Annotated in this window: 47 protein-coding genes (2 of these 47 cut by a window edge); 11 read left to right on the top strand and 36 right to left on the bottom strand. The window is 72.9% G+C overall.

The features are described 5' to 3' along the window. The 11 genes from OG294_RS34000 to OG294_RS33950 all read right to left on the bottom strand — a co-directional run. On the bottom strand, positions 1-5,746 hold the 5' end (the start) of the coding sequence (locus tag OG294_RS34000; RefSeq protein WP_327070395.1) for a non-ribosomal peptide synthetase. The gene continues 10,913 nt to the left of window position 1, outside the view; the window shows 5,746 of its 16,659 coding nt (coding positions 1-5,746); it begins with the start codon at positions 5,744-5,746; its stop codon lies beyond the left edge, outside the window. Continuing rightward, a complete protein-coding gene (locus tag OG294_RS33995; RefSeq protein ID WP_327070394.1) occupies positions 5,743-9,027 on the bottom strand; it encodes an amino acid adenylation domain-containing protein in 3,285 nt (1,094 codons plus the stop codon). The genes OG294_RS34000 and OG294_RS33995 overlap by 4 nt, the downstream gene beginning before the upstream one ends. Further along, entirely contained in the window at positions 9,024-13,787 is a 4,764-nt protein-coding gene (locus tag OG294_RS33990; protein ID WP_327070393.1) for a non-ribosomal peptide synthetase, read from the bottom strand. Before OG294_RS33990 ends, OG294_RS33995 begins: the two co-directional genes overlap by 4 nt. Before the next feature lie 53 nt (positions 13,788-13,840). Beyond that, positions 13,841-14,056: an MbtH family protein gene (locus tag OG294_RS33985; protein WP_327070392.1), complete on the bottom strand. Its 216-nt coding sequence runs from the start codon at positions 14,054-14,056 to the stop codon at positions 13,841-13,843. 633 nt (positions 14,057-14,689) lie between these two features. Continuing rightward, entirely contained in the window at positions 14,690-15,958 is a 1,269-nt protein-coding gene (locus OG294_RS33980; RefSeq protein WP_327071773.1) for a sugar ABC transporter permease, read from the bottom strand. 101 nt (positions 15,959-16,059) lie between these two features. Then, the gene (locus OG294_RS33975; protein ID WP_327070391.1) at positions 16,060-16,845 is read right to left on the bottom strand and encodes an ATP-binding cassette domain-containing protein; all 786 of its coding nucleotides are present in this window, start codon (positions 16,843-16,845) and stop codon (positions 16,060-16,062) included. 97 nt (positions 16,846-16,942) lie between these two features. Further along, on the bottom strand, positions 16,943-18,043 hold the full coding sequence (locus OG294_RS33970; protein WP_327070390.1) for a sugar ABC transporter substrate-binding protein: 1,101 nt from the start codon (positions 18,041-18,043) through the stop codon (positions 16,943-16,945). 195 nt (positions 18,044-18,238) lie between these two features. Further along, positions 18,239-18,865, bottom strand: a complete 627-nt coding sequence (locus OG294_RS33965; RefSeq protein WP_442789379.1) for a transglycosylase SLT domain-containing protein — start codon at positions 18,863-18,865, stop codon at positions 18,239-18,241. A 108-nt stretch (positions 18,866-18,973) separates the two neighbouring features. Then, positions 18,974-19,384: an ester cyclase gene (locus OG294_RS33960; protein WP_327070388.1), complete on the bottom strand. Its 411-nt coding sequence runs from the start codon at positions 19,382-19,384 to the stop codon at positions 18,974-18,976. Between the two features lie 42 nt (positions 19,385-19,426). Next, complete coding sequence (locus tag OG294_RS33955) at positions 19,427-19,627, bottom strand: hypothetical protein (protein WP_327070387.1); 201 nt, start codon at positions 19,625-19,627, stop codon at positions 19,427-19,429. A 21-nt stretch (positions 19,628-19,648) separates the two neighbouring features. Beyond that, positions 19,649-20,992 (bottom strand): serine hydrolase domain-containing protein, encoded by a 1,344-nt coding sequence (locus OG294_RS33950; RefSeq protein WP_327070386.1) that lies wholly within the window; start codon positions 20,990-20,992, stop codon positions 19,649-19,651. Between the two features lie 585 nt (positions 20,993-21,577). On the opposite strand from OG294_RS33950, the gene OG294_RS33945 reads away from it, so the two are divergent. Beyond that, positions 21,578-22,132, top strand: a complete 555-nt coding sequence (locus OG294_RS33945; RefSeq protein ID WP_327070385.1) for a YceI family protein — start codon at positions 21,578-21,580, stop codon at positions 22,130-22,132. Between the two features lie 146 nt (positions 22,133-22,278). Then, positions 22,279-22,836 (top strand): DUF3515 domain-containing protein, encoded by a 558-nt coding sequence (locus OG294_RS33940; RefSeq protein ID WP_327070384.1) that lies wholly within the window; start codon positions 22,279-22,281, stop codon positions 22,834-22,836. Between the two features lie 43 nt (positions 22,837-22,879). On the opposite strand, the gene OG294_RS33935 is transcribed toward OG294_RS33940, so the two are convergent. Further along, on the bottom strand, positions 22,880-23,950 hold the full coding sequence (locus tag OG294_RS33935) for a LacI family DNA-binding transcriptional regulator (RefSeq protein WP_327070383.1): 1,071 nt from the start codon (positions 23,948-23,950) through the stop codon (positions 22,880-22,882). A 391-nt stretch (positions 23,951-24,341) separates the two neighbouring features. On the opposite strand from OG294_RS33935, the gene OG294_RS33930 reads away from it, so the two are divergent. Beyond that, the gene (locus OG294_RS33930; protein ID WP_327070382.1) at positions 24,342-25,805 is read left to right on the top strand and encodes a glycoside hydrolase family 1 protein; all 1,464 of its coding nucleotides are present in this window, start codon (positions 24,342-24,344) and stop codon (positions 25,803-25,805) included. A 241-nt stretch (positions 25,806-26,046) separates the two neighbouring features. Here the strand turns inward: OG294_RS33930 and OG294_RS33925 are convergent, their stop codons facing one another. From OG294_RS33925 to OG294_RS33915, 3 genes are all read right to left on the bottom strand, one after another. Then, complete coding sequence (locus tag OG294_RS33925) at positions 26,047-26,985, bottom strand: SDR family oxidoreductase (RefSeq protein ID WP_327070381.1); 939 nt, start codon at positions 26,983-26,985, stop codon at positions 26,047-26,049. A gap of 127 nt (positions 26,986-27,112) precedes the next feature. Further along, positions 27,113-27,709, bottom strand: a complete 597-nt coding sequence (locus OG294_RS33920; RefSeq protein WP_327070380.1) for a TetR/AcrR family transcriptional regulator — start codon at positions 27,707-27,709, stop codon at positions 27,113-27,115. Between the two features lie 106 nt (positions 27,710-27,815). Further along, the gene (locus OG294_RS33915) at positions 27,816-28,217 is read right to left on the bottom strand and encodes a winged helix-turn-helix transcriptional regulator (RefSeq protein ID WP_327070379.1); all 402 of its coding nucleotides are present in this window, start codon (positions 28,215-28,217) and stop codon (positions 27,816-27,818) included. A gap of 90 nt (positions 28,218-28,307) precedes the next feature. On the opposite strand from OG294_RS33915, the gene OG294_RS33910 reads away from it, so the two are divergent. Continuing rightward, on the top strand, positions 28,308-29,057 hold the full coding sequence (locus OG294_RS33910; protein ID WP_327070378.1) for an SDR family oxidoreductase: 750 nt from the start codon (positions 28,308-28,310) through the stop codon (positions 29,055-29,057). A gap of 71 nt (positions 29,058-29,128) precedes the next feature. On the opposite strand, the gene OG294_RS33905 is transcribed toward OG294_RS33910, so the two are convergent. From OG294_RS33905 to OG294_RS33895, 3 genes are all read right to left on the bottom strand, one after another. Beyond that, positions 29,129-29,656 carry a PadR family transcriptional regulator gene (locus OG294_RS33905; protein WP_327070377.1) on the bottom strand — a complete coding sequence of 176 codons (528 nt, stop codon included), beginning with the start codon at positions 29,654-29,656 and terminating at the stop codon, positions 29,129-29,131. 150 nt (positions 29,657-29,806) lie between these two features. Continuing rightward, entirely contained in the window at positions 29,807-31,828 is a 2,022-nt protein-coding gene (locus OG294_RS33900; RefSeq protein WP_327070376.1) for an NADPH-dependent 2,4-dienoyl-CoA reductase, read from the bottom strand. Positions 31,829-31,920: 92 nt separating this feature from the next. Beyond that, positions 31,921-32,349: a winged helix-turn-helix transcriptional regulator gene (locus tag OG294_RS33895; protein WP_327070375.1), complete on the bottom strand. Its 429-nt coding sequence runs from the start codon at positions 32,347-32,349 to the stop codon at positions 31,921-31,923. A 110-nt stretch (positions 32,350-32,459) separates the two neighbouring features. Here OG294_RS33895 and OG294_RS33890 point away from each other — a divergent pair, with 110 nt between their 5' ends. Next, a complete protein-coding gene (locus tag OG294_RS33890; RefSeq protein ID WP_327070374.1) occupies positions 32,460-33,050 on the top strand; it encodes a flavodoxin family protein in 591 nt (196 codons plus the stop codon). Positions 33,051-33,134: 84 nt separating this feature from the next. On the opposite strand, the gene OG294_RS33885 is transcribed toward OG294_RS33890, so the two are convergent. From OG294_RS33885 to OG294_RS33850, 8 genes are all read right to left on the bottom strand, one after another. After that, positions 33,135-35,396 (bottom strand): serine/threonine-protein kinase, encoded by a 2,262-nt coding sequence (locus OG294_RS33885; RefSeq protein ID WP_327070373.1) that lies wholly within the window; start codon positions 35,394-35,396, stop codon positions 33,135-33,137. 211 nt (positions 35,397-35,607) lie between these two features. Continuing rightward, positions 35,608-36,687, bottom strand: coding sequence for a Zn-dependent alcohol dehydrogenase (locus OG294_RS33880; protein ID WP_327070372.1), 1,080 nt, complete (start codon positions 36,685-36,687; stop codon positions 35,608-35,610). 104 nt (positions 36,688-36,791) lie between these two features. Next, entirely contained in the window at positions 36,792-38,210 is a 1,419-nt protein-coding gene (locus OG294_RS33875; protein WP_327070371.1) for an aldehyde dehydrogenase family protein, read from the bottom strand. A gap of 156 nt (positions 38,211-38,366) precedes the next feature. Further along, positions 38,367-39,134 (bottom strand): 3-oxoacyl-ACP reductase, encoded by a 768-nt coding sequence (locus tag OG294_RS33870; RefSeq protein WP_327070370.1) that lies wholly within the window; start codon positions 39,132-39,134, stop codon positions 38,367-38,369. 4 nt (positions 39,135-39,138) lie between these two features. Next, a complete protein-coding gene (locus OG294_RS33865; RefSeq protein ID WP_442789378.1) occupies positions 39,139-40,446 on the bottom strand; it encodes an aldehyde dehydrogenase family protein in 1,308 nt (435 codons plus the stop codon). A 71-nt stretch (positions 40,447-40,517) separates the two neighbouring features. Beyond that, positions 40,518-41,276 (bottom strand): gamma-glutamyl-gamma-aminobutyrate hydrolase family protein, encoded by a 759-nt coding sequence (locus OG294_RS33860; protein ID WP_327070368.1) that lies wholly within the window; start codon positions 41,274-41,276, stop codon positions 40,518-40,520. After that, a complete protein-coding gene (locus OG294_RS33855) occupies positions 41,273-42,634 on the bottom strand; it encodes a glutamine synthetase family protein (protein WP_327070367.1) in 1,362 nt (453 codons plus the stop codon). The genes OG294_RS33860 and OG294_RS33855 overlap by 4 nt, the downstream gene beginning before the upstream one ends. Then, positions 42,631-44,280 carry an amino acid permease gene (locus tag OG294_RS33850; protein WP_327070366.1) on the bottom strand — a complete coding sequence of 550 codons (1,650 nt, stop codon included), beginning with the start codon at positions 44,278-44,280 and terminating at the stop codon, positions 42,631-42,633. Before OG294_RS33850 ends, OG294_RS33855 begins: the two co-directional genes overlap by 4 nt. Positions 44,281-44,529: 249 nt before the next feature. Here OG294_RS33850 and OG294_RS33845 point away from each other — a divergent pair, with 249 nt between their 5' ends. Next, on the top strand, positions 44,530-45,246 hold the full coding sequence (locus OG294_RS33845; RefSeq protein WP_442789377.1) for a FadR/GntR family transcriptional regulator: 717 nt from the start codon (positions 44,530-44,532) through the stop codon (positions 45,244-45,246). 138 nt (positions 45,247-45,384) lie between these two features. On the opposite strand, the gene OG294_RS33840 is transcribed toward OG294_RS33845, so the two are convergent. Both OG294_RS33840 and OG294_RS33835 read right to left on the bottom strand, forming a co-directional pair. Continuing rightward, positions 45,385-46,185: a DUF4389 domain-containing protein gene (locus OG294_RS33840; RefSeq protein WP_327070364.1), complete on the bottom strand. Its 801-nt coding sequence runs from the start codon at positions 46,183-46,185 to the stop codon at positions 45,385-45,387. Between the two features lie 138 nt (positions 46,186-46,323). Beyond that, positions 46,324-46,611, bottom strand: coding sequence for a hypothetical protein (locus OG294_RS33835; protein ID WP_327070363.1), 288 nt, complete (start codon positions 46,609-46,611; stop codon positions 46,324-46,326). A gap of 83 nt (positions 46,612-46,694) precedes the next feature. On the opposite strand from OG294_RS33835, the gene OG294_RS33830 reads away from it, so the two are divergent. Further along, a complete protein-coding gene (locus OG294_RS33830; protein ID WP_327071772.1) occupies positions 46,695-47,150 on the top strand; it encodes a hypothetical protein in 456 nt (151 codons plus the stop codon). A gap of 7 nt (positions 47,151-47,157) precedes the next feature. On the opposite strand, the gene OG294_RS33825 is transcribed toward OG294_RS33830, so the two are convergent. Further along, positions 47,158-48,081: a helix-turn-helix domain-containing protein gene (locus OG294_RS33825; protein ID WP_327070362.1), complete on the bottom strand. Its 924-nt coding sequence runs from the start codon at positions 48,079-48,081 to the stop codon at positions 47,158-47,160. A gap of 115 nt (positions 48,082-48,196) precedes the next feature. Between OG294_RS33825 and OG294_RS33820 the strand changes: the two genes are divergently transcribed. Both OG294_RS33820 and tuf read left to right on the top strand, forming a co-directional pair. After that, the gene (locus OG294_RS33820; RefSeq protein WP_327070361.1) at positions 48,197-49,015 is read left to right on the top strand and encodes an alpha/beta fold hydrolase; all 819 of its coding nucleotides are present in this window, start codon (positions 48,197-48,199) and stop codon (positions 49,013-49,015) included. 152 nt (positions 49,016-49,167) lie between these two features. Further along, a complete protein-coding gene (tuf, locus tag OG294_RS33815) occupies positions 49,168-50,361 on the top strand; it encodes an elongation factor Tu (protein WP_327070360.1) in 1,194 nt (397 codons plus the stop codon). Between the two features lie 75 nt (positions 50,362-50,436). Here the strand turns inward: tuf and OG294_RS33810 are convergent, their stop codons facing one another. The 3 genes from OG294_RS33810 to OG294_RS33800 form a co-directional block, all read right to left on the bottom strand. Then, complete coding sequence (locus OG294_RS33810; protein WP_327070359.1) at positions 50,437-50,856, bottom strand: (2Fe-2S) ferredoxin domain-containing protein; 420 nt, start codon at positions 50,854-50,856, stop codon at positions 50,437-50,439. A 57-nt stretch (positions 50,857-50,913) separates the two neighbouring features. Continuing rightward, positions 50,914-51,174: an SGM_3592 family protein gene (locus tag OG294_RS33805; protein ID WP_327070358.1), complete on the bottom strand. Its 261-nt coding sequence runs from the start codon at positions 51,172-51,174 to the stop codon at positions 50,914-50,916. A 106-nt stretch (positions 51,175-51,280) separates the two neighbouring features. Then, the gene (locus tag OG294_RS33800) at positions 51,281-52,402 is read right to left on the bottom strand and encodes a Gfo/Idh/MocA family protein (protein WP_327070357.1); all 1,122 of its coding nucleotides are present in this window, start codon (positions 52,400-52,402) and stop codon (positions 51,281-51,283) included. A gap of 102 nt (positions 52,403-52,504) precedes the next feature. Between OG294_RS33800 and OG294_RS33795 the strand changes: the two genes are divergently transcribed. Beyond that, positions 52,505-53,140: a TetR/AcrR family transcriptional regulator gene (locus OG294_RS33795; RefSeq protein WP_327070356.1), complete on the top strand. Its 636-nt coding sequence runs from the start codon at positions 52,505-52,507 to the stop codon at positions 53,138-53,140. Between the two features lie 123 nt (positions 53,141-53,263). Here the strand turns inward: OG294_RS33795 and OG294_RS33790 are convergent, their stop codons facing one another. From OG294_RS33790 to OG294_RS33780, 3 genes are all read right to left on the bottom strand, one after another. Further along, on the bottom strand, positions 53,264-53,671 hold the full coding sequence (locus tag OG294_RS33790; protein ID WP_327070355.1) for a DUF4259 domain-containing protein: 408 nt from the start codon (positions 53,669-53,671) through the stop codon (positions 53,264-53,266). Between the two features lie 151 nt (positions 53,672-53,822). Then, positions 53,823-55,037 carry a saccharopine dehydrogenase family protein gene (locus tag OG294_RS33785; RefSeq protein ID WP_327070354.1) on the bottom strand — a complete coding sequence of 405 codons (1,215 nt, stop codon included), beginning with the start codon at positions 55,035-55,037 and terminating at the stop codon, positions 53,823-53,825. Positions 55,038-55,109: 72 nt separating this feature from the next. Beyond that, positions 55,110-56,150 (bottom strand): PHP domain-containing protein, encoded by a 1,041-nt coding sequence (locus OG294_RS33780; protein ID WP_327070353.1) that lies wholly within the window; start codon positions 56,148-56,150, stop codon positions 55,110-55,112. A gap of 83 nt (positions 56,151-56,233) precedes the next feature. Here OG294_RS33780 and ligD point away from each other — a divergent pair, with 83 nt between their 5' ends. Continuing rightward, positions 56,234-57,136 (top strand): non-homologous end-joining DNA ligase, encoded by a 903-nt coding sequence (ligD, locus tag OG294_RS33775; protein WP_327070352.1) that lies wholly within the window; start codon positions 56,234-56,236, stop codon positions 57,134-57,136. Between the two features lie 33 nt (positions 57,137-57,169). Here ligD and ku read toward each other — a convergent pair whose 3' ends face one another. Next, positions 57,170-57,671: the final stretch of a non-homologous end joining protein Ku gene (gene ku, locus OG294_RS33770; protein ID WP_327070351.1), read on the bottom strand. It continues 572 nt past the right edge of the window; 502 of the gene's 1,074 nt are visible here — the last part of the coding sequence; its start codon lies beyond the right edge, outside the window; it ends in the stop codon at positions 57,170-57,172.

Here is a 57,671-nt window from a genome sequence, read left to right as displayed (position 1 = left end):
AGACCAGGGTGCCGTCCCGGTTCCAGCGCACGATGTCGCCGGTGCGGTACATCCGGGTGCCGGGGGTGAACGGACAGGCGACGAACCGCTCGGCGGTCAACGCGGGCCGGCCGGCGTAGCCGCGCGCGAGCTGGTCGCCGGCCAGGTAGAGCTCGCCGGCCACGCCGGGCGGCAGCGGCCGGAGCTCGCGGTCCAGGACGAAGACCCGGGTGTTCCAGACCGGACGCCCGATCGGCACGGTGCTGCCGCTCTCGCGGTCCGCCGAGCGGTGGTAGGTGACGTCGACGGCCGCCTCGGTCGGACCGTAGAGGTTGTGGAGGTCGGCCGCCAGGACCTGGCGGTAGCGGGCCAGCAGGTCGGTGGAGAGCGCCTCGCCGCTGCACACCACGTGCCGCAGGCTGGTGCAGCCAGCGGCGGCGGGCTCCGTGACGAAGGCGTGCAGCATCGACGGCACGAAGTGGGTGACGGTGACGCCGTGGCGCCGGATCTCCGCGGCGAGCCGGGCCGGCTCGCGGTGGGCGCCGGGCGGGGCCACCACCAGGGCCGCGCCGGAGAGCAGCGGCAGGAAGAACTCCCAGACCGAGACGTCGAAGCTCGACGGGGTCTTCTGCAGCACCCGGTCGGCGGGGCCGATGCCGTACTGGTCGCGCATCCAGAGCAGGCGGTTGACGATCGCGGCGTGCGGGACGGCGACGCCCTTGGGGCGGCCGGTGGAGCCGGAGGTGTAGATCAGGTAGGCGGGGTGCGCGGGCAGCAGCGGCGCGGTCCGCTCCTGGTCGCCGAGGTGGTGGTCCTGGTGGTGCGCGGAGGCGGCGGCCTCGTCCGGGTCGTCCAGCACCAGGGCGCGGGCGCCGGCCGGCAGCACGCCGGCCAGCTCGCGGCAGGTGAGGACGGCCACCGGCGCGGCGTCCTGGAGCATGTAGGCGATCCGGTCGGCCGGGTAGTCCGGGTCGACCGGCAGATAGGCCGCGCCCGACTTCAGCACCGCGAGCAGCGCGATCACCAGCTCGGGCGAGCGGGGCAGCGCGACGGCCACGACGCCCTCCGGACCGGCGCCGAGGCCGACCAAGCGGCGCGCCAGGCGGTTCGCCCGCGCGGCGAGCTCCCGGTGGCTGAGCACCGTGTCGCCGAACAGCAGGGCCGGCGCGTCGGGGGTGCGGTCGCCCTGGGCCTCGATGACGGAGGGCAGGGTGGCGGCCGGGACGGGGTGTGCGGTGTCGTTCCACGCGTGGCGGACGAGCCGGCGTTCGGCTTCCCCCGCGAGGTCGAACCGGCCGACGGTGTGGTCGGGTTCGGCCGTCACCGCGGCCAGGAAGGCGGCCAGCCGTTCGGCGAAGGCAGCCGCCGTCCGCGGGTCGTACAGGTCGTCGGTGTATTCGACGCAGCCCTCGATCCCCGCGGGCCTGCCGGCTTCGAAGCGCTCCGCCACGTCGACCGACAGGTCGAACTTCGCCGCCGAGCGCGCCATCGGCTCCTCGGCCACCCGCAGGTCCGCCAGGCCGAGTTCGGGCAGTGCGGTGTTCTGGAACGCCAGCATCACCTGGAACAGCGGATGCCGCCCCATCGACCGCGGCGGGTTCAACTCCTCCACCAGCCGCTCGAACGGCACGTCCTGGTGCGCGAACGCCGCCAGGTCGCCCTGCCGCACCCGGCCGAGCAGCTCCCGGAAGGTCGGGTCGCCCGAGACGTCGGTGCGCAGCACCAGCGTGTTGACGAAGAACCCGACCGCGTCCTCCAACGCCTCGTCGGTGCGCCCGGCCACCGGAGCGCCGATCGGCACGTCCTCGCCCGCACCGAGCCGGGCCAGCAGACCGGCCAGCGCCGCCTGCACCACCATGAAGACGCTCACCCCGCACTCCCGGGCCAGCCGCACCACGGCCGCATGCACCTCGGCGGGAACCACGAACGGCACACTCCCGCCCGCTCCCCCGGCCACCGCAGGCCGCGACCGGTCCCCCGGCAACGACACCTCCTCCGGCAGACCAGCCAACGCACCACGCCAGAAGTTGACCTGACCCGCCATCAGGCTCTGTGCGTCGCTCTCCTCGCCCAGCAGCTCGCGCTGCCACAGCGTGTAGTCCGCGTACTGCACCGGCAACGGCTCCCAGTCCGGCACCTCGCCGGCCACCCGCGCCGCGTACGCCACCGACACGTCCCGCGCCAACGGCGCCAAGGACCAGCCGTCACCAGCCACGTGGTGCAGCACCAGCACCAGCACGTGCACCTCGGGGGCCAGTGCGAACAGCACCGGACGCAGGGGCAGTTCACTGGTGAGGTCGAAGGCGTACCCCGCTTCGGCGGCCAGGCGCGCGGCCAGCTCCTCCTCGGTGCACTCCCGCTCGTCCAACGAGAGCACCACCTGGGCCATCGGCAGGATCCGCTGCTCCGGCTCACCGTCCCGCTCGGGGAAGACCGTGCGCAGACTCTCGTGCCGCCCCACCACGTCATGCAGCGCGGCAGCCAACGCCGCCGAGTCCAACACACCCGTCAGCCGCAGCACCAACGGCATGTTGTAAGCACCACTGCCCGGCTCCAACCGGTTCAGGAACCACAACCGCCGCTGAGCGAACGACACCGGCAACCGCTCCGGCCGCACCACCGGCCGCAACCCCGGCCGCACACCGACCTCCCCACCCTCCAACACCGCCGCCAGCCCGGCCACCGTCGGCGCCTCGAACAACGTACGCAACGGCACCTCCACCCCGAGCACCGACCGCACCCGACTCGCCAACCGAGTCGCCAACAACGAATGCCCACCCAACTCGAAGAACCCCTCATCGACCCCCACCCGCTCAACACCCAACACCTCGGCGAACAACCCGCACAGAATCTCCTCCCGCGGCGACCGCGGACCCCGACCCACCCCCACCACCACGAACTCCGGCTCCGGCAACGCCCGCCGATCCACCTTCCCGTTCGGCATCAACGGCAACGCCTCCACCAACACGAACGCCGACGGCACCATGTAATCCGGCAGACACCGCCCCAACCCCTCCCGCAACCCCACAACCGTCTGCGACCCACTCACCACATACGCCACCAGACGCCGCTCACCCCCCACACCCTCATGCAACACCACCACCGCCTGCGCCACCCCCGGCAACCCGTCAATCGCCGCCTCCACCTCCCCCAACTCAATCCGGAAACCACGCACCTTCACCTGACTGTCCGCCCGACCCAAAAACACCAACTGCCCATCCCCACCCCACCGCACCAAATCCCCCGTCCGATACATCCGCTCACCCACACCGAACGGACACGCCACAAAACGCTCCGCCGACAGACCAGCCCGCCCCAAATACCCACGCGCCAACCCCTCACCCGCCACATACAACTCACCCACCACACCCGGCGGCACCAACCGCAACCCCCCGTCCAACACAAACACCCGCTTGTTCCACACCGGCCGACCAATCGGCGGAACCGCCGCACCCGACATCGGATCACTCATACTCGCGCACACCGTCACCTCGGTCGGCCCATACGAATTGATCATCCGCCGACCCCGGAACCACCGCTCCACCAACCCCGGAGAACTCGCCTCACCACCAACAATCAACGTCCCACCCAACGGCAACGACCCCTCCGGCATCACCGCCAAACCCGCCGGCGGCAAATCAATATGCGTAATCCCCTGCTCCGCCACCAACTCCACCAACGGCTCACCCGGCATCATCCGCTCCAACGGAGCAACCACCAACCGACCACCCCCCAACAACGCCGACCACACCTCAGAAACATGACTGTCAAAACTCAACGACGAAAACTGCAACACCCGACTCTCCGACGTCGTCACATACCACTCCACCTTCGCATGCGCCAACCCCGGAATACCACGATGCGCAATCACCACACCCTTCGGACGCCCCGTCGAACCCGACGTATAAATCAGATACGCAGGATGATCAGGCAACAACGGCACAGCCCGCTCGATGTCCTCGACATCGGAATCCGACCAGTGCGCCAACTCCGCCTCGACGCCCGCCTCATCCAGCACCAGGACCGTCCGCCCGCCCGACGGCAACCGGTCCGCCACCGCCCCGACCGTCACCACCAACGCCGGCGCCGCATCCCCCAACACGTAGGCGATCCGGTCCGCCGGATACTCCGGATCCACCGGCAGATACGCCGCACCCGACTTCAACACCGCCAGCAACGCCACCACCATCAACTCACTACGCGGCAACGCCAACGCCACAAACCGCTCCGGCCCCGCACCACACGCGATCAACAACCGCGCCAACCGATTCGCCCGCGCATTCAACTCCGCATACGACAACTCCACCCCCTCACACGCCACAGCCACCGCACCCGGCGCCACACCAACCTGCCGCTCGAAATGCTCATGAATCAAACCCTCCGGCACCACCCGCGCCGTGTCGTTCCACCGCTCCAGCACCAACGCACGCTCATCCACCGACACCAACTCGACATGACCGATCCGGTCGTCCGGTCGGGCGGTCACCGCCGCCAGGAAGGCGGCCAGCCGACCGGCGAACGCAGCGGCCGTCTCCCGGTCGTACAGCTCACCGGCATAGTCGATGCCCCCCTCGATCCCGGTCGGCACGCCGGCCTCGAAGCGCTCCGCGACATCGACCGACAGGTCGAACTTCGCCGCCGAACGCTCCACCGGCTCGACGGCCACCCGCAGGTCCGCCAGGTCGAGTTCGGGCAGTGCGGTGTTCTGGAACGCCAGCATCACCTGGAACAGCGGATGCCGCCCCATCGACCGCGGCGGGTTCAACTCCTCCACCAGCCGCTCGAACGGCACGTCCTGGTGCGCGAACGCCGCCAGGTCGCACTGTCGCACCCGGGCCACGAGTTCACGGAAGGTCGGGTCGCCCGAGACATCGGTGCGCAGCACCACCGTGTTGACGAAGAACCCGACCGCGTCCTCCAGCTCCTCCTCGCTGCGCCCCGCCAGCGGAGCACCGATCGGGATGTCGTCCCCCGCACCGAGCCGGGCCAGCAGACCGGCCAACGCCGCCTGCACCACCATGAACACACTCGCCCCGCAATCCCGGGCCAGCCGCACCACGGCCGCATGCACCTCGGCGGGAACCACGAACGGCACACACCCGCCCGCACCGCCGGCCACCGCAGAGCGCAACCGGTCCCCCGGCAACGACACCTCCTCCGGCAGACCGGCCAACGCACCACGCCAGAAATCGATCTGACGTGCCATCAGACTCTGCGGGTCGCCCTCGTCGCCCAGCAGCTCACGCTGCCACAGCGTGTAGTCCGCGTACTGCACCGGCAGCGGCTCCCAGGCGGGCTCCTCGCCCGCCACCCGCGCCGCGTACGCCACCGACACGTCCCGCGCCAACGGCGCCAACGACCAGCCGTCACCCGCCACGTGGTGCAGCACCAGCAGCAGCACGGAGACGTCCGCCGCGACCGAGAACAGCACGGGCCGCAGCGGCAGTTCACTGGTGAGGTCGAAGGAGTACGCCGCCTCGGCGGCCAGCCGTGCGGCCAACTCCGCCTCGGTGCACTCCTGCTCGTCCAGTGAGAGCGCCACCCGCGCCATCGGCACGATCCGCTGACGCGGCTCACCGTCCCGCTCGGGGAAGACCGTGCGCAGGCTCTCGTGCCGCTCCACCACGTCGTCCAGTGCCGCGACGAGCGCGGAGCGGTCCAGCTTTCCGGTCAGCCGCAGCGCCAACGGCATGTTGTAGTGCGCACCCCCGCCCTCCAGGCGGTTCAGGAACCAGAGCCGGCGCTGCCCGTACGAAAGCGGAATCACTCGTCCTCCTCGGGACGCGGCATCCGGCGCAGAACGGGGCGCTTCGGGATGCCGGACTGTGCGGCGGCGGCCTCGGCGAGGCGCGCCACGGTGGGGTGTTCGAACAGGGCGCTGAGCGGCAGGTCCACGTCCAGCGCGGTGCGGATGCGACTGATCACCCGGGCCGCGAGCAGGGAGTGCCCGCCCAGGTGGAAGAAGTCGTCGTCGATCCCGATCCGGTCGACGCCGAGCACCTCGGCGAACAGCCCGCAGAGCAGCTCCTCCTGCGGGTTGCGCGGCGCACGGCCGGCGGCGGATCCGGTGAACTCGGGGCGCGGCAGCGCCTTGCGGTCCAGCTTGCCGCTGGGCGTCAGCGGCCACTGCTCCAGCAGCACGAAGGCGGACGGCACCCAGCCGGCCGGCAGCTGCTCGGCGAGGTACCGGGTGAGCGCCGAACCAAGCGCCTCGGCGGACGCGACCGGCTCGGCGGGCTCGGCGGGCTCAGCGGGCTCAGCGGGCTCAGCGGGCTCAGCCGGCTCGGCGGGCTCAGCCGGCTCGGCCGACTCGTCCTGGCCCGCGGGCCTCGCGGGCCGCGCGGGCCGTACGTACGCCGTCAGCCGGTCCTCCAGCGCGGTCACGGCCGCCTGGGCGACGTCGGGGTGGCGGCCCAGCACCGCCTCGATCTCGCCCAGCTCGATCCGCTGCCCGCGGATCTTGACCTGGTGGTCGGTCCGGCCGGCGTAGCGCAGGCAGCCGTCCTGGTCCCAGGCGCCGAGGTCACCGGTGCGGTACATCCGGGTGCCGGGCGGGCCGTACGGGTCGGCGACGAAACGTTCCGCCGTGAGGCCGCGCCGCCCCAGGTAGCCGCGGGCGAGCTGGACGCCGGCCAGGTAGACCTCGCCGGTGACGCCCGGCGGCACCGGGCGCAGCGCTGCGTCCAGCACGTGGATCCGGGTGTTCCAGACCGGACGCCCGATCGGCACCGCCGCGGGCGTGCCCTGCGCGGGGCAGGTCCAGTGGGTGACGTCGACCGCCGCCTCGGTGGGCCCGTAGAGGTTGTGCAGCGGCGCCTCGCACACGGCGTGGAAGTCGCCGACCAGCTCGGCGGGCAGCGCCTCGCCGCTGCAGAAGACCCGGCGCAGGCTGGTGCAGGCCTTGGCGGCCGGCTCGTCCACGAAGGCGCGCAGCATCGAGGGCACGAAGTGCGCGGTGGTCACGCCGGTGTCCTGGATCAGCCGGGCCAGCCGGTCGGGCTCGCGGTGCACGCCCGGCGGGGCGACCACCACGGCCGCGCCGCTGATCAGCGGCCAGAAGAACTCCCACACCGACACGTCGAAGCCGGCCGGGGTCTTCTGGAGCACCCGGTCGGTGGTGTCCAGCCGGTAGCGGTCCTGCATCCACAGCAGCCGGTTCACGATCGCGCGGTGCTCGACCACGACGCCCTTGGGCCGGCCGGTGGAGCCGGAGGTGTAGATGACGTACGCCGGCGAGCCGCCGTGCCCCAGGCCCTGTCCGGCGGCCGGGTCGGTCGACGGCTGCGCCCGCAGCCGGGCCCGGACCTGCTCGTCGGTGAGGGCCAGCACCGGCAGCCGGGCGGGCACCGCGGCGGCCGTCGCCCCGCTGGTCAGCACGAGGTGCGGAGCCGCGTCGGCGAGGATGTCGGCGGTGCGCGCGGGCGGGTGGTCGGGGTCGAGCGGCAGGTAGGCCGCACCACTCTTCAGCACGGCCAGCAGCGCGACCACGAGCTCCGGCGAGCGGGGCAGGGCGACACCGACCGTCGTCTGCGGCCCCGCGCCCAGCTCGGCCAGCAGGTGCGCCAACCGGTTGGCGTCGGCGTTGAGTTCCGCGTACGTCCGGCTGCCGTCCTGGCCCTCCAGGGCCGTGGCCTCGGGGGTGCGGGCGGCCTGTCGCTCGATCAGTGCGGGCAGCGTGGTGTCGGGCACCGGGTGCGCGGTGCCGTTCCAGGTCGTCAGCACCCGCTCGCGCTCGTCGGTCGTCAGCAGGTCCAGCCGGGCGACGGGGCGCTGCGGATCCGCCGCCATCGCGGGCAGCAGGCGGTGCAGGCGCTGCGCGATCCGCTCCACCGCCGGGCGGTCGAGCAGGTCGGGCCGGTGGTCGAGGGTGATCCGCAGCCGGGTCCCCGGCACCACGACCAGGCGCAGCGGGTAGTGGGCGGCGTCCCAGACCTGGACGTCGGCCACGGCCGGACCGCCGGGCAGGTCCATCGCCGCCAGGTCCACGGGGTAGTTCTCGAAGACCAGGAGGGTGTCGAAGAGGGCGCCCAGACCGGTGACGGCGTGCAGGTCGGTGAGGGCGGTGTGGTGGTACGGGGTCAGCGCCGCCTGCTCGGCCTGCACGGTGGCGAGCAGCTCGGCCACCGTCTCCCCCCGGTCCAGCCGCACCCGGACCGGGACGGTGTTGATCAGCAGCCCGACGATCTCCTCGGCCCCTGCGAGCTCCGCAGGGCGGCCGGAGACGGCGGTGCCGAAGAGCACGTCCGAGCGACCGGTGAGGGTGCCCAGCAGGATGCCCCAGGCGCCCTGCAGCAGCGAGTTGAGGGTCAGCCCGTGACTGCGGGCGGTGTCGAGCAGCGCCTGGGTCTGCCGCTCGGCGAACTCCAGTTCGACCCGCTCGGGCCGCTCGGCCACCGCGGCGTGCTGCTGCCCGGCCAGCAGGGTGGGCTCCTCGACCCCGGCGAGCGCCGAGCGCCAGGCGTCGAGCGCCTGCTGCCGGTCCTGCTCGCCGAGCCAGCGCAGGAAGTCCCGGTACGGGCGGACCGCGGGCAGCGCACCGCCCGCACCGCCGCCCGCGTAGCGGGTGAACAGCTCGCCCATCAGCTGCGCGGTGGACCAGCCGTCCAGCACCAGGTGGTGGTTCATCAGGACCAGCACGTGCCGCTCCTGCTCCAGCCGCAGCAGGCTGAACCGCACCAGCCGTGGCCGGCCGAGCTCGAAGCGGTGGGCGCGGTCCTCGGCCAGCAGGCGCTCCAGCCGCGCACCGCGCTCCGCCGCGGGCAGCGTGCTCAGGTCCAGCTCGCGCCAGAGCAGCGGCGCGTTCGCCGCCACCACCTGCACCCACTCGCCGTTGGCGCGCTGGCGGAACGCGCTGCGCAGCGCCGGGTGGCGGCGCAGCACGGTCTCGGCGGCGCTGCGCAGCACCGCGGCGTCCAACGGTCCGTGCAGCTCGAAGACGAACTGCGCGGTGTAGACGTCCCTCGCGCCCTCGTCGTACAGCGCGTGGAAGAGCATCCCCTCCTGTACGGGTGTGACCGGCAGGATGTCCTCGATCGCGTTCGTGCTCACCGGCCGGTCCCCCATGCGTCCCCGTCCTCGTCCCCCTCGGCGGCGAAGTCCGCCTCGAAGCCTTCGATCTCCTCCTGCGCCATCTCGATCAGCGCCAGGTCGGACGGGGTGTGCCCGCCCGCCTGCGGCGACTGCCCGTGGCGCACCAGCACCTGGAGCGCCCGCTGCCAGGTGTCGGCCAGGTCCGCCACCTCGTGCTCGTCGAGCAGCCCGCTCGCCCAGCGCCAGCTCACGCTCAACTCATCGCCGTGCGGCCCCTGCTGGGCGACCGCGTCGATCTCCAGCAGGTGGCCGAGCGGCATCAGCGGATCACCGCCGCCGGCGAACGCGCCGTCCTCGACGGCCGGCGACCAGTCGGCCTCGGGCAGCCGGCCGTCCGGCCCCTCGGGCGTGCGGCCGAGACCGGCGGTGCGGCCGAGGTAGTTGAAGCAGATCTGCGGGGCCGGCACCGCGGCCAGCAGCGGCGCGGTCCGCGGGTTGAGGTGGCGCAGCAGGCCGTGGCCCAGTCCCTGTCCGGGCACCGCGCGCAGCTGCTCCTTGACCTGCTTGATCAGCGTGCCGGCCGCCGGGCCCGCCGCCCAGGCGCCGGCCGTCTGCGCGGCACCGGCGACCAGCTGCACCGGATACACCGCCGTGAACCAGCCGACGGTACGGGTCAGGTCGGCGCCGAACCGCTCACCCGCACGGCCATGGCCTTCCAGATCCACCCGGACCGGACCGTCCGTCCGGCCCCGCCGCTCGCGCCAGTCGGTCACCGCCAGCGCCAGGCCGGCGAGCAGCACCTCGGTGGTGCCGGTGTAGAAGGCGGCCGGCACGGTGGTCAGCAGCGGCTCGACCAGCTCGGGCGCCAGGGTGCGGGTCAGCCGCGCCTCGGTGGCCACCACGTCGCGCGCCGGGTCGGGCCGGCCGCGGCCCAGCAGCGGCTCGTCACCGGCCTGCACCTGCTGCCAGTAGGCGAGTTCGGCCACCGTCTCGGACTCGTGGGCGGCGGCCACCAGTTGCTCGGCCCACTCCTTGAGCGGGGTGCCGACCGGGTCAGGGTGAGGCACGGCGCCGGTGCTCTCCGCGTGGTAGGCGGCGACGAGTTCGGGCACCAGGATCCGCCAGGAGACGCCGTCCACGCACAGGTGGTGCAGCACCAGCACCAGCCGGCCGGGCAGGTCGGGCCCGCGGTCCAGCCACACCACCCGCACCAACGTGCCTTCCTGCGGCGCCAGTTCGCGTGCGGCTGCCAGCCGGGCCTCGCGCACCAGAGCGGCCATCGCGACCTCACCGTGCTCGCTGTGCTCGCTGTGCTCACCGGGCTCACCGGGCTCACCGGGCTCACCGCCACCGACGTGCTCGACGTCGATCCGGGTCACGCACGCCTTGCCGGACACCTCGCCGCGCGGGGCCACCGACAGCTGCCAGGAGCCGTCCCGGTCGGCCAGCCGCAGCCGCAGCGCGTCGTGCCGGTCCAGCAGGTGCTGCACCGCCCGGTGCAGCGTCGGCTCGTCCAGGCCGGCCGGGCTGCGCAGCACCACGGACTGGTGGTAGCCGTCGATCGGCCCGCCGAGGGCGCGCAGTCGGTGGACGATCGGGGTGGCCGGAACCGGGCCGATGCCGGCGTCCGGGTCCCGCTCCTGGGCCGGCTCCGCCTGCTCGGTGCGGCAGACCCGGGCCAGCGCGGCCGGCGTGCGGTGGTCGAAGACCTCCCGGGGTGTGAACACCAGGCCCACCCGCCGGGCCCGCCCGGCCAGCTGGATCGCCATGATGCTGTCCCCGCCGAGCTCGAAGAAGCCGGCGTCCGCACCCACCGAGGCGAGGCCGAGGACCTCGGCGAACAGTGCGCACAGCGTCGCCTCGGTCGCGCCGGCCGGGGCCGCCTGCCCGGTCGCCCCGGGTGCGCCGAAGTCCGGTGCGGGCAGCGCCCGGCGGTCCACCTTCCCGTTGCCGGTCAGCGGCAGCGCGTCGAGCCGCACGAAGGCCGCGGGCACCATGTAGGAGGGCAGGGCGGCCGCCGCGTGGGCCCGCACCTGCGCGAGGTCCACCTCCGGTCCGGCCGTCTGCGCCACCAGGTAGGCGACGATGCGCTTGTCGCCGCGCGGCGCGGTGCGGATGTCCACCGCCACCTGGCCCACGCCGGGGCCCTTTGCCAGCGCGGACTCGATCTCGCCCGGCTCGATCCTGAAGCCGCGGATCTTCACCTGGTCGTCGCAGCGCCCGACGAACTCCAGCTCGCCGGCGCCGTTCCAGCGCACCAGGTCCCCGGTGCGGTACATCCGCGATCCGTCACCGGCGAACGGGTCCGCCACGAAGCGCTCGGCCGTCCGGCCCGGGTGGCGGACGTAGCCGCGCGCCAGTCCGATGCCGCCGGCGTACAACTCGCCGACGCTGCCCGCCGGGACCGGTCGCAGCCCCTCGTCCAGCACGTAGCAGCGCATCCCCTGGAACGGCCGGCCGATCGGTATCGGGTCGGGCACCGGGTCGGTCATGGCCGGCCGGTGGTAGGTGATGAAGGTGGTCGCCTCGGTCGGGCCGTAGCCGTCGACGATCACCAGCCCCGGGCAGGCCGCGCGCAGCCGGCGCACCGCCTGGGCGGGCACCACGTCGCCGCCCGCCCAGAGCTCCTTGAGCGAGGCCAGGCACCCCGGGTCCTCCTCGGCGACCAGCCGCAGCAGCCCGGCGGTGAGCCAGAGCGCGGTCACCCGGTGCCGCGCGAGCACCGCCCCGAGGGTGGGGATGTCCAGTTCGCCGGGCGGCGCCACGACGACCTCGCCGCCGTTCAGCAGCGGCACCCACACCTCGTAGGTGGCCAGGTCGAAGGCCGCGGGCGAGTGGAACAGCACCCGCCGGTGCGCCTCGCCGTCCCAGACGTTGTCCAGCGCCAGGCCCAGGATGTCCTCGTGCGTGATGGCGACGCCCTTGGGCGTGCCGGTGGAGCCGGAGGTGTACATCACGTACGCCAGTTGCGCCGGCCGGCAGGTCACGGCCGTCGCGGTGACGGGCAGGTCCTGCCAGGTCCCCGGCGCGTCGACCGCGATCGCGGGCAGCTCCAGTTGCCCGGCGAGCTCCGAGGTGGCGGCGTCGCAGAGCACCAGCGGCGCACCGCTGTCGCTCGCCGTGGCCCGCAGCCGCTGCACCGGGTGCCGGGTGTCCAGCGGCAGGTAGACGCCGCCCGCCTTCACCACGGCCAGCATCGAGACCACCAGGTCCGGGGTGCGTTCCTGCAGCAGCACCACGGGTGTCTCGGCGAGCACCCCCGACGCGAGCAGCCGGTGCGCCAGTTGATCGGCCCGCCGGTCCAACTCCCGGTAGCTGTACCGCACCCCGTCCGCGCTCAGCGCGGTCGCCTGCGGCGTGCGCGCCACCTGGGCGGCGAACCGCTCGGTGAGCGTGGTCGCCGTCGGGTCCTCGCGGTGCGGGGTGGCCCTGCCCTGGACCAGCACCCAGCGGCGCTCGGCCTGGGTGAGCAACTCGGTGTGGCCGACCGTCCGTTCGGGGTCCGCCGCGGCCGTGCACAGGAAGGCGGAGAGCCGCTGCCGGTGCCCGGCCACCTCGTCGGCCGGGTAGCGCGACGCATCGGCCTCGACCTCCAGCATCAGTCCCTCAGTGCCGTGGTCCTGAAGCACCACGGACAGGTCGTCGACCGGCCCGGCCAGGTAGATCTGGGTACCGGTGGCGGCGCCGAAGCGCAGTCCGCTGCCGGCCGGCAGGAGGTTGACCTGGGTCGCGAACAGGCCCTCGGTGCGGCCCAGATCGGCGCGCATGTCCTGGTGGAGGTAGCGCTGGTGGCGCAGCGCCTGCTTCATCTCGGCCGCGGCCTGCTGCGCCAGGTCCGTCCAGCGCATCCGCGCGTCGACCTCCAGGCGCAGCGGCACGATGTTGGACACCATGCCGGGGATGCCGCGCAGCACCGCGTTGCTCCGCGCGGTCACCGGCAGGCCGAGCACCACACTCGACTCGCCGGTCATCCGCTGGGTGTAGGCGGCGACCGCGGCGACCGCGAGCACGGGCAGGGCGGTCCCGGCCCGGCGGGCCGCAGCGCGCACGGCGGCCGTCTGCGCCGCGCCGATCCGCCCCGTGCGCCGCGTCGCGCCGGCCGCCGCACCGGCGTGGATCGAGCCGGCCGGACGGCCGGAGAGCGTGGCGGGCCGGGGCAGGTCGCGCAGGTGCTCCTGCCAGTAGGCCCGGTCCTGCGCGAACCGCTCCGAGGCCCGGTAGGCGGCGTCCTGCTCCAGCAGTTGGGTGAGGGTGCCGAAGGAGTGGGCGGCGGGCTCCTCCTCGCGTTCCAGCGCGGTGTAGAGCTCCGCGATCCGGGCGCTCACCAGCGAGCCGCTGAACCCGTCGGTGATGATGTGGTGGCCGCCCACGTAGAGGAAGTGCCAGTCGGGCGCGAGCCTGAGCACGGCGGTGCTGAACAGCGGTCCGGCCAGCAGGTCGACCGGCCGCTCGACCGCCTCGCGCATCCAGCGCTCGGCGGCCTCCCGCGGCAGCCGGTCACCGCTCAGGTCGACCACCTCCAGGGGCCGGCCCGGTCCGTTGGGCTGCAGCAGTTGCAGCGCGCTTGCCCCGTCCGGCCGTAGCCGCACGTGCGCGGTCTCCACCTCACCGACCAGTCGCCGCACCGCCCGGTCCAGCACCGGGAGCGCCAACGGCCCCCGGATGTCGGTGAACTGAGCCAGGTTGTAGGCGTTGCTCGTCGGATCCAGCTGTTGAGCCAACCAGATTCCGTGCTGTGCTCGGGAAAGCGGCACCAGGGCCGACTCGTGCGCAGGCATGGCTTTTTTCTCTCACCCCATCGGTTCGGCGAATCGGCGACGACGCGCGTCCGTCAGGACGACGCGTCCATCTCGCGGACCAGGCTGAGCGGACGCATGTCGGTCCAGTGCTCCTCGACATGGGCGAGGCACGCCTCGCGCGCCGCCGGGCCGAACCGCGCCGTCCAGCCGGCCGGCACCTCGATCGCCACGGGCCAGAGCGAGTGCTGCCCCTCGTCGTTGACCAGGACCTGGTACTGGGCGTCGTCGTTCTCGAATGGATTGGCCATGCTTCACCTTCTCGATCTCTGCAGGCGGGAACGGAGCAGCGCGCACCGGCCGGCCCCTGTCGGGAGGACGGCGGCGCGGGCGCGTTCAGCCGTGTGTTCAGCCGCGCGTTCGGCGGCGGGAAGAGTGTGTGGAGCCGGACGGAGCCGGCCTGCGCGGTGCGCACGGCGCCGGCCTGTCGCACCCCCGTGGCATGCCCACGACCCAGCAGCGGTCCGGTATGTGACGCTGCATCAGGTGCCGTGCGGCGCTTTCAACCTAGGAGCTCGGTGACGGAGCTGTCAACGCGCGAAGGATCATGAAAAGAATCTGCCGCGGGCGACTCCGGGAGCACACCCGGACAGGCCCGCTCTCGACAACCGGACTGCGGGAAAAAGGCGTTCCGGAGCTGAACCGCACGAGCGCGCCGCCCGTACGCCGGCTCGGGGCCGTCGGACAGGTCGGGAAGGGGCCTGCTGGGGCAAGGTCTCACACTCCGTCGCTGGGCGGGCCCGCCTCGCGAGGAGGCGGGCCGGCGGCTCTCGCGCCGCTCACACCTAAGAACGCGTCGACACCGAGGTTTGGTTACACCGATCCGTGATCCTTCGGAAGCGGAACGGTTACCACCCGTCCGAAAGCCGGACCATGACGGGCGCTCAGGCGCGTCCCGCCGCCTTCTGGGTGCGCCGGGCCAGCGAGTCGATGACCACCGCGGCGAGCAGCACGGCACCGGTGATCATGAACTGGATGGCGTTGCTCAGCCCCTCGATGTTCATCCCCGACTGGATCGAGCCGATCACCAGCGCGCCCAGCAGCGCCGACCAGGTCGTGCCGCGCCCGCCGAAGAGGCTGGTGCCGCCGATGACGGCCGCCGCGATCGCGTTCATCAGCAGGTTGCCGCCGCCCGAGGTCTGGCTCGCGGACTGGATCTGCGCGGCCAGGAAGAGGCCGCCGACGGCCGCCATGGTCGAGCAGATGGTGAAGACCGAGATCCGGGTCCAGACCACGTTGATGCCCGCCCGGCGGGCACCCTCGATGTTGCCGCCGAGCGCGAAGACCTTGCGCCCGTAACCGGTGCGGCGCAGCACGAAGTCCAGCGCCACGATGAAGACCAGGAAGACCAGCAGCGCCAGCGGCAGGCCCTTGTACTGGTTCAGGGTGTAGGCGGCGAGGTAGCTGACCACGGCGAGCGCGACGGTGCGCAGCGCGATCTCGGCGACCGGCCGGGACGGCACGCCGGCCTTGCGGCGCCGGGCGGAGTCCAGCAGCGAGGCGGCCAGGAAGAGCACCACGCCGGCCGTGGCCAGCCCGTAGGCGGCGATCTGCTGCCCGTAGATGGTGCTGTAGAGCCGCGAGACGACGTCGCGGCCGGAGAGGTTGACCGTGCCGTTGGCGCCGAGCACCTGGAGCATCAGCCCGTTCCAGCCCAGGTTGCCGGCCAGGGTGACCACGAAGGCGGGCACCCCGATCCGGGCGAAGAAGGTGCCCTGGATGAAGCCGACCACCGCGCCGCCCGCGAGCGCCACGATGAGCGCCACCCACTGGTTCACCCCGTGGGTGACCTCCAGCACCGCGTAGATCGCCGCGCACAGGCCGCTGACCGAACCGACCGACAGGTCGATCTCGCCGAGCAGCAGCACGAAGACCACGCCGATCGCGATCATCCCCGTGCCGACGATCTGCTGGGAGAGGTTGGAGAGGTTCTGCGCGGACAGGAAGCTGCTGTTCAGGCTGCCGAACACGGCCCAGATCACGACCAGCGCCAGCACCACCGGCAGCGAACCGAGTTCACCGCTGCTGATCCGGCGGCGGAACTCACCGAGGTAGCCCTTGAGGCCCTCCTGGCGGACGATCAGCCGCGGGTCCACCGCCGGGATCGCCTCGGCGGCCACCGGGACCGGCGCGTTGACCCCGCCGGTGGGCATCGCGTCCTCGGGCAGCTGGTGGCGCCGCTCCTCGTGGCGGCCCTCCTCGAAACGGCCCTCCTCGAAGCGCCCGCCCTCGGGCGGGGTGCTGGGGTCGTCGCTCACTGGGTGCCCTCCGTCCCGCGGGCCTGGCGGCGGGTCACGGCGTTGTCCGTGGCGCCGGTGATGGCCGAGATGATCTGTTCCTGGCTGGTCGAGCGCCGGTCGAAGACCCCGTTGTTGCGGCCCAGCCGCAGGACCGCGACGCGGTCCGCGACGGCCATCACATCGGCCATGTTGTGACTGATCAGGATCACCCCGAGGCCCTGCTCGCGCAGCCGCTCGACCAGGTCCAGGACCTGCGCGGTCTGCTCGACGCCGAGCGCCGCGGTCGGCTCGTCCAGGATGACCACCTTGGGCGAACCGATCAGCGAGCGGGCGATCGCGACCACCTGGCGCTGACCGCCGGAGAGCGAGGCGATCGGGATCCGGACACTGGGGATCCGGATCGACAGGGTGTCCAGCAGCGCGCGCGAGCGCTGCTCCATCGCGACCTCGTCCAGCACCCCGAACCGCTTCAGCTCGCGCCCGAGGAAGAGGTTGCCGACCACGTCCAGGTTGTCGCAGAGCGCGAGGTCCTGGTAGACGGTGGCGATCCCCAGGTGCTGGGCGTCCTGCGGCCGGTGGACGGAGACCGGGCGGCCCTGCCACTCGATCACGCCCTCGTCCGGCTGGTTGACCCCGGCGATCGCCTTGACCAGGGTCGACTTGCCCGCGCCGTTGTCACCGACCAGCGCGAGCACTTCCCCCGTGCGTACCTCCAGCTCGATGTCGGTCAGTGCCTGCACCGCACCGAACCGCTTGGAGACCCCGCGCAGGGCCAGCACCGGTCGACCTTCGCCTGCCATCGCAGCCGCTCCCTTCCGCCCTCTGCCACCCGGCCCGCCGCCCTTGCCCCGAGCGGCCCACCAGGGAGCCGCCGGGTCGCCACACCCGCGTGCGCGGCTACTGCAGCCCGGCCGCGGTGCAGTCGGCGGCGAAGTCGGGGGTGCAGATCTGCGGCACCGTGTAGAGGCCGTCGGCCACCACGGTGGTCTTGATGTTGTCCTTGGTCAGCACGGTCGGGGTGATCAGCTCGGACTTCACCTTGGTGCCGCTGCCGCTGGTCGCGGTGGTCGGGGCCACCGAGGCGGCGATCGCGGTGCCGGTGGCGAGGTCGACCGCCATGGTGCCGGCGGTGTCCGCCTCCGGCTTGTAGGGCTTGTAGATCGACATCGTCTGGGTGCCGGCCAGGATCCGCTGCACCGCGTCCAACTGGGCGTCCTGACCGGTCAGCGGCACGCTCAGGTTGGCGGCCTTGAGCGCGGTGGCGATACCCGCGGCCATGCCGTCGTTGGCGGAGTAGACGCCGACCACGTTCTGCGCGCCCAGCGCGGTGATCGCGGCGGCGGCCTCCTGGTTGGCGTTGTTCGGGTCCCAGTTCGGCGTGTCGTACTCCTTGCCGATCTTCAGCTTGCCGTCGATCGCGCTGTGCGCACCGGCCTTGAACTGCGCGGCGTTCGGGTCGGTGGGCGAGCCGTTGATCATGATGATCTCGCCGCTGCCCGACTTGCCGCCCACCGCGGCGACCAGCGCCTGCCCCTGGAGCTGGCCCACCTTGGTGTTGTCGAAGGAGACGTAGGCATCGACCGGCCCCTGCGCCAGCCGGTCGTAGGCGACCACCTTGACCCCCGCGTCGTGGGCCTTCTGCACCGAGGACTGGATCGCCTTGGCGTCCACCGCGTCCAGGATCAGCACCTGGTCGCCCTTGGTGAGGGCGGTGTCCACCTGGGTCTGCTGGACCGTGGCGTCCTGGTTGGCGTTGTAGTAGTCGACCGTCGCGTTCGGGGCCAGCTGCTTGATCCGGGCCTCGATCAGCGGCTTGTCGAACTGCTCGTAGCGGGTCGTCTTGGACTCCGGCAGCAGCAGCCCGATCTTCAGCGCGGCCGTCGAGCTGCTCGCACCCGCGCTGCTGGTGGACTTCTTGGCGCTGCCGCAGGCGCTCGCGCCGACGGCCAGACCGAGGATGGTGGTGGCAACGGCCGCCCGGCGCAGAACGATCTTCATCGGATGCCTCTCGTGGTCCCGGTCTCCCCCGTGACCGAGTCTGCGAACAGGGCACCGACGGCACGAGCCGGGCTGCGCCGAACGAGGAGCGGCATCCCTCCGATGATGGCAGGTCAGGTTCCACCGCCGGGGCCCGCCGGGGCCGGGGTGAGGAGGCCTCAGCGGTTCGGCCACCGCACCGGGCCGCCGGGCCGGCTACTGCTTGAGGGCCGCCGCCGCCTTGTCCCAGTTGGCGTGCAGCTGGTCCAGGTAGGTGCGGGCCGCCGGGCCGGGCGAGGTGCCGCGGGCGAAGGCCAGCATGTTGCCGGCCCCGGCGTTGTAGCCCAGCGCCAGCAGCTCGTCCCGGTCGAGCGAGGTGGCCGGGTGCGCGGGCAGCTGGGTGCCCAGGTCGTGCAGGAACCAGGCCGCCGCCTCGATCGCGAGGTCCGGGTCGTCGGGCAGCTGCTCCCACTGCCGGCCGGCGAAGTCCCGGCCGGCCTTGGTGTCGTCGAAGGCGGCCCGGTGCATGTTGGCGATCCCGAAGGCGGCGTCGGGCTTGAGCGCCTGCCAGGCGCGTTCCGCGGCCGGGTCGTGCGGCTTGTAGGACTCGTTGTAGAGGATCGCCATCAGCAGCTGCGGATCGATCCCGGCCTGCCCGGCCCGGGCCTTGACCTGGGCGGCGTACTGGGCGGGGTCGTAGCTGGAGGCGCTGGGCACGGGGACGGCGGTGCCCGCGCCCGCTGCGCTGCCGCCCGGCGCGGTGGAGGATCCCGGGGCGGGCGAGCCGGCGGCCGGGCCCGCGCCGGCGCTGCCGTGGTCACCGCCGCGCACGCCGTGGACCATGAACCCCAACGCCAGCACGGCGGCCACCCCCGCCACCGCTCGCCCGTACCTGCGCACCCGCGCCACCCCGCCTTCCGTCCGGTCCCTTCCCTTACGCTACTGCGTGAGCTACTGGTGGATGCCCCACAGGTCCAACTGGGCCCACTGCCCGGTCACCCGGCCGCCGGCCACCCGCACGATCCGGATGACCTGGAAGGCGACCCGGCGCCCGGTCGCGGGGAGGCCGAGGAACTCGCCGACATGGGTGGCCTCCACCCGGAAGCGCACCGTGACGGCGTCGGCGCCCTCCACCAGCTCCTCCTCCGTCATCGACAGGTCGGCCCAGGGCGTGACCATGTTCCTGACGTAGTGGCCCACGGCGACCTCGAAGTCGGTGAGCCACTCGGTCAGTCCGAGACACTTCTCCAACCAGTGCTCGGCGTCGATCAGTTCGGCGGCACCCTTGATGTCACCGGCCAGCAGGCGATCGTTCCAGGCGCGGTAGAGCTCCAGCGGGGTGGGGTCGGCGGTCAACTCCATGGCGGCCCACTTCCTTTGGTCGGGGGCCCTGACGCTAGACCGTCACAGCGCACCGCCACCAGCATCGGCGGGCACTGCGCCATCAGCGGCGCGACGCATCCGCACGTTGGGCAACCGGCCCTTCCACAGCTCGCGTTCGCCGGCCGCCGGCTTGGGACAGGCCGCCAACCAGGCCGCGAGCTGAACCCGTCCGAGTTCGGCAGCGTCGCCCTCCCGCGCCGATCTTATCTGATGCATCGTCACCCCCTCTCGCCACAGGCCGTTTCAGGAGTGCTCGACCAGCTCCACCGGGTGGGTCAGGTAGTTGCCGTACCAGCCCTCGCGGTCGCCGTCCTTGTACGTGCGCAGCACCCCGGTCAACCGCTCCTGCGCGGCCCGCAGTTCGAGCACCATCGCCGGGGTGTTCAACCGCGCGTCCGGCGTGGGCAGCTGGAGCGGAACGGCGGCCCGCAGCGCCCAGCTCCGCGAGGCCACCGCGGGCACCGTCGCCCGGCCGGCGCCGGGCAGCCCGACCTCGATCCGGCCGTCCGCCAGGATCCCCAGCTCCACCGGCAGCGCACCGCCGGGCACCGCGACCGTGCCCGCCCACCGGCCCGCGGGCAGTTCCATCGCCAGCACCGGCTCGGGCGTCATCGGCGCGATCAGCTCCGGCCGGTACCCCGGGACCAGCTCGCCCATCACATGGTCGATCACCTTGTCCCGCGCGGTCTTGTCGGTGCTGTTGCAGAGCACCGCCACCGAGAGCCCGAGCTCGGGCACCGCCAACAGCATCGCCGCCACCCCGGCACCTCCGCCGCCGTGGCTGTGGATCACCGGACCGGCCCCGCGCGCGAGGTTCCAGCCCAGCCCGTAGGCGACGTGCTCGTTGACCGGCTGCCCCGCGTGCATCGCGGCCAGCGTCCCGGGCCGCAGCAGCTCCGGGTAGCGCTGGGCGAGGACCACCAGGTTCTCGGCCGTCCCCCAGCCGGCCGAGGCGACCGGCGTGCCGCTGCGGTACAGGGGGTAGGCGCGCCGGTCCGCGGTGTAGCGCTCGGCCCTGGGCCCCGGGCAGTCGACGCCGAGCCGCAGACCGGGCAGGCCGAGCGGCTCGAAGAGGCGCTCGCGCAGGAAGTCGGGCAGCGCCTGCCCGGTGACCGACTCCAGCAGGCGTCCCACCTGCAGGTAGCCGAGGTTGGAGTACTCGAAGCCGCTGCCGGGCTCGCGCAGCAGCGTCAGATAGCCGGCCGGGTCGATCAGCGGCCCGTCCGCGTACTCGAAGTTGTAGTAGCCGCCCAGGCCACCGCGGTGCTGGAGCAGCTGGCGCAGCGTCGGGTCCGGCCACGGCGCGGCCCAGGCGTACGGCCGGGCGTACGGGCCGGGCACCGGGGTGTCCAGGTCGAGCAGACCCGCGTCCGCCGCCAGGCAGCAGCCGATCGCGGTGAACGTCTTGGTGATGGAGTTGAGCGAATACGCGGTCTGCGGCGTGGCCGGGCGCCGGGCCGCGAGGTCCGCCCAGCCGTACGCCTCGGCCAGCACCGGCTCACCGTGCTCGGCCACCGCCACCGAGACCGACGGGCAGTCGTGTTCCGCCAGCACCTCGGTGCAGAAATCCGTCAAACCGTCCAGCATGGTCACCCTCCCGTTTGCCCGACCGGCCGGCCTTGATCAACCGGCCGGGACGGACTCTAGTGGTCCGCCCGCGAAGCACCGCGGGCGGACCGGGGCCGGGGCCAGGGCCAGGGAACGCGGGCGCCCCAGGCGGGCCCAGGCGGCTGAGGTGATTGAGGCGGTCACGACCGGGTACGCGACCGACGAGGTGAGGATCATGTCCATCCCCTTCCCCTCGGATCCGGACGCCGCTCCCCCGTACGCGCCGGAGCCCCGGCCGCCGGCCCCGGCACCGCCCGCTCCCTGGCCACCGGTCCCCGGCCCCGAGCCCGGGCAGCCGGAGCCAGGAGGACCCGAGCCCCGGGAGCCGCAGCCCGGCGGTCCCCCGCCCGTGGAGCCGGAGCCCGGCGAGGCATGACCACTCACGTGAGCACCGGCGCGGCCTGAGCACCGGCGAGGCGTGACCAGCGGTGCCCCGGGTCCCGCGGGTCGCAGCCCCCGACGCGCCCGCCGCCGTGTCACGGTGGACACCAGGGCCGGGCCGCCCCCGCGATCGCCCCGCCCGCACTCCGGCCCCACCATGATTCGGACGTCTCTGGAGGACGCATGAGCAGCACCCCGCTCACCGAGCTGACCGGTGACTACCAGCTGGACCCGGCCCACACCAGGATCGGGTTCGTGGCCCGGCACGCGATGGTCACCAAGGTCCGCGGCCATTTCAAGGAGTTCGAGGGCAGCGCGCACCTGGACGGGTCGGACCCGGCCAAGTCGACTGCCACCGTGACGATCAAGACCGGCAGCATCGACACCGGCAACGAGCAGCGTGACGGCCACCTGCGCACCAACGACTTCCTGGACGCGCCGAACTTCCCCGAGATCGTCTTCGCCTCCACCGGCATCGAGGCACTCGACGGGGACCGCTACCGCCTGACCGGCAACCTGACGATCAAGGACGTCACCCGGCCCGTCAGCCTGGACGTGGAGTTCGACGGCAGCGCCCGCGACCCCTACGGCAACCTGCGGCTCGGCTTCGAGGGCTCCACCACGATCAGCCGCAAGGACTACGGCATCACCTGGAACGCCCCGCTGGAGGGCGGCGGCGTGCTGGTCGGCGACAAGGTCGTGCTCGAGTTCGACGTCTCGGCGATCCGCCAGGGCTGACCACGCCTGCTGCCGCGCACCGGCCGGCCCCCGCGCCGACCGACCCGCACCGGCCGAGCCCCCGCGCCGACCGGGCGGACCGCAGGACGCGGACCGCAGGGCAGGGGCCCCGGCCGGCGCTCATGGAGGCCGGTTACGATCGATCGGTGTCTCGATTCCAGCGCCCGTTGCGCGCTCTGCAGGCCCTGCCCGCGCCGGTGCGCTGGCTGGCCGCTCCGGTGGTGCTGATCGGCTGCACCGGAGCGGTACTGATGAGCGGCGGTACCTACCAGCCGCCGCTCACCGCACCGACACCCGACGCCACGTCGGCCGGCTACTGCACCGCGCTGATGAAGGCACTGCCGAGCACGATGGTCGACCACCCGCGCGCCGACCCGGCGGGCTCCCGCTACGTGGCCGTCTGGCAGACCTCGCCCCGCACCGTGCTGCGCTGCGGGGTGCCCCGGCCGGCCTCGCTCAACATCCTGGCGAACCAGGAGTCGACCGGCCCGAACGTCGACGGCCTCCAGTGGTACCTGGAGAACGACGGCCACGGCGGCTACCGCTTCACCACCACGCTGCGCGCCACCTACGTCGAGGTGAGCGTGCCCGCCAAGGCCGTGACCTACCCGACGGACGCGCTCGGCGTGGTCTCCCCGGCCATCCTGAGCACCGTCCCGGACCTCAACGGGCAGTTCAGCACCGGGCAGGACACCGACCAGTAGGGCCCGCGGCGACCGGCCCCCTCCGGCATCGTCTGACGGTCCGTCAGGCCGAGTCGCGGACCACCAGCTCGGTGGGCATCACCAGTTGACGGCCGGGTCGCCCGAGGTCGGCGATCTCGTCCAGCAGCAACCGGGTCATCGTGCGGCCCATCAGCTCGATCGGCTGCCGCACGCTGGTCAGCGCGGGGTCGGTGTGCCGGGCCACGATCGAGTCGTCGAAGCCGACCAGCGCCACGTCCTCCGGCACCCGGCGGCCGGCCGCCCGCAGCACCTGGAGCGCGCCGGCGGCGAGCACGTCCGAGGCGCAGAAGACGGCGTCCAGGTCCGGGACGCGGTCCAGCAGCTCGCGCATCGCCGCCCGGCCGCCCTGTTCGGTGAAGTCGCCGAGGCCCACCAGCTCCTCCCGGCAGTCCTGGCCGGCCTCCGCCAGGGCGTCGCGGTAGCCGGCGAGGCGGGCCCGGGCGGCATCCATGTCCAGCGGACCGGTGACGGTGGCGATCCGCTCCCGGCCCTGCGCCACCAGATGGCGCACCGCGCTCCGGGCACCGCCCGCGTTGTCGGCGGCGACGTAGCCGAGCGACTCCTGGTCCCCGCGCCGCCCGGCCAGCACGGTGGGGATCCGCAGGTCCTCCAGCACGGCCGGCAGCGGATCGTCGCAGTGCACGGCCACCAGCAGCACACCGTCCACCCGCTGGGCGCGCAGGTAGGCGGAGAGCCGTTCGCGCTCACGCTGGTTGCGCACCAGGACGAGCAGCAACTGCATGTCGGTCTCGGCGAGTTCCGCGCAGACTCCGCTGATGATGCCGGAGAAGTACGGCTCCGAGAAGAGCCGGGTCTCGGCCTCCGGGACCACCAGCGCGATCGCGTCGGTGCGCGAGGTGACCAGGGTGCGGGCCGCCCGGTTGGGCACGTAGCCGAGTTCGGCCACCGCCTGCTCGACCGCCGCCCTGGTCCGGTCGCTGACCCGGGGCGAGCCGTTGATCACGCGGGAGACGGTGCCGCGCCCGACCCCGGCCAGCGACGCCACCTCCTCCAGCGTGGGCCGCCGCAGCCCGCGCCCGCCCGCAGTGCCGGCCGAGGGCCCGGCGGGGCGCTGTGCGGTTGAGCTGCTCATCTGTCACCTCGTACGACGGTCTTGACCTGGGGCAAGGGGACATTGTGGCAGGCAATCCTGTGGGTTAGCCGTGGATTGTCGAGGGGACTGACAGATTTCATTATCTGTCAGCTGTTCTCTGTTCTCTGTCGGTCAGGCGCTGTCATCCGTTGACCGTCATCCGGCAACAGGACGCTGACAGCTGCCAGTTGACCTCTGCCATCGGCCACCCCGACCTCGATCCCCTGACCCGTCCCCTTGACAGCCCACCTCGGCGGGCGGGAGTCTGCCGGAACGATTTCTGGGAGCGCTCCCACCTCCCCTTGCTCACACCGCCCCAGGCCGCAGAACCCCAGCACCCAGCACCACCCCAGCCACCCGTCGGCCCTCCCACCCCCTGCGAGCGTGCGTCATGCCCCTGCTGCCGCCCACCGATGGACCCGCCGCCCAACTCGCCTTCCCGTCTGACTTCCTGTGGGGTGCGGCCACCTCGGCCTACCAGATCGAGGGCGCCGCCCAGGAGGACGGTCGGACCCCGTCGATCTGGGACACCTTCTGCCGAACGCCCGGCAAGGTCCTGGGCGGTGAGAGCGGCGACCGCGCCGCCGACCACTATCACCGCTACCGCGAGGACGTCGCCCTGCTGTCCCGCCTCAACCTCGGCGCCTACCGGTTCTCCGTCTCCTGGCCCCGGGTCCAGCCCACCGGCCGGGGACCGGCCGCCCAGCGCGGACTGGACTTCTACCGTCGGCTGACCGACGAACTCCTCGCCGCCGGCATCCGGCCCGTGGTCAGCCTCTACCACTGGGACCTGCCCCAGGAGTTGGAGGACCAGGGCGGCTGGCCGGCGCGGGACACCGCCGAGCGCTTCGGCGAGTTCGCCGCACTCGTGGCCGGCGCCATCGGCGACCGGGCCGGTATCTGGGCCACCCTCAACGAGCCCTGGTGCGCCGCCTTCCTCGGCTACGGTTCGGGGGTCCACGCCCCGGGCCGCACCGCCCCCGGCGACGCGCTGCGCGCCGCCCACCACCTCAACCTCGGCCACGGCCTGGCCCTGAGCGCACTGCGCGCCACGCTCCCCACCACCGCACAGGCCAGCATCTGCTTGAATCTCCACCAGGTCCGCCCGCTCACCGACGCACCCGCCGACCTGGAGGCCGCACGGCGGATCGACGCCGTCGGCAACCGGATCTTCACCGGCCCTATTCTGCAAGGGCGTTACCCCGAAGACCTGCTGCTGGACACCGCGGCCCTGGTCGACTGGGGCACCCTGGTCCGCCCCGGCGACGAGCGGACCATCGCCGGCCCGATCGACCTGCTGGGCCTCAACTACTACACGCCGACGCTGGTTTCGGGCGTCGTTCCCACCGAGCCGAACACCGGGGGCGACAGGGGTACCGACGGCCACGGCGGCGGCGAGCACTCGCCCTGGCCCGGCGCCGACCGGGTCCTCTTCCACCGTCCGCCCGGCGAGACGACGGAGATGGGCTGGGCCGTCGACCCCACCGGACTGCACGAGTTGATCACCGAGGTGTCGCGCGCCCACCCCGGCCTGCCCCTGCTGATCACCGAGAACGGCGCCGCCTACGACGACCGTCCCGCACCGACCGGCGCGGTCCACGACCCGCAGCGCATCGCCTACCTGCACGGACACCTGGCCGCCGTCCACCGCGCGATCGCCGACGGCGCGCCGGTGCGGGGCTACTTCGTCTGGTCACTGCTGGACAACTTCGAGTGGTCCTACGGCTACAGCAAGCGTTTCGGCCTGGTCCACGTCGACTACCCGACCCAGCGCCGGACCCCGAAGTCCAGCGCCGCCTGGTACGCCGACGCAGCTCGCCGCCATGCCATCGACGCACTGCCCGAGGGAAGTTGACGCCCCACCGCGACCTTGGGCCCGTACGTGGGGAGGTGGGCGATGCGCCGAGCTGGGATCTCGGCCTCTGCCTGCGGCGAGCTGGGCCTCGCCGTCCGAGGGCTTGTCAGACAAACCCCGGGCGAACCGGCCGGGCCGGCGGCGGTGGTGGCCCGGGCCCGGACGCTGGTTAGAGGAGACCCTCGCCTCGCTGGGCGGCCGGACCCGGTGACGGCTCCACCGGGCCCGGCTGCTCAGCGCTTCAGAGCGGGTCGCCCAGCGGACCGTGCGCGGACTCCAGGCTCTCGGCCCAGTGCGCGGCCCAGTCCGGCGTGCTGCCGTCCGTGTCGGTGAAGCCGTACTCCCGGTACAGGCCCCATGTGGCGAGCGCACGACCGGACTTGGCCATGACCTCGGGGTCGGCGGCCAGCGCGACGACCGCCCGGCCCAGATAGGCCGGGGTCTCCGAGTAGGCGAAGTCCGGGTCCTTGGCCACGGCGTCCCGCCAGTTCCGCTCGGTGACGCCGAAGTGATCCAGCACCTCCTCCGAGCGCAGGAAGCCCGGCGTGAGCGCGAGGGCCGCGACACCGTGCGGCCTCAGCTCGGCGGCCTGCGCGACGGCCAGGCGGATCACCGAGGACTTCGCCAAGTCGTAGAAGACACTGCCCCGGTAGCGGGCGGTGTTGCCGTCGGTGACCTCCACCACCAGCCCGCGCCCGCGCGCGACCAGCAGCGGGAGGACATGGCGACTGGTGATCACATGGGTGTCCACCGCCTGCCGCAGCAGCCGGAAACCGACCTCCAAGTCCTGCTCCCAGAGCGGGTGTTCCCAGTCGGTCAGCGGGTCGCCGCCCCAGATCGAGTTGACCAGCAGGTCCAGCCGTCCGTCCTGCTCGGCCGCGATCCGCTCGGCGAGCGCCCGGACCTGCTCGGGTCGGCTGTGGTCGACCCGCACCGCGATGCCCAGCCCGCCGGCGGCGGTCACCCGCGCGGCCGTCTCCTCGATCGTCTCCGGCCGGTCCAGCTCGGAACGGCCCGCCGCGCTGCTGCGACCGGTGACGTAGACGGTCGCTCCGGCGGCGCCCAACTCGACCGCGATGCCGCGCCCACCGCCCCGGGTGGCACCGGCGACCAGCGCCACCTGCCCGGCGAGCGGGCGGGCGGGCTGGTCGGGCCGACGTACAACGGCCTGGTTTCCCATGAGTCCTCCAAGTCCCCCGGTGCTGTCGATGCTGTCGGCGAAGTGCTGTCAGCAGTGTCGGCGAAGTGCCGTCAGTGCGGTCGTGCTACCAGCGGGCGTGCCGCCCCGTTTCCGGCCCCGGGCCCACCTACCCCGGCACGGTCCGGACGTACGGGGCCAGCGCCCGGCCGACCTCGTGGCGCAGCCGCTGGTTCAGGGTGCCGTGCCGGTCGAGCGCCCAGGTCAGACCGGTACCGGCGACCACCGCCTGCAAGGATGCGGTCAGCGCGGCGAGGTCGGTGCCGGGTTTGAGCACGCCGTCGTCCAGCGCCTCGGCGAGCAGCGCGACCATGGCCCGGCCCTGCGCTTGGTGGACCAGCAGGGCCTGCTCGCGGAACTGCGCGTCCGCCAGGTCGATGCAGAGCGCGGCGAGGTGGTTGGCGTAGGTCTCGGGCGTGGACATCGGCGCCATGGACGTGACGATCAGTTCGGCCAGCGCGTCGAGCGGGGAGGCGTACCGTTCCCGCGCCCGGGCCGCGAGCCGCTCCGCGTCCACAGCGGACCGGGCGGCCATCGCGAGCAGCAGGCCGCGCTTCGAGCCGAAGCGCTGCACCAGGGTGCCGGGGACCATGCCGACCTCGCGCGCCACCGCCGCCAGGGTCAGTCCAGCGGGCCCCACCCGTCCGATCACCTCGGCCGCGGCCTGCAGGATCGCCGCGTCATCAATGGTTCTGGGACGGGCCACGCGGCGGCTCCCTTGGTCGATCCCGTTTGTAAATGGCTGTTCATTTATTAAAGCATCCAGCGTCACGCCTCGGCGAACTGCCCGCTCATCCCGACCCACCTGCGGTTCAGCACGCCTGCTGGCCGTCGTAGTGCTGCTGGGCCGCGAGGAGCTCGTCTCCGTGCTGGCCGAACCACCGGATGAGATCGGTCAGCGGTCCGGCCAGGCTGACGCCGAGTTCCGTCAGGCTGTACGTGACCTGGGGCGGGTTGGTGGGCGCGACATGCCGGGCGACAAGCCCGGCCCGGGCCAGTGCCTTGAGGTTCTGCGACAGCATCTTCTGGCTGATGCCACCCACTCGTGCGTGCAGCCGCGCGAAGCGGTGCGGGCCGGCGACGAGGGCCGAGATGATCAGAGTCGCCCAGCGGCTTGTCGTCTGATCCATGATCGGCCGTAGTGCGCACTTGTTGTCGAAGGTGTCATGGGCCAGCAGCCTGGCGGCTGTCGCGACCTGCTCCGTCTCCATCATGACAGCAGCTTACAAAAAAGTATGTACTTCCCAACAGTAAGCGGCTTTCCTACGGTGACTTCCACAAGCACTCATGTTCAAGGAGCCACTGTGAGCAGCAACAACGCACGTACGGCGATCGTCACCGGCGCATCAAAGGGTCTGGGCGCGGGGATCGCCAAGGCTCTGGCCGAGACCGGCGCGGCCGTCGTGGTGAACTACCGGGGGGACGCGGAGGGCGCCGAGCGGGTCGTCGCGGGCATCACCGCCAAGGGCGGCCGGGCGATCGCGGTCCAGGCGGACGTGGCCAGCCGCGACGACGTGCGCGCTCTCTTCGACCGGGCGCGCGAGGCGTTCGGCCCGGTCGACGTGCTCGTGAACAACGCGGCCGTCGCCACGTTCGCGCCGCTGTCGGGCATCACCGAGGACGAGTTCCAGCGCGAGATGACCACGAACCTCCTGGGCACGATCCTGACCACGCAGGCCCTGGCCGCGCAGGACGACATCGACGCCGCGTCGATCATCAACGTCTCGACGGCCGGTACGGTCAGCCACCCTCCCTACGCCTCGCTCTACGTCGCGTCCAAGAGCGCCGTCAACGCGTTCACCATCGTCGCGGCCAAGGAACTGGGCCCGCGCGGCATCCGCGTCAACGCGATCATGCCCGGCCCGTCGGACACCGAGGGCACCAGGGCCATGGGATACGCCGGGTCGGCCCAGGAAGCGCAGGCGATCGCCGCCACCCCGCTGGGCCGTACGGGCGTCCCCGACGACTACGGCCCGCTCGTGGCCTTCCTGGCTTCCGACGACGCACGCTGGATCACCGGGGACGTCATCCTCGCTTCCGGCGGCATGCGCTGACGCCCCCGCCGGCCCGTCAGCGGCGACGGCCTCGTGCAGGCAGGCCGCCGCACCCGACGGTCCCGGGGGACTCAACCCGCCGTGTCGGACAGCGCCTCGGTGAGCCACTGGATCCAGAAGGTCTCCAGACCGATCCCCGCGCGGAGCACCAGGTGCTGCAGGCGGTTCTCGTCAGCCGCCTGCTCGGCCGGGAAGTCGTGCTGCTCGATCTCCAGGTACTCCGCCAACTGCCGCTCGTGCAGGTCGAGATGGCGTTCGAGCTCGCCCCGCAGGCCGGGCGCCCCGACCACCGCGGCCGCCCGCAGGCGCAGCAGCAGCGGCTCCCGGACCGCCTTGGGGTCCTGGCTCTCGGCGACCCAGTCGACCAGCGCTGCCCGGCCCTCCGGCAGCACCTCGTAGGCCTTGCGCTGGCCCCGGCTGGGCGGCTGGGGCAGTGAGCGGATCAGTCCGGACTGCTCCAGCTTGCCCAGCTCCCGGTAGATCTGCTGGTGCGTGGCGGACCAGAAGAAGCCGATCGACTTGTCGAAACGTCGCGTCAACTCCAGCCCGGAGGAGGGCTTCTCCAGCAGGGCGGTGAGGATGGCGTGCGGAAGCGACATGGCGGACCGGCTCTCCTGGACTGCGCGACGGTACTGCGACAGCATCCTAGTTTCCAGGCGAGCCGGTCCGACCACGACCGATACGCGTGGCCCCGAGCGCTCTGGCCCGGCGCACTCGGGATCAGCGCACTCGGGATCAGCGCACTCGGATCAGAGCGAGGCCGCGAGCCTGGTGCCCTGGTCGATGGCGCGCTTGGCGTCGAGCTCCGCCGCCACGTCCGCCCCGCCGATCAGGTGCGGCTCGATCCCCAGCTCCTGCAGCCGCTCCACCAGCTCGCGACGCGGCTCCTGCCCGGCGCAGAGCACCACGGTGTCCACCGGGAGCAGCTGCGGCTGGCCGTCCACCGTAACGTGCAGCCCGGCGTCGTCGATCCGCTCGTAGCCGACGCCCGCCGCCATCACCACGCCGCGGTGCTTGAGTTCGGTGCGGTGGATCCAGCCGGTGGTCTTGCCGAGCCCGGCACCGACCTTGGTGGTCTTGCGCTGCAGCAGGTGCACCTGGCGCTTCACCTCAGGCCGGACCGCGGGCCGCAGGCCGCCGGCGCCGCTGTGCTCGGTGTCCACACCCCACTGCGCGAAGAACGCGGCCGGGTCCTGGCTGGCCGAGGTGCCCGGGTCGGTGAGGTACTCGGCGACGTCGAAGCCGATCCCGCCCGCGCCGATGATCGCGACCCGGTCGCCGACCGGCGCCTTGTCGCGCAGCACGTCCAGGTAGCTGAGCACGCTCGGGTGGTCGCTGCCGGGGATCTCGGGCGTGCGCGGGGTGACGCCGGTGGCCAGCACGACCTCGTCGAAGCCCTCCGCCGCCAGCGTCTCGGCCGTGACCAACGCACCCAGCCGCAGCTCGACCTGATGCTGCGTCAGCTGGTGGCGGTAGTAGCGCAGGGTCTCGTTGAACTCCTCCTTGCCGGGGATCTGGCGGGCGATGTTGAGCTGCCCGCCGATGGTCTCGGCGGCGTCGAAGAGCGTGACGGCGTGGCCGCGTTCGGCGGCGGAGACCGCGCAGGCGAGTCCGGCGGGGCCGGCGCCGACGATGCCGACACGCTTGCGCAGCTTGGTCGGCGAGAGCACCAGCTCGGTCTCGTGGCAGGCCCGCGGGTTGACCAGGCAGGAGGTGATCTTCATGCTGAAGGTGTGGTCCAGGCAGGCCTGGTTGCAGCCGATGCAGGTGTTGACCGCCTCGGGGGTGCCGGCCGCGGCCTTGGCGACGAAGTCCGGGTCGGCGAGCAGCGGGCGGGCCATCGAGACCAGGTCGGCGCAGCCGTCGGCGAGCAACTGCTCGGCCAGCTCAGGGGTGTTGATCCGGTTGGTGGTGACCAGCGGGATGCCCACCGAGCCCATCACCTTCTTGGTGACCCAGGCGAAGGCGCCGCGCGGCACCGAGGTGGCGATGGTGGGGATGCGCGCCTCGTGCCAGCCGATGCCGGTGTTGATGATGGTGGCGCCCGCCGCCTCCACCGCCTGGGCCAGCTCGATCACCTCGGCCAGCGTGGAGCCGCCGGGGATCAGGTCGAGCATGGAGAGCCGGTAGATCAGGATGAACTCGGGGCCGACCCGCTCGCGCACCCGGCGGACGATCTCCACCGGGAACCGCATCCGGTTCTGGTAGCTGCCACCCCAGGCGTCCTCGCGCTGGTTGGTGGGCGCGGCGATGAACTCGTTGATCAGGTAGCCCTCGGAGCCCATGATCTCCACGCCGTCGTAGCCGGCCTGCTGGGCCAGCTCGGCGGTGCGCGCGAAGTCCTCGATGGTCTGCTCGATCTGCTCCTCGGTGAGGGCGTTCGGCACGAAGGGGCTGATCGGGGCCTGGATCGCGCTCGGCGCCACCAGGTCCTCGTGGTAGGCGTAGCGGCCGAAGTGCAGGATCTGCATGGCGATCCGCCCACCGGCGGCGTGCACGGCCTCGGTCACCACGCGGTGCTCGGCCGCCTCCTCGGGGGTGCTGAGCTTGGCGCCGCCGCCCCACGGCCGACCGGCCTCGTTCGGCGCGATGCCGCCGGTGACGATCAGGCCGACCCCGCCGCGGGCCCGGGTGGCGTAGAACTCGGCCATCCGCTCGAAGCCGTCGGGCGCCTCCTCCAGGCCCACGTGCATCGAACCCATCAGCACCCGGTTGGGCAACGTGGTGAATCCCAGGTCGAGCGGGCGCAGCAGGTGGGGGTAGGCGGTCATCCGGACTCTCCTCGCGACTGTGGTTACTCCACGGTAGGGGCGAGGACGACCTCTATGCAACTAGTTTCATAAAGCCCGGGGAGCGGGGCTCGTCACAGCCCGGACGGCTGTCGGTCACGACCTTCGTCGTACCGCTGCTGCGCCGCCGCCACCTCGGGCATCCGCGACTCGACCAGCGCGATCAGCGCGAGCAGCCGGTCCGCCACCTCGCGCCCCAGCCCCGTGAGTCCGTAGTCGACCCGCGGCGGATTGGTCAGCTGCGCATCGCGGTGCACCAGGCCGTCCCGCTCCAGCGCCTGCAGGGTCTGCGACAGCATCTTCTCGCTCACGCCGTCCACCCGGCGGCGCAGCTCGTTGAAGCGGAAGGTGCCGTCGGCCAGCGCGGCCAGCGTGAGGCTGCCCCAGGCGTGCGTGACGTCCTTCAGGACGTGCCGCGACGGGCAGGCGCGCCCGAACACGTTGTAGGGCAGCCCGTCCACACCATCGCCGGCCACGGTCCCGGCGGAGCTCTCAGTCGCCATAGCAGGAGTGTACGCGGGCACTGCGCTAACCCTGGGGTTGCGCTTTCTAAATCACAGTGCTTATCTTTCGTTAGCACTTGCGAATCCACACCAAAGCCAGGAGCACCGCTGTGACCAGCCCCGTCATCTCGATCGCCGTCCACTCCGGCTACGGCCACACCGCCGTCATCGCCGAGGCGGTCCGCGCCGGTGCCGCCGAGGCCGGCGCCACCGTCCACCTGATCAAGGTCGACGCGATCACCGAGGCCGAGTGGGAGCTGCTGGACGGCTCCGACGCCATCGTCTTCGGCTCGCCCACCTACATGGGCGGCGCCTCGGGCGCCTTCCACACCTTCGCCGAGGCCAGCGCCAAGCGCTGGTTCGCCTCCGCCTGGCGCGACAAGCTGGCGGCCGGCTTCACCAACTCCGCCTCGAAGAGCGGCGACAAGCTCGCCACCCTGCAGTTCCTGAGCATCTTCGCCGCCCAGCACGGCATGAGCTGGGTGAGCCTGGGCCTGCACCCGGGCTGGAACTCCAGCACCGCCTCGGCGAACGACCTCAACCGCCTGGGCTTCTTCCTCGGTGCCGCCGCCCAGTCCAACAACGACCAGGGCCCCGAGGGCGTGCACAAGGCGGACATCGCCACCGCCGAGCACCTGGGCCGCCGCGTCGCCGAGCAGACCAGGATCCAGCTGGCCGGCAAGGCCGCGCTGGCCGCCTGAGCCGCGCAGACGCCGAAGCGCCGGTGGCCGCGCCCCCAAGGGGGAGGGCCACCGGCGCCGCGCGCTCGGGTCAGGGGACTCGGGTCAGGGGATCTGCCACTCCTGGGAGGCGTTGCCCGGCGTGCAGGTGCCCATGGTGAGCTGCTTGCCCGCGCCGTTGTCGGTCAGGCAGTTCTGCCCCAGGTAGTCCCTGATGTTCACGCCGGACGAAGCGGACACGATCCGCCAGGAGGCCATGCCGGCGGAGGCGGCGATGAGCTGAGTGCCGCTCCCGCCGTAGTACTGCATGCCCAGCAGACTGTCGTTCATGGTGCAGGCGCTGAAGGTGTCCCACTGGCCCGTCGTGTGGATCCAGCCGTAGCCGGTGTTGCCACCCATGATCACCGCGCCGCTCCCCGACGGGTTGCCGTCGGCCAGACCGACCTTGAGCCCGTCCCCCACATTGACGATCGCGCCCCAGTTCGCCCCGCCGCAACCCGAGGCCGGCGCGGCGGAGCTGGGCTGCGGGTTGGGGGCGGGCGGGTCGGGGGCGGGCGGGTTGTTGGACGCGGGCGGATTCGGCTGGCTGCCCGACGCCGAACCACCGCCGCCCGCGGTGCTGCCGCCGCCCGACGACCCGCCGCCGCTCTGCGCACCGCCACCGCCCGCGGACCCACCGGGCGCGCTCCCACCGCTCCCGGTGCCACCACCGCCCGTGGCGGCACCGCCGCCCGAGCCGCCGCTGCCCGCACCGCCACCGCTAGCCGAACCACCGCTACCGGAACCGCTGGTGCCCGAGCCGCCGCCGTTCGCCGCGCCACCGCCCTGCTGGCCGCCGCCTCCCCCGGTCCGCGCGCCCGCACCGGCACCCGTCCCGGGCTGCCCCGCGCCGGACGGCGTGCCGCCGGCCGCGGTCGGGGACGCCGAGCCGCTCGGCGACGCCGAACCCGAGGGCGAGGGTGAGGCCCCCGAGGCCGACGCGCTGGGCGAGGCGGAGCCGCCGGCGGACGTCGACGCGGACGCCGAGGCCGAGCCCGCGCCCGACGCCGAGGCGCTGCCCGACTGCCCGGCGGAGGCCGTCACGGCCGGGCGCGCGTCCGGCACCGCCGCGTCGGAGCTGAACGGCGTCCGGTCGATGAGCACCGCCGACCCCACCACCGCCGTGACACCGAACGGGATCAGCACCGGCAGCACCAAGCGGCGCCGGTACCACGGGGAGCGCGCGGCCACCACGGGCTGCGTCTGCTTCCCGGCGGTCGCGGTGTTCGACGTGGCTGCGGGGTCGGCGGCAGCGGCTGCACCGCCCGCCTCAACCTCGGCAGCAGGCCCGGCACCCTCCGCGACCCCGGCCGCCGGCCCGGCACCCTTCTCGACCGCGACCCCGGCCGCCGGCCCGGCAGCACTTTCGGCCACGACCGCAGCCGCCGGCTCGGCAGCACCCGCTGCCCCTTCCACTGCCTCCGCCGCCACCACGACCGCCCCCGGGCGGCCCTTGCCCCCCAGCGGCACCGTCCGCCCGACCGCCTCCGCGACCGGCACCCCCTCGGCCGCACCGCGCGCCGCGGCCGCCATCACCGCGGCATCGGCGAACCGCTCCTCGGGCGTCTTGGCGAGCGCGATGGCCACCAGGTCCCGGACCGGCTGCGCGAACCCGCCGGGCAGTTCCGGGGCCGGCTCCCGCACGTGCTTGAGCACGATCTCCAGCGCCGTCTCGCCCGTGAACGGCGGTGTCCCGACCAGCATTTCGTAGCAGAGCACGCCCATCGAGTAGAGGTCGGAGGCCGGGTCGGACGACGCACCCTCCGCCCGCTCGGGGGCCACGTACAGCGCCGTGCCCAGCACCGCCTGCGTGGAGGTGATCCGGGTCCCCGCCATCGCGCTGGCGATGCCGAAGTCGGTCACCGCCACCCGGCCGTCGTCGCGCAGCATCAGGTTGGACGGCTTGATGTCCCGGTGCACGATGCCCCGCTTGTGCGCGGCGTGCAGCGCGTCCAGCGCCTGGGCGACGATGCCCAGCGCCCGCTCGGCCGGCATCGGACCGCTCTCGGCGAGCGCCTCGTCCAGCGGCCGGCCGGTGATCAGCTCCATGACGATGTACGCGACCGGGCTCCCGGCGCCGGCCTCGCTCTCGCCGTAGTCGTGGACCTCGACGATGCCCGGGTGGTTGATCGAGGCGAGCAGCCTGGCCTCGCGCCGGAACCGCTCCATGAACGTCGCGTCGGCCAGCAGGGCCGGCAGCAGGATCTTGACGGCGACCTGGCGTCCGAGGACACCGTCCTCCGCACACCAGACCTCGCCCATGGCCCCGCCGCCGAGCCGCTCGGCAAGCGTGTAACGCCCCCCGAGCTCGGTCCCCCGACCCCACATCCTGCGCTCCCCTGTCAGGCTCGGCGTGACAGTTCGTCAGCCGACAGCGACAGTGTGCCAGAGCCCTCGCCATGGTCCAAGATGGATCGTGCGCACCAGTTCGACTCGGCGCACCGCCCCGGGGCACCGCCCTGGAAGCCTGCGCTCCGCTTCAGCGGACCACGCAGAAGGCCACTCGGAGAAGCGCTCAGAGGAGCACTCGGCGGACCGCTCAGAAGACCACCAACGACCGCCCGCCCTGCCCCGCCCGCATCCGCTCGAAGGCGGCCGGGATCTCGTCCAGCGTGATCCGGTCGGTGATCAGCGCCTCCAGGTCGAGGCGCCCGGCACGCACGTGCTCGGCGAGCAGCGGGACGTCCCGGGCCGGGTCGCTGTTGCCGTACACGCAGGCGCTCAGCGTGCGGGCGAAGTGGAACAGCTCCAGGGAGTTGAAGGAGACCAGGTCGTCCTTGCCACCGATGCCGACCACCGTGGTGCGCCCGCCGCGCCGGGTGGTGGACCAGGCGGCCCGCACGGCGCTGCCCCGGCCGGCGCACTCGAAGGCCTGGTCCGCGCCGTGACCATCCGTCAGTTTCCGTACACTGCGGGCGATCTGGTCGTCCGCGAGGAGGAAGTCGGTGGCCCCGTGGCGACGCGCCAGCTCCTCCTTCGCCGGGTTGACGTCGACGGCGATGATCACTCCCGCACCGGCGATCCGGGCCGCCTGCAGGACGGCCAGACCGACCCCGCCCAGCCCGAAGACCACCACCGACTCGCCCGCCCCGACCCGGGCGGCGTTGTGCACCGCCCCGTAGCCGGTGAGCACGGCGCAGCCGAGCAGCGCGGCCGAGGTGAGCGGCACACCGGCGGGCAGCGGCAGCAGAGCCCGCTCGCCGACCACCGTCTCCTCGGCGAAGGCGGCGACCCCGAGGCCCGGGTAGACGGCGGTGCCGTCCGCGAGCGCTCCGTAGGTCTGGCCGTAGGCATCACCCGCGCGCTCGCACAGCCACGGCTCGCCCAGTCCGCACAGGTGGCAGGTGCCGCAGGCCGGCGCCCAGTTGAGCACCACCGGGTCGCCCACCCGGACACTGGTGACGCCGTCGCCGACGGCGGCCACGGTGCCCGCGCCCTCGTGGCCGAGCACCACGGGGGTGGGCGCGCGCAGCACACCGGTGGCGAGCGAGAGGTCGGAGTGGCAGACGCCCGCGGCGGCCAGCCTGACCCGGACCTGGCCCGGCCCGGGTTCGGGCAACTCGATCTCGGCCAGCTCCAGCGGAGCGCCTACGGCGGTGAGCAGGGCGGCACGAACCATGGTGTTCCTCTTCGGTAGTCGGACTCTCGGCAACGCCAGGTGCGGCAGAACCCCGAAGGACAACGGCCGGAGAACTGCAGCGGGCCTGAGGACTGCGGCAGGCCTCAGAACTGCAGCGACTTGGTCTGCAGGAACTCCTCCAGGCCGTACCGCCCGAGCTCCCGCCCCACACCCGAGGCCTTGTAGCCGCCGAACGGCGCGATCGGGTTGAACTGCCCACCGTTGATGTGCAGTTGCCCGGCATCCAGGCGGCGGGCGAAGGCCACGGCGCGCTCCTCGTCCGCCGCCCAGACCGCGCCGGACAGGCCGTACTCGGTACCGTTGGCGATCTCGACGGCGTGCTCCTCGTCGCGGTAGGCGAGGATCGACAGCACCGGGCCGAAGATCTCCTCCTGCGCCACCGTCATCGCGGGCGTGACGTCGGCCAGCACGGTCGGCTGCACGTAGTAGCCGGTCGGCAGGTCCGCGGGGGCCTCGGCGCCGCCCGCCACCAGTCGCGCGCCCTGCGCCAGGCCGGCCTCGATGTAGCCGCGCACCCGGTCGCGCTGCTTGGCGCTGACCACCGGGCCCATCCGGGTCCCGGGCGAGGCCGGGTCGCCGGGGCGGTACTTGGCGGCGGCCTTGGCAGCCAGCGCGACGGCCTCCTCGTACTGGTCCTGGTGGACCAGCAGCCTGGTCCACGCGGTGCAGGTCTGGCCGGAGTTGGCGAAGACGTTGGCGGCGCTGACGTTGACCGCACGCCCCAGGTCGGCGTCCGGCAGCACCACACTGGCCGACTTGCCGCCGAGCTCCAGGGCCACCCGCTTGATGCCGCCCCCGGCCACCTCGCCGATCGCCCGGCCCACCGCGGTGGAGCCGGTGAACGAGACCAGGTCCACCTCGGGGTGGGCCACCAGCGCCGCGCCCGCCACCATGCCGACGCCGGTGACCAGGTTGAAGACCCCGGCCGGGAAGCCGGCCCCGTCGACGATCCCGGCGAAGAGCCGGGCCACCAGCGGGGTGTCCTCCGCGGGCTTGAGCACCACGGTGCAGCCGGCCGCGAGCGCCGGGACGACCTTGGCGACGATCTGGTGCAGCGGGTAGTTCCACGGCGTGATCGCGGCGACCACCCCGGCCGGCTCGGCGAACACGGTGGAGTTGCCCACCCGCTCCTCGAACGCGTACCCGGCCAGCAGCTCCAGGTAGGAGGAGGCCACCGCGAGCGGCAGTCCGGCCTGGACGGTGGTGGCGAAGCCGATCGGGCTGCCCTGCTCGGCCAGCACCGTCTCGGCGATCTCCTGCTGGCGGGCGACCAGGCCGTCCCGCAGCCGGGTCAAAGGTGCCAGCCGCTCCTCGCGGCCGGTGGTGCCCCAGGCCCGGGCGGCGGCGCGGGCGGCGGCCACGGCGGCGTCGACGTCGGCGGCGGTACCGGCCGGGACGGTGGCGATCACCTGCTCGGTGGCGGGGTCGACCACCTCCAGCGGCGTGCCGCCGAGGCTGGGCCGCCACGCTCCGTCGATGTACTGGTCCGTGTACTGCTGCACAGCTGGTCCTCTCCTCACGCGGCCGGCCGTTCAACTGCCGGCGCTGCCTGACCGGCCCCAGTCAACGCCGTACCGCCCGCACCGCGCAAGCATGCCGCGGCGCCGTGCCGCACCCCGGACCAGGAGTGCGGCACGGCGCCGCGGGCCGGTGCGCGGCTACTGCGGGGTCACGTAGGCGCCGGAGATCCCGCCGTCCACGAGGAAGGTGTTCGCGGTCATGAACGAGGAGTCGTCACTGGCCAGGAAGGCCACCGCCGCCGCGATCTCGCTCGGCTCGGCGAACCGGCCCAGCGGGATGTGCACCAGGCGCCGCGCCGCCCGCTCCGGGTCCTTGGCGAACAGCTCCTGCAGCAGCGGGGTGTTGACCGGGCCGGGGCACAGCGCGTTGACCCGGATCCCCTCCCGGGCGAACTGCACGCCCAGTTCGCGCGACATCGACAGCACCCCGCCCTTGGAGGCGCTGTAGGAGATCTGCGAGGTGGCCGCGCCCATCACCGCGACGAAGGAGGCGGTGTTGATGATCGAGCCCTTGCCCTGGCGCTGCATGTGCGGGATCGCGTACTTGCAGCACAGGTAGACGCTGGTCAGGTTGACGTCCTGGACCCGCTTCCAGGCGTCCAGCCCGGTGGTGAGGATCGAGTCGTCCTCGGGCGGGGAGATGCCGGCGTTGTTGAAGGCGATGTCCAGGCGGCCGTACTCGGCCACCGCCGCCTCGTACATCGCCTTCACCGCCTCCTCGTCGGTGACGTCGGCCCGCACGAAGAGCCCGCCGACCTCCGCGGCGGCGGCCTTGCCGCTGTTCTCGTCGAGGTCGACGCAGACGACCTTCGCTCCCTCGCTCGCCAGGCGCCGGGCGCTGGCCAAGCCGATGCCGCTGCCGGCGCCGGTGATCACGGCCACGCGGCCGTCGAGACGGTTGGTCATCTGTTTACTCCTCCGTGGAGATGAAGACGTTCTTGGTTTCGGTGAAGGCGTTGAGCGCGTCGGGGCCGAGCTCACGGCCCAGGCCCGACTGCTTGAACCCGCCGAACGGGGTCGAGTAGCGCACCGAGGAGTGCGAGTTGACCGACAGGTTGCCGGCCTCCACCCCCTGGGCCACCCGCAGCGCCCGGCCCAGGTCGCGGGTCCAGATCGAGCCGGACAGGCCGTACTCGGTGGCGTTGGCGATCCGCAGCGCGTCCGCCTCGTCGGTGAACGGCAGCACGGCGACCACCGGGCCGAACACCTCCTCGGTGAAGACCCGGGAGCGCTCGTCCACCGGCGCCAGCACGGTGGGCGGGAACCAGAAGCCCTTGCCGTCGGGAACCGTGCCCTGCAAATGAACTGACACATCGTCAGTCAGGTAGGAGGAGACCCTGGCGTGGTGCGCGGCCGAGATCAGCGGTCCCATCTCGGTCTCGGGCAACCGCGGGTCGCCCACCTTCACGCCGCGCACGGCCGGCTCCAGCAGCGCCAGGAACTCCTCCAGCACCTCGCGCTGGACCAGGATCCGGGAGCGCGCGCAGCAGTCCTGGCCCGCGTTGTCGAAGACGGCGTACGGCGCGCTGGCCGCCGCCTTGGCGAGGTCGGCGTCGGCGAAGACGATGTTGGCGCTCTTGCCGCCGAGTTCCAGCGTGACGGGCTTGACCTGTTCGGCGCAGCCGGCCGCGATCTCCTTGCCGACCCTGGTCGAGCCGGTGAAGACCACCTTGCGGACGTCGGGGTGGGTCACGAAGCGCCGGCCGACCACCGGGCCGTGCCCCGGCAGCACCTGGAACACGCCCTCGGGCAGGCCTGCGGCCAGCGCGAGTTCGGCCAGCCGCAGCGCGGTGAGCGGGGTCAGCTCGGCGGGCTTGAGCACCACCGTGTTGCCCGCCGCCAGCGCCGGGGCCAGCGCCCAGGCCGCGATGGGCATCGGGAAGTTCCACGGCACGATGACGCCGACCACGCCGAGCGGTTCCTGGAAGGTGACGTCGATGCCGCCGGCCACCGGGATCTGCCGGCCGAAGAGCCGTTCGGGCGCGGCGGCGTAGTACTCGATCACGTCACGGGCGTTGCCCGCCTCCCAGCGGGCGTTGCCGATGGTGTGACCGGCGTTGGCCACCTCCAGCTGGGCCAGGTTCTCGCGGTCGGCGTCCACGGCGGCGGCGAAGGCCCGCAGCAGCCGGGCCCGGTCGGCCGGGGCGACGCGGCGCCAGCTCTCGAAGGCGGCCTTGGCCCGGGCGATGGCGGCGTCCGTCTCGGGTACTCCGGCCATCGCCACCGTCTCGATCACCTCCTCGGTGGCCGGGTTGACCACCTCGAAGCGGTCGGCGAGCTGGGCAGTGGTCACGCGCTCTTCTCCTCAAGGGTGTTGGTTGACGTCCCCCGGAGCCCGGAGGTCCCGGTCAGGGTGTCGACGAAGGAGCGGAACAGCCGGGGGTCCGCCGGATCCGCCTCGGGATGCCACTGCACGCCCAACGCGAAGCGGGCGCCGGGCAGTTCGAGGGCCTCCACGGTGCCGTCCGCACTCCAGGCCACCGGGCGCAGGCCCGCGCCGATCCGGTCGACCGCCTGGTGGTGGTAGCAGAGCACCTCGGTGCGCTCGCCGAGGATCGCGCCGAGCCGACTGCCCCGGGAGACCCGCACCGGGCGGCGGTTGAAGGTGGCGGGCGCCACCTGGTGGCCCTGCTCACCGATCCGGTCCGGCAGGTGCTGGACGAGGTCGCCGCCGAGCGCCACATTGAGCACCTGCATGCCCCGGCAGACACCGAGCACCGGCAGGTCCGCCGCCAGCGCGGCCCGCAGCAGCTCGAACTCCCAGGCGTCCCGCTCCCGGTGCGGCGCGCCGGTGTGCGGGTCGGGCTCGGTGTCGTAGCGGTCGGGCGCCACATCGGGGCCGCCCGCCAGGACCAGCCCGTCCAGCCGGTCGAGCAGGCCGCAGGCGAGGCCCCGCACGGGCTGCGGCGGCAGCAGCACCGGCACGGCACCGGCGGCGGTGACCGCGTCGACGTACAACTGCGGTATCAGCGCGGCCGGTTGCTGCCAGACGCCCCAGGCGGCCTGCTCCAGGTAGCTGGTGATCCCTACCAGCGGCGCACCGCTCACAGCCGCTCGAATCCGCGCCGGCGCTCCCAGTCGGTCACCGCCGACTCGAAGGCGGCCAGCTCCACCCGCCCGGCGTGCGTGTAGTGGCGCACCACGTCCTTGCCGAAGGCCAGCGCGGCGACCTCGCTGGCCTCGAAGGCGGCCACCGCCTCGCGCAGCGTGGCGGGCACCCTGGGCGCGTCGGAGACGTAGGCGTTTCCGGTGAACTCCGACTCTAGTGCGAGCTGTTGCTCCACGCCGTGCAGGCCTGCCGCGATCAGTGCGGCGACCGCCAGATAGGGGTTGACGTCGCCGCCCGGCACCCGGTTCTCGAAGCGCAGCGAGGAGCCGTGGCCGACCACCCGCAGCGCGCAGGAGCGGTTGTCGCGCCCCCAGGCGATCGCGGTGGGCGCGAAGCTGCCGGGCACGTAGCGCTTGTAGGAGTTGACGGTCGGCGCGAGCAGCAGCGCGAAGTCCGCCAGACAGGCCAGTTGGCCGGCCAGGAAGTGCTCCATCAGCGGGGAGAAGCCGTGCGCCCCCTCCCCCGCCATCACCGGGGCACCCGCCTCGTCGCGCAGACTCAGGTGGATGTGGCAGGAGTTGCCCTCGCGCTCGTTGTACTTGGCCATGAAGGTCAGGCTCACCCCCTCCTGCGCGGCGATCTCCTTGGAGCCGGTCTTGTAGACCACGTGGTCGTCGCAGGTCCGCAGCGCGGCATCGTACTTGAAGGCGATCTCGTGCTGCCCGAGGTTGCACTCGCCCTTGGCCGACTCCACCGTGAGCCCGGCGCCGGACATCTCCCGGCGCAGCCGGCGCAGCAGCGGCTCGATCCGCGCGGTGCCCAGGATCGAGTAGTCCACGTTGTACTGGTTGACCGGGGTGAGCTGCCGGTAGTCCTTGTCCCAGGCCTGCTCGTAGCTGTCCCGGAACACGATGAACTCCAACTCGGTTCCCACGTAGGCCTGCCAGCCGTACCCGGCGAGCCGGTCCAGCTGCCGCTGCAGGATCTGCCGGGGCGAGACGGAGACCGGGGTGCCGTCGTGCCGCGCCAGGTCGCACTGCACCATCGCGGTGCCCGGGTGCCAAGGGACCATCCGCAGCGTCCCGAGGTCGGGCACCATGGTCAGGTCGCCGTAGCCGTCCTCCCAGGAGGAGACCTCGTAGCCGTCGACGGTGTTCATCTCGACGTCCACCGCGAGCAGGTAGCCGCAGCCCTCGGCGGCCTGCCCGAGCACGTCGGTGAGGAAGTACTCGGCGTCCAGCCGCTTGCCCTGCAGCCGGCCCTGCATGTCGGTGATGGCCAGCACGACGGTGTCGATGCTTCCGTCCGCGACGCGGGCCCGGAGCTGATCCAGCGTCAGCCTGGTGCTGCTCGTCATCCGGTCTCCTCCTGGGGAGTTGGGGTGGTGCTCGGGTCGGGAACCGCTTCGGTCGGGTCGCCGGCGGCGGGCGCGTCGTGGATGCGCGGACCGGTGAACCAGCGGCGCGCCGAGGCGAACCACCAGACGGCCGCGAACCCGAGCACCACCGCGATGGCGACGCTGGTGTAGTTGAAGTTCTTGACGGTGATCGGGCTGAGCGTGGGGAGCATGAAGAGCACGGTGATCAGCGCGGTCCAGCCGACCGCGGCGATCCCGATCGGCCGGCTCCAGCGGCCCAGGTGCCAGGGGCCGCGCTGGAACGCCTCGCCCTGGCGCAGCCGCAGGTAGACCGGGATCACATAGGCGAGGTAGAGCCCGATCACCGAGACCGAGGTGACGGCGGCGAACGCGGTGGTGTTCCACAGCGCGGGCAGCCCGAGCAGGAAGGCGCCGCCGGTGCCCAGCCAGATCGCGTTGTTGGGGGTCTGGGTGCGCGGGTCGATCCGGTGCCAGAGCCGCGAGCCAGGCAGCGCACCGTCGCGCGAGAATGCGTACACCATACGGGAGTTGGCGGTGACCGAGGCCATCCCGCAGAAGAACTGGGCGCCGATCACGATCACCAGCAGGAACTCGGCCCCGTTGCGGCCGATGGCGTCCAGGAAGATCTGCGCGGGCGGCTCGCCGGTGGGGCTGTTCACCTCGCCGTTGTAGTCCTGGATCGCGAAGGTCAGGCCGATCAGCAGGATCCAGCCGGCCACCAGCGAGACCAGGATCGAGTTGACGATGCCGCGCGGCCCGGAGCGGGCCGCGTCCCTGGTCTCCTCGGTCATGTGCGCGGAGGCGTCGTAGCCGGTGAGCGTGTACTGGGCGAGCAGCAGGCCGAGCATGACCACGTAGAAGGAGCTCTGGAAGCCGGTCTGGTTGACGAAGTGCCCGAAGACGAAGGAGACCGAGGCGTGGTGCTGCGGCAGCAGCGCCAGCATGCCGACGATCAGCAGCACGCCCAGCAGGTGCCACCAGACGCTGACCGTGTTGAAGATCGCGACCAGCCGGACGCCGAAGCTGTTCAACAGCCCGTGCAGCAACAGGATCACCGCGAAGATCTCGATCGTGTGCTCCGGCGTGGCGCTGAGGCCGAACCGCAGGTCGAGCAGCGCGTTGGTGAAGGTGGCCGCGCCGTAGTCGACGCTCGCGGTGACCGCGACCTGGCCCATGAAGTTGCACCATCCGGTGAACCAGCTCGCCGCGGGCGCGTTGCCGCGCGCCAGTTTGGCCGCCCAGTAGTACAGGCCTCCGGCGGTCGGGTAGGCGGAGCAGATCTCGGCCATCGCCAGGCCCACGCAGAGCGTCATGGCACCGACCACCGGCCAGCCCCAGGTGATCAGCGCGGGGCCGCCGGTGACCATGCCGAAGCCGTAGAGGGTCAGGCAGCCGGACAGGATCGAGACGATCGAGAAGGAGACGGCGAAGTTCGAGAATCCGGAGAGCGAGCGGGCCAGCTCCTGGGTGTAGCCCAGCTCGCGCAGCCGTTGTTCGTCCTCGGAAATCGCGGCGCCGGAGGATTCGGCAGTGGCTTCGGTGGAAACGACGGTGGAAACATCGGAGGAAAGCGCGTGCAACACAGGTGGGGGAACCTGGTTGACGGGTGACTGCTCGGAGGTCATGCGCGCCCCTTGGGGGTTCGGTGGGGGATCCGAAACGTGCGCCCACGGCACTGTGGTCGTCAATGGCCCGGAACCAGACCATTGGCGTACCGCGCATGATTCCGACTCCGCCGTCACCGCGTCAAGAGGGACCGCCGCATTGTGGACCGCCACCCCCGCCGGGCAGCGGGCCTGGGCATCCGCCGATCATCACGGCTCGCACCTCGGTACGATTTCCGGGTGGAGCTTGCAGGCGACCGCGATCCGCGGATGGACTGGCAGGGCGGCGCGATCTTCCGCCCCGTCAGGACCGGCAACGCCTTCGAGGAGACCGTCGAGCGGATCCTGGAGGCGGTGAAGCTCGGCGTCTTCGGCTACGGCGACCGCCTGCCCGCCGAGCGCGAGCTGGCCGTGCGCCTCGGCATCAGCCGCGAGACGCTGCGCGAGGCGATCCGCTCGCTGCAGGAGGCGGGCTGCGTGGAGTCCCGGCGGGGCCGCTACGGCGGCACCTTCGTCACCTACCGGCTGCCCGCCCCGGACCTCGGCCAACTGCGCCGCGCCGTCCAGGACATGGGTACTGAGCTGGAGGACGCCCTGACCTTCCGGATGGTACTGGAGACCGGCGCCGCCGAGCAGGCCGCCCGGCGCGGGCTGAGCGCGGACCAGTGCGCCTACCTGGAGCTGCGGCTGGCCGAGCTGGAGGGCGCCGACATCGAGGAGTACCGCCGCCTCGACTCCCGCTTCCACCTGGCGATCGCCGAGCTGACCGGCTCGCCCTCGCTGGCCGCCGGGGTGGCCGAGAGCCGGATGCGGCTCAACGACCTGCTGAACGCGATACCCGTGCTGGAACGCAACATCGAGCACGCCAGCGTGCAGCACCGCGCGATGGTGGAGGCGATCCTGGCCGGTGACGTCGCGGGGGCGCGCCGCTCGACCGAGGAGCACCTGGCGGGCACCGCCGCACTGCTGCGCGGCTTCCTCGGCTGACGCCGCCGCCGACGCGGACGTGGACGCAGACGGCGGACGTGGACGCAGACGGCGGACGTGGACGCAGACGCGGACGCCGACCTCGGGCCCCGGCAGCGGGCCCCAGTGGCGGGCCCCGGCGGCCGGACCGGGCACGGACTACGGCGCGGGCGCGGTGTTGACCGTCTTGTCGGAGTCGTTCCCGCTCTGTGCGAAGTCGGCGGTGACATGGCCGGCCAGCCCCAGCACCAGGAAGGCCACCAGCAGCGCCTTGCCCGGCCCGCCCAGCACCAGCGGCCGGGTGGCCGAGACCGGCGGCTCCTCCCCCGGCGCCGGCCACTCCTCGCCGAAGAGGTACTTCGGGTAGGCGGAGGTGAGCATCAGCACGTAGGCGTTGAACCGGAAGCGGTAGCGCACGAAGGCCGCCGTGGCCTCGAAGACCGGCCGCGGCAGCCGCCCCAGGACCAGCGCCAGCAGCCAGATGAAGAAGGAGAGCACCACCCAGCCGGCGCCCAGCAGACTGTTGATGACGGCCGCCGGGATCATCAGGATCAGCCGGAAGAGGACGGCCAGCCGGTTCAACCGTCCCGGCCGCACCTGCACCAGCACCGGGAAGTCGGGGCGCTGCCGCAACGAGAACGGCGGATACCGGTCGATCAGCAGGGTCCCGCTGGCCGTCACCCGGGTGTCGTAGCCCAGGTAGCCGGTCAGGTACCGGGCGATCGGAGCGGGCAGCTCGGCGGTGACGAGCGCGGCGAACCAGCCGATCACGGCCGCGAAGAAGGCGATCACCGACAGCACCCACAGCACGATCGCCTGCGGCACCAGCAGGAGCCAGCGGAAGAGGATGGTGAGCCGACGCTGCCGCCCGGGCTCCGGGATGTCCAGGATCGGCAGGAACTCCGGCGGGCCGGGCGCCACCGGCATCGTCCAACCACCCTGGCCAGGCGTCTGGGCCATCGCGTGCTCCTTCGATTCGCGGCTGACTCCTCCTCAGCACCCTGGCAGCCGGGCCACCGTCCGGCATCTCCACGGCGCCGGACGGGGTGCCCGCGGCGGGCGCGGCGCACGCAGCCCTCGGGCTTCACCCAGCGGGCCTCATTTCTGGCTGATGGCCAACGCGCTGATCGCCGTCGAGGGCCGGCTGCGCGAGCAGGCCGACGCCGCCGGCAACCGGCTCTGGCGCGACTGCCTGGTGGCCGGCCGCCGCCAGGAGACCGCCGAGGTGGTCACCTTCGTGGTGCGTCCGCTGGACGGCGGCCCGCTGCCCGCGCTGCGGCCCGGACAGTACGTCTCGGTGCAGGTGGTGCTGCCGGACGGCGCACGCCAGATACGCCAGTACAGCATCTCGGGGCGCACCGACGACGCGCTCTGCTTCAGCGTCAAGCGGGTCGCCGCCGCGAGCCCCGAGGGCCCGGCCGGGGAGGTGTCGAACCACCTGCACGACCACGTCCAGGCCGGCCCGGGTGATGCGGCTGAGCCCGCCGTTCGGCGATGTCCAGCTGGACGAGGACGGCGAGGGGCCGGTGCTGCTCGTCTCCGCCGGGATCGGCTGCACGCCGATGATCGGCATGCTCGACCACCTGGCCGCCACCGGCGCCACCCGCCAGGTGATCGCGGTGCACGCCGACCGCAGCGAACAGACCCACGCCTTCCGCGAGACGCTGCGGCAGCTCACCGGGAAGCTCGCCAACGCCAGCGCGGAGGTCTGGTACGAGCAGCCCGTCGGCGCGTGGCCCGCCGAGCGCACCGGGCGGATCGACCTGAGCACCCTCGCGCTGCCCACCGGCCTGACCGCCTACCTCTGCGGCCCGCTGCCGTTCCTGCGTGCCGCCCGCGCGCAGTTGCTCGCCGCAAAGGTCCCCGCGGCCGACATCCACGACGAGGTCTTCGGCCCCGACCTGTGGCTCGGCGAGCAGTCCTGACGGTCCATCACTTCGGCTCGCCGATCCAGGACATCCGTTCCGTGGAGCGGAACTCCCCCGGCGTGCGGCCGGTCTCGCGCAGGAAGAACTTGCCGAAGTTGGTCGGCTCGCCGAAGCCCACCCGCCGGCCGACCGCCGCGACCGGCAGATCGGTGTGGACCAGCAGTCGGCTGGCCTCCAACACCACGCGCTCCTCGATGAGTTGCTTGGCACTGCGCCCGGTGGCCGCCTGGCAGGCGCGGTTCAGGGTGCGCGGCGCCCAGCCGAGCCGGTCGGCGTAGTCCTGGGCCCGGCGCGTCTCGGCGAAGGAGCGCTCCAACTCCGCCTGGAACCGGCGCAGCACGGAGTCCGCCGGCAGGCCCGGGCCCGCGGCCGGGGTGCACCTGGCCAGCCGGACCAGCAGCCCGGCGAGCAGCAGCCGCAGCAGCTCGACGGTCAACTCACCGCCGGACGGCAGGCGTTCGTACTCGGCAAGCACCTCGGCGGCGGCACCGGCGAGCGGCGCGTACTCGGCCGGGGCGAGCGACCAGAGAGCGGCGGCCGGCGCCTGGAGCAGCGCGTCGACCTGCCCGGCCGCGCCCGACGCACCGAAGGCCGGGACGAAGGCCGGGGTGAAGAGCAGCACCGTCGCGTCCAGCCTGGCCGGCGCACCGTCCCGCGCGGTCGGCAGGCGCTGCAACTGCCCCGGGCGCACCCACAGCACGGTGCCGGCCTGGCACGGGTGGGCGACGAAATCGACCATCGCCATGCCCTCGCCCCCGGTCACCAGGATCAGCTGGTGGAAATCGAGCCGGCTGACCGGCCGGAACCGTCCCGGCTGCAGACGGCCGGAGAGCTCGGCATAGCTCAGCGCCTCGAGACCCAGTCGGGGGCGGCGGGGGTTGTCGTAGCCGATCTCGACGACATCGGCGGCTTGTCCAGTTCTGACCATGATGAGGCCTCACCCTACCTCGCCCGCAGCACCCCCGGCGGCCGAGGCTCGGGTGGCGACGAGAACACCTCGCCGCCGGACCACCCACGCACCAGAACAGGAAGGCGACCGCACCATGCCCTTCGCCGCGATCGACCGCCGACGCTTCCACTACCAGGACACCGGCGGCCCCGGCCCGGTCGTCGTCCTGAGCCACGGCAACCTGATGGACCACTCCATGTGGCAGGCCCAAATCGCCGCCCTGCGCGATGAGTTCCGCTGCATCAGCTGGGACGGGCGACTGCACGGGCGCACCGAGGACGACGGCGCGCCGCACGACTACTGGGACTCGGCGCGCGACCTGCTCGCCCTGCTCGACCACCTCGGCGTCGAGCAGGCCGCCCTGGTCGGCCACTCCCAGGGCGGCTTCCTCTCGCTGCGGGCCGCGCTGCTGGCGCCCGGCCGGGTGCGGGCCCTGGTCCTGGTGGACAGCGCGGCCGTGGCCTGGCCGACCCCGGCGCTGGCCCAGATGGCACTGGTGGCCGAGGGCTTCCGGGCCGGCGGCCCCGAGGCGGTCGCTCCCGAGCTGCTGGGTCTGCTGCTCGGACCGCGCGACCGGCACCCCGATCTGCACCGCACCTGGCTGGCCGGCTGGCAGCGCCAGCCGCGCGAGCGGCTGGCCGCGGCGGTCGGCGTACTGATGGGCGTGGACGACCTGGCCGCCCGGCTGTCGGAGATCAGCGCGCCCGCCCTGGTGATCCACGGCGAGGCCGACCAGCCGGTACCGCTCGACCTCGGCGTAATGATGAGCGAAGTCCTGCCCGGCGCCCGGCCGTTGGTGACGATCCCGGGCGCGGGCCACACCCCGCCGCTCACCCACCCGGAGCCCGTGAACCTCGCCCTGACCGCCTTCCTGCACAGCCACGCACACCCGACGGCAGACGCGGCAGGCTGACCGGCTAACGGCGAACAGCTCACCGGTCCCGCTATGGTGACAGTCAGCACGGGTTCAGTCACTCCTGGTCGCCAGAAGAGTCGGAACGGGTTCCGGCTGCGCGACGACTGCGCCCGTGCGCTGTCCTGTTCCGGGTACTGAGGAGGCGTCACATGGCGAAGGCGAAGTTCGAGCGGACCAAGCCGCACGTCAATATCGGCACCATCGGTCACGTCGACCACGGCAAGACCACACTGACCGCGGCGATCACCAAGGTGCTCCACGACGCCCATCCGGACCTGAACCCGTTCACACCGTTCGACGAGATCGACAAGGCGCCCGAGGAGCGGCAGCGCGGTATCACCATCTCCATCGCACACGTCGAGTACCAGACGGACGCCCGGCACTACGCCCACGTCGACTGCCCGGGCCATGCGGACTACATCAAGAACATGATCACCGGCGCGGCCCAGATGGACGGCGCGATCCTGGTGGTGGCCGCGACCGACGGCCCGATGCCGCAGACCAAGGAACACGTCCTGCTGGCCCGCCAGTCCGGCGTCCCGTACATCGTCGTGGCGCTGAACAAGGCCGACATGGTGGACGACGAGGAGATCATGGAGCTCGTCGAGCTGGAGGTCCGCGAACTGCTCAACGAGTACGAGTTCGACGGCGACAACACCGCGGTCGTCAAGGTGTCCGCCCTCAAGGCCCTGGAGGGCGACAAGGAGTGGGGCCAGAGCGTGCTGAACCTGATGAACGCCGTGGACGAGAACATCCCCCAGCCCGAGCGCGACACCGACAAGCCCTTCCTCATGCCCGTCGAGGACGTCTTCACGATCACCGGCCGCGGCACCGTGGTGACCGGCCGGATCGAGCGCGGGGTCCTCAAGGTCAACGAGACGGTGGACATCATCGGGATCAAGACCGAGAAGACCACCACCACGGTCACCGGCATCGAGATGTTCCGCAAGCTGCTGGACGAGGGCCAGGCCGGCGAGAACGTCGGCCTCCTGCTGCGCGGCATCAAGCGCGAGGACGTCGAGCGCGGGCAGTGCATCATCAAGCCCGGATCGGTCACCCCGCACACCGAGTTCGAGGCCACCGCCTACATCCTGTCCAAGGACGAGGGCGGCCGGCACACCCCGTTCTTCAACAACTACCGCCCGCAGTTCTACTTCCGCACCACGGACGTCACCGGGGTGGTGACCCTGAAGGAGGGCACCGAACTCGTGATGCCGGGCGACAACGTGGAGATGCATGTCAGCCTCATCCAGCCGGTCGCGATGGAGGAAGGCCTGCGCTTCACCATCCGCGAGGGCGGTCGCACGGTGGGCGCCGGCCAGGTCACCAAGATCACCAAGTAGGCGTACCACGGCGCCACCCCGGGGCCCCTGCTCGCGCGCACCCGGCGCGTGAGCGGGGCCCGTACCGCGACCGGCTCAGTCCTCCAGTGACTCACGGATCCGCCGCGAGGGGCTGAAGGCGTAGAGGTCGAGGACGCCCGGCGGCTCCACCGCGCCGGGACCGCCGGCCGCCACCCAGGCGGCGATGTCCCGGGCCGCCTCCTCATCGTTGACCTGCCCCAGCCAGACCGGACGCCCACCGGCCCGCCGGCCCTGCGGCGAGGGCTGTATGACGATCACGTTCGCCCGCTCACAGGCGTCCAGGCAGCCGACCGGACGCACCTCGGCCACCCCGGCGAGCGCCGCGCGCAACCCGGTCAGCTGGGCCGCATGGTCGAGACCCGGCACCTTCTCGGGCGTGCCGCAGCAGCACCCCCGGCACACCGTGACGGTGCAGCGCCCCGTCCCGCCGCGGCCTGCTGCCGCACCCTCCGCACCACTTCGCCGCCTGCTCACCCGGGCACGGTACCCCAGCCGGGGCAGAGTCGATCAAGCCCCGGCCCAGGGCCTTTCTCAAGAAAGGCCCTGGCCCCGCCGCCAGCGGCCCTTCCGTACCCGGCTCCAGAACCAGCCCGCCGGCGGGCGGTCGGAGCGCCAGGGCTCCGGCTGCGGCGGCTCGCGACGCCAGCGCGCGGCGAGCATCCGGGCCCGCCCGGACGGCTCGACCACCGGCGCCGAGCGGACGAACGCCTCGTCCAGCTCCACCGCGTCCCAGTCGTCCGCCGGTCCGGTGCCGTCCTCGGGCCCCTCGGACGGCGCGTCCCCGTTGCTCATCGACCCACCACCCGTGCTCGTTCCCCTGCTGCGCCCGTCTGTGGAATCAACGCGCGACCGCCCCGCGCAGTGCCCGCAGACCGTTTGCCGGGCCGGGAGCGGCGGGCTACCCGACGTTCTGCCGGGCTCCGGTCTCGTCCGAGCGCCGGATCGCGTCCAGCAGCCGGTGCAGACGCACGCCGTCCTCGAAGTCCGGCACCGTGCGCCCACCCGTGCGCAGGTCGGCGGCGAGCTGCACGTACTGCCGCGCCACATGGAAGCCCTGCTGCCCGACCGCCGCCGGGTCGAGGGCGAAGTAGTGCTCGGGGACGGGCAGTTCGGCCAGCTCCCGGCCCGGCTCGGTGGCCCCGAGCAGGCGCAGCTCGCCGATCTGCAGACCCATCGGACCGGCCGGACCGGTGGTGACCAGAGCCAGGTCCCCCCGGGTGCCGGAGAGCTCGATCCGGGTGCGCGGGGTGGCGATCCTGCCCTCCTGGATGTGCGCGCTGAGCAGCCCGCCGCCGGCCAGCGTGCCGTGCAGCACCAGCTCGTCGGGGCTGGTGACGGCCGCCTCGGCACCGGTCTCCGCGACCCGCAGGACGGGCTGCCGCACCGCCATGGTGGCCGAGACCCGCTCGATGTCGCCGACCAGCTGCTGCACCGCGTCCAGCGTGTGACCGCCGGCCACCTCCAGCGTCCCGGCGGCCGTGGCGCGGTCCAGGGTGTACACCGCCCACTCGGGCAGCTCGCCGCCCGCCCCCTTGGGCTTGGTCGCGTGGACGGTCACCGCCTTGAGCTCGCCGAGGTAGCCGTCGGCGATCAGCCGGCGGGCGTGCTCGAGCGCGGGCGCCGACCGGGCCTGCAGCCCGAGTGCGGCGTGCACCCCCGCCGCCGCGGCCGCCTTGGCCAGTTGCTCGGCCTCCTCGGTGGTGCGGCCGAGCGGCCACTCGCAGTAGACGTGCTTGCCCGCGGCCAGCGCCGCCGAGACCAGCGCCAGGTGCGCGGGCACCCGGACGGTGACCACGACCAGGTCGACCTCGGGGTGCTCGGCCAGCTCGCGCGGATCGGCGAAGGCGTGCCGGACCCCGACGTGCTCGGCAGCCGCCCGGGCGCTCTCGATCCGGCTGGTGCCCACCGCGGTGATCTCGTAGTCGGGCAGCGCGCGCAGCGCGGGGATGTGCGCCCGGGTCGCCCAGCCCTGCTGCGGATTCACACCGATGATCCCGACCCGGATCGGCTTCGCAACCATGCCTGTCGCTCCCCTTCGAACAGCAAAACGGACAGCTGCTGTCCGCTTCTCCGACTCTAGCTAACCGGACAGAGCTGGTCCAGTTATTGCTAGAATCCGGTCATGCCAAGGTCCAGCAGCGCCGTCGAACGCCTGATCGCCGACCCGGCGGGCCGTCAGCCCCGCGCCGACGCGCGGCGCAACGTGGAGCGCCTGGTGGTGGCCGCGCGGACGGCGATCGCCGAGATCGGCGCGGACGCCTCCGCGCACGAGATCGCCGCCCGGGCCGGGGTCGGCATCGGCACCTTCTACCGGCGGATCCCCTCCCGCGAGGCGCTGCTGCTCGCCGTGCTGGAGGAGGTGCTCGACTCGATGGCCGAGGCCGGCGACCGGGCGCTCGCCGAGCCCGACCCCTGGCGGAGCCTGGCCGACTTCGCCCTCGCCTACGTCGGGCTGCGGGCCGAGAGCACCGGACTCTGCGAGGCGCTCGGCGGAGCGCGCGCCGAGGAGCTCGCCCGGGCCCTGGCGGCGCTGCGCGAGCGCTTCCGCCTGCTGGTGGAACGCGCCCAGGGGGCCGGCGAGATGCGCGCGGACATCGCCTGGCAGGACGTCCCGTTCCTGCTCGCCTCGGTGACCGGCGGCGAGCGGACCCTGGGCCTGCAGGCGACCGGCGACCAGTGGCGGCGCACGCTGCAGGTCCTGCTCGACGGGCTGCGCACCAGCGCACCCAGCCCACTGCCGGGCACCGCGCCGAGCTGACCGGCCGCGACGGCATCACGCAACGCGGCCGGGCCGGGCAGCGGAAGTCTCGACAACCTGTCCCACGCCCCGCCGGCACCCGCACCAGGGCCCGTTCCGATCGCGTCAGGATCCGGCGCCCCGTCAGCCGCCGCTCCCGGCGAGCACGCCGCGCAGCCGCGCCAGCCGCTCGCGCCAGCGCTCCTCCTCGCCGGAGTCCGCCCACAGTTCGGCGAGCTCGCACTCCGGCAGGCCGACCCGGTCCAGCACCCGGACGGCCAGATCGGCCAGCTCCGCACCGACCAGCGGGATCGGCGACTTCGGCCCGTACGCCGGATCCACCGGCTCGCCGCCCGGACACTGCGCGGCCACCAGGGCGGCGGCGGCCACGGCCTCCGCCGCCTCGTCGCTCTCCAGGTAGCCCGGCACCAGCGCCTGCTCCAGCGCCGCGTGCAGCAGGCCGGTGCGACGTTCGGGAACGGCGGCGTCCAGCCGGCCGGCGAAGTCCGCGGCGGTGTCGTTGTCGAACGGGCCGGCGTCCCAGGTACCCATGACTGCGCTCCTTGTTCGAGTGTTCACCGACCACCCTGGCAGCGGCCACTGACAATCGCGGAGAGCACCGACCGGATACCGGTCACCCGAGCTGTTCGACAGTCGATCCGTTCGACAGTCGATCCGGACGGCCGGCACGGCCGGCCCGGGGTCACACCATCCGGCGCGGCGCCGCACCCGGCGGCTTGGCGAGCACGGTGAACCGGATCCCGGCCGTGCGCAGCCGCTCGATCAGCGCCGTACCCATCGCCGCCGCCGGCGTCACCTGGCCGGCCGTCACCGGCAGTTCGTCGAAGGCCAGGCAGAGCGCCGCCTCGCCCAGGATCTTCGCCGTCTCGGTGTAGCCCGGGTCGCCCCCGCTCACCTCGGTGCAGACCCGGGCCCCGCCGCTCTCCGCGACGAACCTGACGGTGAACCAGGACTTCGCCCGCTGCGCGACGCTCGGCCCCTGCCCGGGCTTGAGCAGCGCGCCCAACGCCTTGCGGGTGAACGGGAGCTGGGCTGCCGCCAGCACCACCGCGATGCCCGCGCTGCCACCGAGCGCGACCGCCAGGTGCTTGACGGCGGCGTAGTGCCGGTAGCGGAAGTCCGGGCCGTAGTCGTCCAGCGCGGCGGCCGAGCGGCCGACGACCTGCGCGTCGATGGTCGGCAACGGCCAGGCCCAGGCCCGCGCCTCGGGCGACCAGCGCGGCCGGTCCGGAGCGACCTGGATCCGCCGGCCCACCGGGCGGTCCTCCACCGCCTGCCGCTCCCGGGCCGCCCGCGCCATCGCCCGCGGACGGGACATCGCGACGAGCGCGGAGGCGAAGGTGCCGCCCGAGAAGCTGCCGCCGGCGCGGACGAAACCGCTCACCGAGACCGGGAGGTCCTTGGTGGCGATGGGCAGCCGGCCGAGGGTGAAGAGCACCCCGAGGTCGTACGGGACCGAGTCGAAGCCGCAGGTGTGCACCAGCCGGGCACCGGTGGCCCTGGCCCGCTCGTGGTGCAGCAGGTACATCCGGTCCACGAACTCGAACTCGCCGGTCAGGTCGAGGTAGTCGGTGCCGGCGTCGGCGCAGGCGGCGACCAGCGGCTCGCCGTGGCGCAGGTAGGGCCCGACGGTGGAGACGACCACCCTGGCCGAGCCGGCCACCTCGCGCAGCGCCGCCCGGTCGGCGGCATCCGCGGTGAGCAGTGGCAACTCGGCCAACCCGGGTTCGATGGCGGCGAGTTGGTCCCGAACCTGGCGCAGCTTGGCCGGGTCGCGGCCGGCCAGCGCCCAGCGGCAGCCCTCCGGCACCGCGCGGGCGAGGTACTCGGCGGTCAGCCGGCCGGTGAAGCCGGTGGCGCCGAAGAGGACGAGATCATAGGGGCGATCGGAGTCCATGACTGATCCCTACTGGCCGGTAGTCGAGCGGCTCACGCTAGGGACCGTACCGCCGGGGTGTCAATGCGCCGTTCAGGCCCCGGCGGAGCGGCCCCGGCCGGAACGCGTCCAGTCGAGCAGCCGCTCCACCGGCCAGGTGGTGACCACCCGTTCCGCGGGCACCCCGGCCTGCGCGGCCCGCACGCACCCGTGGTCCTGCCAGGTCAGCTGGCCGGGGGCGTGCGCGTCGGTGTCCAGCGAGAAGAGGCAGCCCGCCGCCTCGGCCTGGCGCAGCAGGCGCAGCGGCGGATCCAGCCGCTCGGGACGGGAGTTGATCTCCACGGCCGTGCCGTGCTCGGCACAGGCCGCGAAGACCTGCGCCGCGTCGAACTCCGACTCCGGGCGCGGCTTGTCGCCGAGCAGCCGCCCGGTGCAGTGGCCGAGCACGTCGACCAGCGGGTTGGCGACCGCGGCCAGCAGCCGCCGGGTCATCGGCCCCGCCGCCATCCGCAGCTTGGAGTGGACGGAGGCGACCACCACGTCCAACTCGGCCAGCAGTTCGGCCTCCTGGTCGAGCGAACCGTCGTCCAGGATGTCGCACTCGATTCCGGTGAGCAGCCGGAACGGCGCCAGTTCGCGGTTCACCTCGGCCACCACGTCGAGCTGTTGGCGCAGCCGCTCGGCGCTCAGGCCACGGGCCACGGTGAGCCGGGGCGAGTGGTCGGTGAGCACCGCCCACTCGTGACCGAGGTCGCGGGCGGTGCGGGCCATCAGCTCGATCGGGCTGCCGCCGTCCGACCAGTCGGAGTGCAGGTGGCAGTCGCCGCGCAGGGCGGCGCGCAGGGCGGCGGCCGCGGGGTCGAGCTCGGCCAGCGGGGCGGCGGCCCGCTGCTCCAGCTCGGCCAGGTAGTCGGGGGTGCGGCCGTCGCGCGCCTGGCCGACCACGGCGGCGGTGACCGGCCCGAGCCCGGGCAGTGCGGCCAGCCCGGCGGTGGTGCGGGGCAGCTCGGTCCTGGACCGCAGGGTGTCGGCCGCCCGGCGGAAGGCCTGGACCCGGTAGGTGGAGGCGTGCTCCCGCTCCAGCAGGAAGGCGATCCGTTCCAGGGCCGCGATCGGGTCCGTCGGGTCGGTCATCCGCCCATCATCGGACGGGTCCTCCCGCGCGCCGTCCACGACGCGCCGGGCCGCGGTGGGCGCGGGCTGCCACCATCGGTGCCATGCCCGACCCCACCGCCACCGTGACCGAGGTGGCCGGCCGCCGACTGCGGCTGACCCATCTGGACCGCGTGCTCTATCCGCGCACCGGCTACACCAAGGCCGCCGTGCTGCGGTACTACACCCTGGTGGCGCCCGCGATGCTGCCGCAGCTGGCCGGGCGCCCGGCCAGCTTCCTGCGCCTGCCGGAGGGGGTCGAGGGGCAGCACTTCTGGGCCAAACGGGTCCCACCGGGCGCCCCGGCCTGGGTGACCGCCCTGGAGGTGCGGCACCGCCAGGAGACCATGCGGCAGGCCGTGGTGGCCGACCTGCCCACGCTGCTCTGGGCGGCCAACCTGGGGTGCCTGGAGTTCCACGTCCCGCAGTGGCGCGCGGAACCGGACACCCACGACCGGCTGATCATCGACCTGGATCCCGGCGAGGGGACGAGCGTCGTCGAGTGCTGCCGGGTCGCACTCGCCGCGCGCGAGCTCCTCGCGGCGGACGGGCTGGACTGCTGGCCCAAGACCACCGGGAGCAAGGGCCTGCACCTGAGCGTGCCACTGGTGCCCGCGCCCGCCGAACGGGTGCGGCACTACGCCCGCGACCTCGCCGGGCGCCTGCGCCGGGCGCTGCCGGAGCTGGTGGTCGACCAGATGACCAAGCGGCTGCGCACGGGCCGGGTCTTCGTCGACTGGTCGCAGAACAACAGCGCCAAGACCACGGTGGCCGCCTACTCGCTGCGTGCCCGCCCCGAGCCGACCGTCTCCGCGCCGCTCGACTGGCGCGAGGTGACCGAGTGCCGGCGCCCCGAGCAGCTGGTCTTCACCGCCGACCAGGTGGTGGCGCGGCTGACCGGGACGGGTGACCCGCACGCCGGCCTCAACGACCCCGCCCGGGCCCACCAGCTGCCGCCGAACGGGTGAGGGACGGGGGCGTGCGTCAGGCGGGGGCGTGCGTCAGGAGACCGCGCGGAGCCTGCGCTTCTTCGCGCCCTTGCCCGCGCCCTGGAGGGCTTCGAGCAGTTGGTCCCGCGTCATCGAGGACCGGCCCGCGATGTCGCGCTCGGTCGCCAGCTGGTAGAGCTGCGCCTTGCTCAGCCCGTCCAGCCCGGCCGGCCCGGCCGACGGCTCGTCCGGCTCCTGCGCCGCCTTGTCCTTGCCCTTGCTCTTCGCGGCGGGGCTCTTCGCGGCGGGGCTCCTGGGGGTGGGGCTCTTGGCGGCGGGCGCGGCGGCCGGCTCCGGCTCCTCGCTGCCGGCCTGCTTCAGGCTGCGCTCCAGGACCGCCATCAGGTCGACCACATTGGTGGACTCCGGCGCGGGTGCGGCGGTGACCACCTCCTTGCCCGCCAGCTTCGCCTCGACCAGCTCGCGCACCTGCTCGGTGTAGCTGTCGTGGTAGTCGGCCGGATTCCACTCGGCGCTGAGCATCTCGATCAGCTGGCGGGCCGCCGCCAGCTCC

The organism is Kitasatospora sp. NBC_01302 (genome assembly GCF_035976515.1).
GTDB lineage: Bacteria > Actinomycetota > Actinomycetes > Streptomycetales > Streptomycetaceae > Kitasatospora.
This window is presented reverse-complemented; position numbering and strand designations above follow the sequence as displayed.

Coding starts and splice junctions, on each gene's coding strand:
- OG294_RS33990 (WP_327070393.1), bottom strand. CDS start 13,787: ATGCCTGCGCACGAGTCGGCCCTGGTGCCGCTTTCCCGAGCACAGCAC.
- OG294_RS33985 (WP_327070392.1), bottom strand. CDS start 14,056: ATGGCCAATCCATTCGAGAACGACGACGCCCAGTACCAGGTCCTGGTC.
- OG294_RS33980 (WP_327071773.1), bottom strand. CDS start 15,958: ATGCCCACCGGCGGGGTCAACGCGCCGGTCCCGGTGGCCGCCGAGGCG.
- OG294_RS33975 (WP_327070391.1), bottom strand. CDS start 16,845: ATGGCAGGCGAAGGTCGACCGGTGCTGGCCCTGCGCGGGGTCTCCAAG.
- OG294_RS33970 (WP_327070390.1), bottom strand. CDS start 18,043: ATGAAGATCGTTCTGCGCCGGGCGGCCGTTGCCACCACCATCCTCGGT.
- OG294_RS33965 (WP_442789379.1), bottom strand. CDS start 18,865: ATGGTCCACGGCGTGCGCGGCGGTGACCACGGCAGCGCCGGCGCGGGC.
- OG294_RS33960 (WP_327070388.1), bottom strand. CDS start 19,384: ATGGAGTTGACCGCCGACCCCACCCCGCTGGAGCTCTACCGCGCCTGG.
- OG294_RS33950 (WP_327070386.1), bottom strand. CDS start 20,992: ATGCTGGACGGTTTGACGGATTTCTGCACCGAGGTGCTGGCGGAACAC.
- OG294_RS33945 (WP_327070385.1), top strand. CDS start 21,578: ATGAGCAGCACCCCGCTCACCGAGCTGACCGGTGACTACCAGCTGGAC.
- OG294_RS33935 (WP_327070383.1), bottom strand. CDS start 23,950: ATGAGCAGCTCAACCGCACAGCGCCCCGCCGGGCCCTCGGCCGGCACT.
- OG294_RS33930 (WP_327070382.1), top strand. CDS start 24,342: ATGCCCCTGCTGCCGCCCACCGATGGACCCGCCGCCCAACTCGCCTTC.
- OG294_RS33925 (WP_327070381.1), bottom strand. CDS start 26,985: ATGGGAAACCAGGCCGTTGTACGTCGGCCCGACCAGCCCGCCCGCCCG.
- OG294_RS33915 (WP_327070379.1), bottom strand. CDS start 28,217: ATGATGGAGACGGAGCAGGTCGCGACAGCCGCCAGGCTGCTGGCCCAT.
- OG294_RS33905 (WP_327070377.1), bottom strand. CDS start 29,656: ATGTCGCTTCCGCACGCCATCCTCACCGCCCTGCTGGAGAAGCCCTCC.
- OG294_RS33900 (WP_327070376.1), bottom strand. CDS start 31,828: ATGACCGCCTACCCCCACCTGCTGCGCCCGCTCGACCTGGGATTCACC.
- OG294_RS33895 (WP_327070375.1), bottom strand. CDS start 32,349: ATGGCGACTGAGAGCTCCGCCGGGACCGTGGCCGGCGATGGTGTGGAC.
- OG294_RS33885 (WP_327070373.1), bottom strand. CDS start 35,396: ATGTGGGGTCGGGGGACCGAGCTCGGGGGGCGTTACACGCTTGCCGAG.
- OG294_RS33880 (WP_327070372.1), bottom strand. CDS start 36,687: ATGGTTCGTGCCGCCCTGCTCACCGCCGTAGGCGCTCCGCTGGAGCTG.
- OG294_RS33870 (WP_327070370.1), bottom strand. CDS start 39,134: ATGACCAACCGTCTCGACGGCCGCGTGGCCGTGATCACCGGCGCCGGC.
- OG294_RS33865 (WP_442789378.1), bottom strand. CDS start 40,446: ATGGCCGGAGTACCCGAGACGGACGCCGCCATCGCCCGGGCCAAGGCC.
- OG294_RS33855 (WP_327070367.1), bottom strand. CDS start 42,634: ATGACGAGCAGCACCAGGCTGACGCTGGATCAGCTCCGGGCCCGCGTC.
- OG294_RS33850 (WP_327070366.1), bottom strand. CDS start 44,280: ATGACCTCCGAGCAGTCACCCGTCAACCAGGTTCCCCCACCTGTGTTG.
- OG294_RS33845 (WP_442789377.1), top strand. CDS start 44,530: ATGGACTGGCAGGGCGGCGCGATCTTCCGCCCCGTCAGGACCGGCAAC.
- OG294_RS33840 (WP_327070364.1), bottom strand. CDS start 46,185: ATGGCCCAGACGCCTGGCCAGGGTGGTTGGACGATGCCGGTGGCGCCC.
- OG294_RS33830 (WP_327071772.1), top strand. CDS start 46,695: ATGCGGCTGAGCCCGCCGTTCGGCGATGTCCAGCTGGACGAGGACGGC.
- OG294_RS33825 (WP_327070362.1), bottom strand. CDS start 48,081: ATGGTCAGAACTGGACAAGCCGCCGATGTCGTCGAGATCGGCTACGAC.
- OG294_RS33820 (WP_327070361.1), top strand. CDS start 48,197: ATGCCCTTCGCCGCGATCGACCGCCGACGCTTCCACTACCAGGACACC.
- tuf (WP_327070360.1), top strand. CDS start 49,168: ATGGCGAAGGCGAAGTTCGAGCGGACCAAGCCGCACGTCAATATCGGC.
- OG294_RS33805 (WP_327070358.1), bottom strand. CDS start 51,174: ATGAGCAACGGGGACGCGCCGTCCGAGGGGCCCGAGGACGGCACCGGA.
- OG294_RS33800 (WP_327070357.1), bottom strand. CDS start 52,402: ATGGTTGCGAAGCCGATCCGGGTCGGGATCATCGGTGTGAATCCGCAG.
- OG294_RS33795 (WP_327070356.1), top strand. CDS start 52,505: ATGCCAAGGTCCAGCAGCGCCGTCGAACGCCTGATCGCCGACCCGGCG.
- OG294_RS33790 (WP_327070355.1), bottom strand. CDS start 53,671: ATGGGTACCTGGGACGCCGGCCCGTTCGACAACGACACCGCCGCGGAC.
- OG294_RS33785 (WP_327070354.1), bottom strand. CDS start 55,037: ATGGACTCCGATCGCCCCTATGATCTCGTCCTCTTCGGCGCCACCGGC.
- OG294_RS33780 (WP_327070353.1), bottom strand. CDS start 56,150: ATGACCGACCCGACGGACCCGATCGCGGCCCTGGAACGGATCGCCTTC.
- ligD (WP_327070352.1), top strand. CDS start 56,234: ATGCCCGACCCCACCGCCACCGTGACCGAGGTGGCCGGCCGCCGACTG.